At 65.5% G+C, this 57,671-nt stretch carries 46 protein-coding genes, 1 other RNA gene and 2 pseudogenes (1 of these 49 running past the window's edge); 15 read left to right on the forward strand and 34 right to left on the reverse strand.

Features of this window, described 5'->3' with window-relative positions; all coding sequences use genetic code 11:
* The 8 genes and pseudogenes from BLU17_RS08685 to BLU17_RS08720 all read right to left on the reverse strand — a co-directional run.
* The coding region (locus BLU17_RS08685; RefSeq protein ID WP_425434079.1) for a type VI secretion system baseplate subunit TssG at positions 1 to 179 on the reverse strand (179 nt) is incomplete at its 3' end.
* A 38-nt stretch (positions 180 to 217) separates the two neighbouring features.
* Positions 218 to 1,339, reverse strand: coding sequence for a type IVB secretion system protein IcmH/DotU (gene icmH, locus BLU17_RS08690; protein WP_091996333.1), 1,122 nt, complete (start codon positions 1,337 to 1,339; stop codon positions 218 to 220).
* 95 nt (positions 1,340 to 1,434) lie between these two features.
* Positions 1,435 to 1,689, reverse strand: coding sequence for a PAAR domain-containing protein (locus tag BLU17_RS08695; protein ID WP_091996334.1), 255 nt, complete (start codon positions 1,687 to 1,689; stop codon positions 1,435 to 1,437).
* 3 nt (positions 1,690 to 1,692) lie between these two features.
* Positions 1,693 to 2,037 carry a hypothetical protein gene (locus tag BLU17_RS08700; RefSeq protein WP_091996335.1) on the reverse strand — a complete coding sequence of 115 codons (345 nt, stop codon included), beginning with the start codon at positions 2,035 to 2,037 and terminating at the stop codon, positions 1,693 to 1,695.
* 27 nt (positions 2,038 to 2,064) lie between these two features.
* Positions 2,065 to 7,962 carry a type VI secretion system tip protein TssI/VgrG gene (gene tssI / locus BLU17_RS08705; protein ID WP_091996336.1) on the reverse strand — a complete coding sequence of 1,966 codons (5,898 nt, stop codon included), beginning with the start codon at positions 7,960 to 7,962 and terminating at the stop codon, positions 2,065 to 2,067.
* 58 nt (positions 7,963 to 8,020) lie between these two features.
* Entirely contained in the window at positions 8,021 to 9,910 is a 1,890-nt protein-coding gene (gene tssF, locus BLU17_RS08710; RefSeq protein ID WP_091996337.1) for a type VI secretion system baseplate subunit TssF, read from the reverse strand.
* A gap of 465 nt (positions 9,911 to 10,375) precedes the next feature.
* Positions 10,376 to 10,624, reverse strand: a complete 249-nt coding sequence (locus BLU17_RS08715) for a hypothetical protein (protein ID WP_143189199.1) — start codon at positions 10,622 to 10,624, stop codon at positions 10,376 to 10,378.
* Positions 10,625 to 10,808: 184 nt separating this feature from the next.
* Positions 10,809 to 11,897, reverse strand: a pseudogene (locus tag BLU17_RS08720) (IS3 family transposase).
* Positions 11,898 to 12,304: 407 nt separating this feature from the next.
* On the opposite strand from BLU17_RS08720, the gene BLU17_RS08725 reads away from it, so the two are divergent.
* Positions 12,305 to 13,186, forward strand: coding sequence for an endonuclease/exonuclease/phosphatase family protein (locus BLU17_RS08725; protein ID WP_091996339.1), 882 nt, complete (start codon positions 12,305 to 12,307; stop codon positions 13,184 to 13,186).
* Positions 13,187 to 13,214: 28 nt separating this feature from the next.
* Here BLU17_RS08725 and BLU17_RS08730 read toward each other — a convergent pair whose 3' ends face one another.
* From BLU17_RS08730 to surE, 5 genes are read right to left on the reverse strand one after another with little or no spacing between them, the layout of a single operon-like run.
* Positions 13,215 to 13,994, reverse strand: coding sequence for a 3'-5' exonuclease (locus BLU17_RS08730; RefSeq protein WP_091996340.1), 780 nt, complete (start codon positions 13,992 to 13,994; stop codon positions 13,215 to 13,217).
* 18 nt (positions 13,995 to 14,012) lie between these two features.
* Positions 14,013 to 15,110: an RNA polymerase sigma factor RpoS gene (gene rpoS / locus BLU17_RS08735; protein ID WP_091996341.1), complete on the reverse strand. Its 1,098-nt coding sequence runs from the start codon at positions 15,108 to 15,110 to the stop codon at positions 14,013 to 14,015.
* Positions 15,111 to 15,122: 12 nt separating this feature from the next.
* Entirely contained in the window at positions 15,123 to 16,019 is an 897-nt protein-coding gene (locus tag BLU17_RS08740) for a peptidoglycan DD-metalloendopeptidase family protein (protein WP_091996342.1), read from the reverse strand.
* A gap of 5 nt (positions 16,020 to 16,024) precedes the next feature.
* Positions 16,025 to 17,086, reverse strand: a complete 1,062-nt coding sequence (locus BLU17_RS08745; protein WP_176928977.1) for a protein-L-isoaspartate(D-aspartate) O-methyltransferase — start codon at positions 17,084 to 17,086, stop codon at positions 16,025 to 16,027.
* Complete coding sequence (gene surE, locus BLU17_RS08750; protein WP_091996518.1) at positions 17,056 to 17,817, reverse strand: 5'/3'-nucleotidase SurE; 762 nt, start codon at positions 17,815 to 17,817, stop codon at positions 17,056 to 17,058. Before surE ends, BLU17_RS08745 begins: the two co-directional genes overlap by 31 nt.
* Positions 17,818 to 18,051: 234 nt before the next feature.
* Here surE and BLU17_RS08755 point away from each other — a divergent pair, with 234 nt between their 5' ends.
* Positions 18,052 to 19,023: an NADPH:quinone oxidoreductase family protein gene (locus BLU17_RS08755; protein WP_091996343.1), complete on the forward strand. Its 972-nt coding sequence runs from the start codon at positions 18,052 to 18,054 to the stop codon at positions 19,021 to 19,023.
* Between the two features lie 93 nt (positions 19,024 to 19,116).
* Here BLU17_RS08755 and BLU17_RS08760 read toward each other — a convergent pair whose 3' ends face one another.
* From BLU17_RS08760 to ffs, 8 genes are all read right to left on the reverse strand, one after another.
* Entirely contained in the window at positions 19,117 to 19,941 is an 825-nt protein-coding gene (locus BLU17_RS08760; RefSeq protein ID WP_091996344.1) for an ABC transporter permease, read from the reverse strand.
* A 49-nt stretch (positions 19,942 to 19,990) separates the two neighbouring features.
* Positions 19,991 to 20,803 carry an ABC transporter ATP-binding protein gene (locus tag BLU17_RS08765; protein WP_091996520.1) on the reverse strand — a complete coding sequence of 271 codons (813 nt, stop codon included), beginning with the start codon at positions 20,801 to 20,803 and terminating at the stop codon, positions 19,991 to 19,993.
* 126 nt (positions 20,804 to 20,929) lie between these two features.
* Complete coding sequence (locus tag BLU17_RS08770) at positions 20,930 to 21,967, reverse strand: ABC transporter substrate-binding protein (protein ID WP_091996345.1); 1,038 nt, start codon at positions 21,965 to 21,967, stop codon at positions 20,930 to 20,932.
* A 125-nt stretch (positions 21,968 to 22,092) separates the two neighbouring features.
* Complete coding sequence (locus BLU17_RS08775; protein ID WP_091996346.1) at positions 22,093 to 23,364, reverse strand: CaiB/BaiF CoA transferase family protein; 1,272 nt, start codon at positions 23,362 to 23,364, stop codon at positions 22,093 to 22,095.
* A gap of 73 nt (positions 23,365 to 23,437) precedes the next feature.
* Positions 23,438 to 24,034 carry a recombination mediator RecR gene (gene recR / locus BLU17_RS08780; protein WP_091996347.1) on the reverse strand — a complete coding sequence of 199 codons (597 nt, stop codon included), beginning with the start codon at positions 24,032 to 24,034 and terminating at the stop codon, positions 23,438 to 23,440.
* Between the two features lie 172 nt (positions 24,035 to 24,206).
* Positions 24,207 to 24,533, reverse strand: a complete 327-nt coding sequence (locus tag BLU17_RS08785) for a YbaB/EbfC family nucleoid-associated protein (protein ID WP_091996348.1) — start codon at positions 24,531 to 24,533, stop codon at positions 24,207 to 24,209.
* An 82-nt stretch (positions 24,534 to 24,615) separates the two neighbouring features.
* Positions 24,616 to 26,982: a DNA polymerase III subunit gamma/tau gene (locus tag BLU17_RS08790; protein ID WP_091996349.1), complete on the reverse strand. Its 2,367-nt coding sequence runs from the start codon at positions 26,980 to 26,982 to the stop codon at positions 24,616 to 24,618.
* Between the two features lie 204 nt (positions 26,983 to 27,186).
* An RNA gene (gene ffs / locus BLU17_RS08795) (signal recognition particle sRNA small type) lies at positions 27,187 to 27,285 on the reverse strand.
* A 442-nt stretch (positions 27,286 to 27,727) separates the two neighbouring features.
* Here ffs and trxA point away from each other — a divergent pair.
* The 7 genes and pseudogenes from trxA to BLU17_RS08835 all read left to right on the forward strand — a co-directional run bounded on the left by trxA (position 27,728) and on the right by BLU17_RS08835 (position 35,016).
* Entirely contained in the window at positions 27,728 to 28,054 is a 327-nt protein-coding gene (gene trxA / locus BLU17_RS08800; RefSeq protein WP_027818380.1) for a thioredoxin TrxA, read from the forward strand.
* A gap of 268 nt (positions 28,055 to 28,322) precedes the next feature.
* On the forward strand, positions 28,323 to 29,585 hold the full coding sequence (rho, locus tag BLU17_RS08805) for a transcription termination factor Rho (RefSeq protein WP_091996350.1): 1,263 nt from the start codon (positions 28,323 to 28,325) through the stop codon (positions 29,583 to 29,585).
* Between the two features lie 237 nt (positions 29,586 to 29,822).
* Positions 29,823 to 30,215: pseudogene (locus tag BLU17_RS33700) on the forward strand (MFS transporter); the annotation flags it as partial.
* Between the two features lie 36 nt (positions 30,216 to 30,251).
* Positions 30,252 to 31,088 carry a M90 family metallopeptidase gene (locus BLU17_RS08820; RefSeq protein ID WP_091996352.1) on the forward strand — a complete coding sequence of 279 codons (837 nt, stop codon included), beginning with the start codon at positions 30,252 to 30,254 and terminating at the stop codon, positions 31,086 to 31,088.
* Between the two features lie 216 nt (positions 31,089 to 31,304).
* Entirely contained in the window at positions 31,305 to 31,568 is a 264-nt protein-coding gene (locus BLU17_RS08825; RefSeq protein WP_035526223.1) for a type B 50S ribosomal protein L31, read from the forward strand.
* A gap of 315 nt (positions 31,569 to 31,883) precedes the next feature.
* On the forward strand, positions 31,884 to 33,641 hold the full coding sequence (locus BLU17_RS08830; RefSeq protein ID WP_091996353.1) for an ArnT family glycosyltransferase: 1,758 nt from the start codon (positions 31,884 to 31,886) through the stop codon (positions 33,639 to 33,641).
* A 7-nt stretch (positions 33,642 to 33,648) separates the two neighbouring features.
* Positions 33,649 to 35,016, forward strand: a complete 1,368-nt coding sequence (locus tag BLU17_RS08835) for an MATE family efflux transporter (RefSeq protein WP_091996354.1) — start codon at positions 33,649 to 33,651, stop codon at positions 35,014 to 35,016.
* A 37-nt stretch (positions 35,017 to 35,053) separates the two neighbouring features.
* On the opposite strand, the gene lipA is transcribed toward BLU17_RS08835, so the two are convergent.
* The 5 genes from lipA to BLU17_RS08860 form a co-directional block, all read right to left on the reverse strand.
* Positions 35,054 to 36,043 (reverse strand): lipoyl synthase, encoded by a 990-nt coding sequence (gene lipA, locus BLU17_RS08840; RefSeq protein WP_091996355.1) that lies wholly within the window; start codon positions 36,041 to 36,043, stop codon positions 35,054 to 35,056.
* Between the two features lie 2 nt (positions 36,044 to 36,045).
* Entirely contained in the window at positions 36,046 to 37,167 is a 1,122-nt protein-coding gene (locus BLU17_RS08845; protein ID WP_091996356.1) for an acetoin dehydrogenase dihydrolipoyllysine-residue acetyltransferase subunit, read from the reverse strand.
* Between the two features lie 4 nt (positions 37,168 to 37,171).
* Positions 37,172 to 38,176: an alpha-ketoacid dehydrogenase subunit beta gene (locus BLU17_RS08850; RefSeq protein WP_091996357.1), complete on the reverse strand. Its 1,005-nt coding sequence runs from the start codon at positions 38,174 to 38,176 to the stop codon at positions 37,172 to 37,174.
* Positions 38,177 to 38,222: 46 nt separating this feature from the next.
* Complete coding sequence (locus BLU17_RS08855; protein WP_091996358.1) at positions 38,223 to 39,200, reverse strand: thiamine pyrophosphate-dependent dehydrogenase E1 component subunit alpha; 978 nt, start codon at positions 39,198 to 39,200, stop codon at positions 38,223 to 38,225.
* 162 nt (positions 39,201 to 39,362) lie between these two features.
* Positions 39,363 to 40,424: an ATP-NAD kinase family protein gene (locus BLU17_RS08860; RefSeq protein WP_091996359.1), complete on the reverse strand. Its 1,062-nt coding sequence runs from the start codon at positions 40,422 to 40,424 to the stop codon at positions 39,363 to 39,365.
* A gap of 435 nt (positions 40,425 to 40,859) precedes the next feature.
* Between BLU17_RS08860 and BLU17_RS08865 the strand changes: the two genes are divergently transcribed.
* The 3 genes from BLU17_RS08865 to BLU17_RS08875 all read left to right on the forward strand — a co-directional run bounded on the left by BLU17_RS08865 (position 40,860) and on the right by BLU17_RS08875 (position 44,243).
* Complete coding sequence (locus tag BLU17_RS08865; protein WP_091996360.1) at positions 40,860 to 42,842, forward strand: sigma-54-dependent Fis family transcriptional regulator; 1,983 nt, start codon at positions 40,860 to 40,862, stop codon at positions 42,840 to 42,842.
* A 242-nt stretch (positions 42,843 to 43,084) separates the two neighbouring features.
* On the forward strand, positions 43,085 to 43,675 hold the full coding sequence (locus BLU17_RS08870) for a ComEA family DNA-binding protein (protein ID WP_091996361.1): 591 nt from the start codon (positions 43,085 to 43,087) through the stop codon (positions 43,673 to 43,675).
* The gene (locus BLU17_RS08875; RefSeq protein WP_483874357.1) at positions 43,602 to 44,243 is read left to right on the forward strand and encodes a YidB family protein; all 642 of its coding nucleotides are present in this window, start codon (positions 43,602 to 43,604) and stop codon (positions 44,241 to 44,243) included. The genes BLU17_RS08870 and BLU17_RS08875 overlap by 74 nt, the downstream gene beginning before the upstream one ends.
* A gap of 128 nt (positions 44,244 to 44,371) precedes the next feature.
* Here BLU17_RS08875 and clpB read toward each other — a convergent pair whose 3' ends face one another.
* Both clpB and BLU17_RS08885 read right to left on the reverse strand, forming a co-directional pair.
* Positions 44,372 to 46,969: an ATP-dependent chaperone ClpB gene (gene clpB / locus BLU17_RS08880; RefSeq protein ID WP_091996363.1), complete on the reverse strand. Its 2,598-nt coding sequence runs from the start codon at positions 46,967 to 46,969 to the stop codon at positions 44,372 to 44,374.
* 260 nt (positions 46,970 to 47,229) lie between these two features.
* Positions 47,230 to 47,730 (reverse strand): Rrf2 family transcriptional regulator, encoded by a 501-nt coding sequence (locus tag BLU17_RS08885; protein WP_091996521.1) that lies wholly within the window; start codon positions 47,728 to 47,730, stop codon positions 47,230 to 47,232.
* A 215-nt stretch (positions 47,731 to 47,945) separates the two neighbouring features.
* Between BLU17_RS08885 and BLU17_RS08890 the strand changes: the two genes are divergently transcribed.
* Complete coding sequence (locus BLU17_RS08890) at positions 47,946 to 48,506, forward strand: group III truncated hemoglobin (RefSeq protein WP_091996364.1); 561 nt, start codon at positions 47,946 to 47,948, stop codon at positions 48,504 to 48,506.
* A 106-nt stretch (positions 48,507 to 48,612) separates the two neighbouring features.
* On the opposite strand, the gene BLU17_RS08895 is transcribed toward BLU17_RS08890, so the two are convergent.
* The 6 genes from BLU17_RS08895 to BLU17_RS08920 form a co-directional block, all read right to left on the reverse strand.
* Positions 48,613 to 49,095 (reverse strand): molybdenum cofactor biosynthesis protein MoaE, encoded by a 483-nt coding sequence (locus BLU17_RS08895; protein WP_091996365.1) that lies wholly within the window; start codon positions 49,093 to 49,095, stop codon positions 48,613 to 48,615.
* Between the two features lie 19 nt (positions 49,096 to 49,114).
* A complete protein-coding gene (moaD, locus tag BLU17_RS08900; protein ID WP_091996366.1) occupies positions 49,115 to 49,372 on the reverse strand; it encodes a molybdopterin converting factor subunit 1 in 258 nt (85 codons plus the stop codon).
* An 11-nt stretch (positions 49,373 to 49,383) separates the two neighbouring features.
* Positions 49,384 to 50,607 (reverse strand): molybdopterin molybdotransferase MoeA, encoded by a 1,224-nt coding sequence (locus BLU17_RS08905; RefSeq protein WP_483874358.1) that lies wholly within the window; start codon positions 50,605 to 50,607, stop codon positions 49,384 to 49,386.
* A gap of 262 nt (positions 50,608 to 50,869) precedes the next feature.
* Positions 50,870 to 52,321 (reverse strand): threonine synthase, encoded by a 1,452-nt coding sequence (gene thrC / locus BLU17_RS08910; RefSeq protein ID WP_091996368.1) that lies wholly within the window; start codon positions 52,319 to 52,321, stop codon positions 50,870 to 50,872.
* A 15-nt stretch (positions 52,322 to 52,336) separates the two neighbouring features.
* A complete protein-coding gene (locus BLU17_RS08915; RefSeq protein ID WP_091996369.1) occupies positions 52,337 to 53,668 on the reverse strand; it encodes a homoserine dehydrogenase in 1,332 nt (443 codons plus the stop codon).
* A 72-nt stretch (positions 53,669 to 53,740) separates the two neighbouring features.
* Positions 53,741 to 54,979: a pyridoxal phosphate-dependent aminotransferase gene (locus BLU17_RS08920; protein ID WP_091996370.1), complete on the reverse strand. Its 1,239-nt coding sequence runs from the start codon at positions 54,977 to 54,979 to the stop codon at positions 53,741 to 53,743.
* Positions 54,980 to 55,782: 803 nt separating this feature from the next.
* On the opposite strand from BLU17_RS08920, the gene BLU17_RS08925 reads away from it, so the two are divergent.
* A complete protein-coding gene (locus BLU17_RS08925) occupies positions 55,783 to 56,157 on the forward strand; it encodes an Mth938-like domain-containing protein (protein ID WP_091996371.1) in 375 nt (124 codons plus the stop codon).
* 156 nt (positions 56,158 to 56,313) lie between these two features.
* Positions 56,314 to 57,671, forward strand: the 5' portion of a protein-coding gene (locus BLU17_RS08930; protein ID WP_091996372.1) for a glycosyltransferase family 39 protein. Its footprint extends 334 nt past the window's final position; 1,358 of the gene's 1,692 nt are visible here — the first part of the coding sequence; the start codon lies at positions 56,314 to 56,316; the stop codon falls past the right edge of the window.

Below are 57,671 nucleotides of genomic sequence, written 5' to 3' on the forward strand. Positions count from 1 at the left end.
TCGCTCGGTGCGAATATCAGGCTTGGCTTCTGGCCGAGACTAAAGGGTTCTGCCGACGGCAACTGCGCCTTGCCGATCGGATCAATGCGCGGATTAGCACCGATGCGCCGCATCAGGCTCAGGAAACCGAAACGCCACGGCTGCTGTTGCAGCCGCTCGATCATGTCGGCCGACAGCATTTCTTCGGGTAGAGCCTCCGCCGGCGAAGTTTGATCCATCAACTTACCTCGTGACCAGTAGTACGGCAGAACGGTGCGTGGCCTGCTGACACCTTGCCCGGCACTTTCGCAATCTCGCCCGCGATTTTCGCAATCAGCGGCCCCATCGACGGTTGCACCGAAGCCCCACCGGGCGGGAACATCGCATCGCCGCGGAAGGTCACGGCACTGTGGTGCGTATCCTCGTCCACGCTGACCGTACCTGCTGCGATCTCGTTCTGGAGCAGCGTTTTCAGATGCAGGACAGACGGTGCGGGCGGTGGCGTGATGCGCGCGATGTCGCCGATCTGCTTCCGGATTTCTTCGATGCGCGTCACCAGTTCGTATTTGTAGTAGCCCCAGATCGCAAGCAGAACCAGCGACAGCAGGGTCACCGTGATCCACACCGGGAAGTCATAAAACGAGGCACGCTTCGGACGCACGGTGCGTTTCACGTTGCGCGACAACGCTACAGGCACCGGTTCACGGCGCGCCATGATCTCGTTATAGATGCGCTGGCGCACTGCTTCGTGGCAGCGGTGGCCATCGTAGCCGTGGACGTAGCAGCGGCCAAGGAAGCCAAAACTGAGGATGCAGTAAATCACTTCAAGCAGGTTCCGGTGCTCGTGCGAATCCTGCATCGGCCTGCCGGTCAGCAGATACATCTTGTCCCCGCCCCTGGTGTCGTCGTGAAAGATGGTAGCGAGTGCATTGCCCGCCCATGTCCCGGCATTATTCTGGCCACCATGATCCGACAGCGCACGCATGGCGACCTCGTCGAGTGCCGTGCACAGGCAATAGCGCGCGGCGAGCATGTGATCGCGCCGGATACTGGCCGGCTCGCAGAGCCGCTGGAATGCCAGGATTTCTGTTGCGATCACGTTGCGCAACAGGTCGCCGGTGAGCTGATCAAGCTTTTCGGGCATGTCCGCGAGCGCCCATAGCAACGGTCGGGCAGCTTCGAGCAACGGGTTCCGGTCGAGCCGGATTTTTGCCAGTCGCTCGGCATCCAGCGGCTCCCCGGGCGGAACCGAAAAGACCGGTTCAGGGCGGACAGGCTCACCGGAGGTGGGGGCTACTTTCCGAACGGGAGGAGGAAGCTTGCGCGGCTCCGCGCCGGGCTCATGGGGAACGTCGTTCATTCAGATTATCGTTTGGGCGGCATTCCGCGACGCACAGCGCCTTCGCGTCGTCTGTCGTCAACGGAGTGTCAGTGCCGAGGGGTCTAGCGGAATCTTCACACTGTCGGGCCTGCGCCGGGCACGATGAGCGTCGCGCCACAACTGGTGCCGCTGCCATGATGGGCAACCTGTCGGCCGTTGATCGTGGGCATCGAGCCGGACGTGATGACGCCGGGGCCATGCGTGGGGCACGCGGTCTGATCGCCAACACAGGCGGCGAGGCGGCCGTCAATCATCGCACCGGCAGCGCAGGAAACTACTGCGCCGCCATGTGTGGTCGCGGTGCCCAAGGTTGCGATAGGAGTTGTCATTCTTTATTTGCCAATCTCCAGGACAAAATCACGAAAGCTCAACGTTATTAGACCGTCCACCAGATAGAGAAAGAATTTGTATTTTCCACGGCCGCCATCCTTCTTTATGTACGCGTTACTCACATTTCCCGCTCGGCGATTGTCCAGAAGTTCAATGGCATCGATTGAGCTATGCAAGCTAGTGATGCCAGAAAAAATAGCTTTCACATTTTTTCGCTCCTTACCTTCGGGGTCGGGGTAAAGTCGAAAATCCATCGATATGCAAGCGGAATCGTTAAAATCGACCTGCCACCCCAGAAAAATTCCATCATGCCACTCAATGGAATTCAACGATCCAAAGTCACTCATATTCTCAGTCCTTATGCAAGGTAACAATCATGGAATTGCAACATTTTCCGGAATGGTCCCCCACAACGGCGGGAAAAGTGACGGAATCATTCTTATGATTCTGTACGCAATGTAACCAGCACCAATTCCAGCGCCAGTCGCCACGACCGCCTTTGCTGCTGACGAATTCTTTGGACATTTCGATTCCTCCGGCTCTGGTTTGAATCCGTTTTTCTTCGCGCATTCTTTAATAATGTTGGGGGCTGAAGTGTAATCCTCCCCATGCGAGGTTCCTCCATACTCTCCCATCGCGCCGTCTTTCCCCTTACACTCCCAATGTAGATGTCGCCCCTCGCCTGATGCATTTTTATCAATTCGAATCCGACATCCCTTGCCGCAATCTTTCCACTGCCCCGAGACATGTTGAAGACCCATTGGATCAATAAAGCTAATAGGGTTTCCCCCCGTATAGGCGTACCGATTCATGCCACCTTTGAGTCCTATCGGGTCCTGATTGACATATCGACCCGTCTCCGGGTCATAGTAGCGATGTCGGTTGTAGTGCAGCCCTGATTCATAATCATAGTACTGCCCCGCGAATCGGACCGGATTGCCCACTTCGCCCGCAAAGCGTTTGGTCACGCGCCCATACGCGCTCAAGTTCGCCGCCCACAGCACCTTGCGCTGGCTGTCGTAGATTTCCTGCGGCGTGCCGAGATGATCGGTCACATAATGCTGCACGCCACTCGCAGTGATCCGCGCAAGCGGCCCTGAGTGATCCGGGTGCTTCACATAGGTGACCGGCACGTCGCCGTGCGTGGTCCGGCCTGCCGTGATCTCCTGCACCATCCAGTCGCCATCCCACACGAAGAGCGTCGTCGCGGTGCCTTTACCTGCCGCCGTGTGATGCTTCGCCACGCGGCGACCGAGCGCGTCATACTGGTACTGCGTGCGGGCGCCGTCGGCATGGTCGATCGCGATGAGCTGGTGGCTGCCGTCGTACTGGTAGCGTACCTCTTCAGGGCGCGGCTCCGCTGTCTCATACCTGGGCGTTCCCGTCAGCACTTCGATTGTGCGCAACACAGCCTCACCGCTGTGCTGGCGACGGCGTTTGGCGTCCGTGAGTTCAGGCTCCGGCGGCAGCGGCACAGTGCGCGCAATCCGGTTGCCGTGACCATCGTAGGTGAAGTCCACCGTCCTGTCCGGACTGGACGGTGGCGCGAACTTCAGGAGCCGGTCCCCGCGCGCGTGCCACGCATCGATGCGGTCCCGGCTCGGAGCCATCCCCAGCAGGTTGCCCGCCGGGTCGTAATGAAACGCCTCCCGTGCGTCATCCGGCCCGGACACGCTCGCGAGCCGTGCGAGCGGATCGTATCCGTAGGTTTTCTGGCCGCGCCATGTGTCGTTCAGTGCCGTCAGCTGTCCGGCCTTGTCGTACTGCCATGTACGCCAGGCACGCGGCTGTTCCAGCGTCCGCCCACTGCCGTCAAGGTTCTGCCACCGGTGCGCAGCGAGTTGTCCGCTATCGGCGTACTGGAAGTGGTGCGCGGCCGGTCCCTGCGTGCGCAGGATTTCACGGTGCAGCGCGTCGCGCTCGAAGTTCGCGATCGGCTCATTGGCAAGCAGCACGCCGTGCACGTGGCCCGAGCCGTAGCGTTGCCACACAAGCGCCCCGGCCTGCGGCACGTAGGTCCAGTCGCGGTTGCCGATCGCATCCAGTCCATGCGTGATCCGCCATACGCGCCCATGATGCGACTGCACTTCGGCCGTGCGCCGTCCGGCGGCGTCGTATTCGTACGTCACCTGCACCGGTGTCTGGCCCGGCGCCGAAGACTGGGCCTGGGTGAGCAGCCCGCGTGCGTCGTACCGGTAGCTCCACTGGCTGCCGTCGCTGGCGCGCCGCTCGATGGGGCGGCCGAGCACATCGTAGGCGATGTGCGTGGTGATCTGGCCATCCGTGCCGTGATCGGTGCGCTCGACCATCTCGCCCACCGCGTTGTAGCCGTAGCTCTGGCGCCGGCCGTCGAAACCGGTCTGGCTGGCAAGCCGCCCCCGGTTGTCATACGTGAAGGTGGTCGTTTCGCCGTTCGCGTTGGTCAGCTTCCTGATCTGGCCGATGTCGTCGTAGGCGAACTGCTGGTTGCCGCCCGCTGCATCGGTGACGGCAACGCGCTGGTCGTAGGCATCCCATGCGGTGCGGGTGGTCCGCTCCAGCGGATCCTGCTGGGTGACGGGGCGGCCCGCCTCGTCATAGCGGGTCTGCCACCAGCCCATGCCTGGCGGACTGTACCCGGTCAACTGGCCGGCACCATTGCCCGTACTGAAGCCCGCAACCTGGTAGCGCGTCACGCGGCCCAGCGCATCGGTCGTACTGGTCAACTGGCCAAGGCCGTTATAGCTGTACCGCATCGTGTTGCCCGAGCAGTCGGTGCGCGCCAGCATCTGTCCGGCGCTGTTCCACTGCATCTTCGTGACGTTGCCCAGCGCGTCGGTGCGCGATACCGGCAGGCCGTTTTCATACGCCCAGGCCGTCGTGTTGCCGAGCGGATCGGTTTCGCTTGTGAGGTGCCCCGCGTCGTCGTAGCCGCGCTGCCAGACCTGGCCCGCCGGGTCGGTGATCTGCACCGGCAGGTTCTGGTCGTTGTAGCTGATGCGCGTTACCTGACCGGCCGCGTCGATGACCGTGACCGGGTTGCCGTGTGCGTCGTTGACCATGCGGGTCGTGCGGCCCAGCGCATCGGTCTGGCCGCTCACGCTGCCGTTTTCGTCGAAATGCGTTTGCGTGACGCTGCCGTCGGAATGAACGGTCTTCTCCACCGCCCAAAGGCCGTTGTAGTGATATTCGGTGGTGTGGCCCAGACCGTCGGTGACGCGTGTCACACGCAGCGACGGCAGATAGTTGAAGCGCGTGTCGCGCGTGACGATGCGCTGGCCGTTCGCGGACGGCGTCCACGCATACGTGCGGCGGCAGTATGCCTGTGGCGTCGTGCCCGTCCATTCCGAGACGTGGGTCGCGCCTGACGGCGTACGGTATTCTGTCAGCAGGTGGTGATCGTAGGCATAGCGCCACGTACGCCCCCGGGCGTCCATCGCTTCCACCAGATCGCCGTGCGTATCGTAGGAATAGTCTGCAAGCAGCGGTTGCCCGTGGCCGCCCAGGTGGACCGTCGTGATACGCCCCGCGGAATCGAGCACGCAACGTACCGTGTGCTCATTGTTGCGGACCTCGTGCAGCCATCCCTGCGGCGTATAGTGCAGCGTCAGTGCATGGCCGTCGCGGTTGGCGATGCGCTGCAACTGCCAGCGGGTGTCATCGGCCGGATGACGAACGTAGTGCTCCTCGACGCTGTTACCAAAGCGCACGACATAGGTCGGCCCCGCCACGCTGTCTTCGCCCCGGGCGAGCGTGTACTTCTCCAGGCGGTGGAAGTGCTCCTCGCCCGGTTCCAGCGCGGGGAACTGCAGTTCCCGACCGTCCGCATCGAAGTAGGTGAGACCCGCCGTGCCGCTGCGCACCTCGGTTGCATAGGGGAGCTTCCATGCGACACCAAGACTCCCCGTGCGCTGGTCTGCGCTGCGGTAGGTACGGCTCCAGATGATCGGCATGCGTCCCGGCAGCGTGAAGTCGTCATGCGCCAGAATCTTCTGGCCGGTCGCGACATCCACCGGATGGTCACTGGTGGTCTTCTTCGCGCACTCCGCGCAGTCGGCCTCCGTCACCGGCGCAAGTCCGCCTGCGCTGCCGCCCGTCATGCTGATGTTCGACGACTTCAGGGTAATGGACTTGCCTTCGACGGTAATCCCCGCGTCGTCGATCGTCACGCTACCGCCCGGTCCGACGAGCTTCGTCTGCTTCGCACCCGAAAGGCTGCTCTCGCCCCTGTCGGTCAGCTGCAACTGGTTGGACGTGGCACTCGACACCGGTCCCGGCAACTGCGGTGCAAAGTCCGGCGTCGCGTCGATGGGGGTCGCCTGGTCGGCCTGCACTGCATCGCCCACGGCCTTGCCGCGCACCGTCAGCGTGTACGTGTGCCCCACGTCCGCCGTCCAGTTCTGCACCACGCGGTCCGTGCGGTCCATGCCCACCGTGCTCGCCATCTGCAGCGCCACGTTGCGCAGGTACAGGCCGCCCACGTTGACGTTGTACGCCATGCCGACGTTGAGCATCTTGCCCAGACCCACGTTCTGCACCGACGCGAGATTCACCGTCTCGTACTTGTAGCCGCCGGTCTGCAGCTTCCAGTGGCGCCCGATGCTGCCGGTCTCGTCGTGGCCAATGGTCTTCGTGCGGTCGTGGCCCACCGTGTGCGTTTCGTCGGCCTCGACCACGGTGTCCATGTTGCGCTCGGCCTGAATCCACAGCTGCTCCGCGCCCTTCTTGTCCTCGAAGCGGATCGCGTTGGCCGTGGCATAGGCGCCGCCTTCGCTAGAGCGCGTGAGGATGCCGCTCTGGGTCGCGTTGGCAGGAAGCTGCCACGGCGGCATCGTCATCGCGTTGTAGACGCGCCCGACCACAATGGGACGATCCGGATCGCCATTCTCGAAATCGACAATGACCTCGGTTCCTACGCGCGGAATGCTGATGCCGCCGAAGTTGGCCCCCGCCCACGTATATGACACCCGGACCCAGCACGATGAGTTCTGGTCCTTGACGCCTGAATGGTCCCAGTGGAAGCTGAGCTTCACCATCCCGTAGTTGTTGGTCCAGATTTCGGAGCCGGGCGCGCCCGTGACGATGGCGGTCTGCGGGCCGGTTGTGCGGGGCTTCTCGATCGTGCGCGGCGGCCGGTACATCACGTTCGAGGGCTGCACCTCGAACTTCACGGTGAACGCGTATTCGCCCGACCCCGTCTGTTCGCCGGTCTCGATCGCGTCCAGTTCGGCACGGATCACGAGATATTCGCGGTTGGCCGCGTCCTGCGGGAAGCCCGAAAGCGTGAAGGTCGTGCCACAGACCACATCGCGCAGATTGCCTTCGCCCGTCGCGCGCTCACCCCGCGAGCGGATTTCCTGCATGCGGATACGCGCGAACTGCTCGCCCTGCTGCGGATCGGTATAGTCGCCTGGCCATTCGTAGACGGTGAGCTGGTTGTGCGCCGTCTGCTGCGGTAACGCGTTACGTGTCTGGAGGTTCGCCCTCGGTTTCGTGAAATCGAAATCGTCCGTAGTCCACTCGCCGGACTGGATGCTCGAGGCCGGTGCGAAGGTGCTAACGTATTCGCGGTCGATCTTGTGGCCCGGCGGGTAATACGACAGCGTCTGGTAGGCGGCGCTCCCGACCGGCTTGTGCGCACCCAGGTTGTCCACGAGCACCAGGCGATGCACGGTCTTCGAGTGCTCGAAGAACCAGTAGATGCCGTGCTCTTCCATCAATCGCTGGATGAAAGAAAAATCGTCCTCGCCATACTGGACCTGCCAGACCAGCTTCGGGTAAGTGCCGTTCAGGCGCTTCACGTACGAATAGAGGTAGTTGCCCTTGAGCACCTCATCGATGATTTCCACCACCGTCCTGTTCTGGAAGGTGCGGAAGTCCGTCCTGCGCCGTGCCAGTTCGATCCACGGTTCCAGTTTCAGCCGGTAGACATACTGGCGGTTGAGCTGTGCCGCGAGCCGCGCCTCGGTGACGATGCCGCTGATTTCGCGCACCCCGGAGCCAATGTTCGCCGCACCCGTGGCCCCGACAGCACCCGCGACGAAGACACCCATGCCTTCGAGCTGAATCGCTACCGTTAGCTCCTTGCCCACCATCTGCTTGAGGTCGAAGTTGGCGGCCATGCTGTCGGGCAGATCGAGCGCCGTGACCAGTTCAAGGTCATACGCGTAGATGGTCGAGAGCGTTTCCTCGCCCCTGATCCGGCGCAGCAGCAATGCCGGTTCGCCGTCAGCGAGTGTCGGCAACGCGGGACCGCTGACCGTGAAGGTGCGGGGTTTCGTCAGATTCGGCATGCGGCTCTGCCTCGGGCAGCGTCATGAGGGTCGGTCTGGATGGGGATTGCGGCTCGCATCAGGCCACTTCGCGTGTGCCCATGCGCACGGGCCATGTCGCGATACGTCCGCGCTGCTGCGAATACAGTACGGTCTGCGTGAACGAGTGGGCCGGGACGTTGCGGGCGAGGTAATGTTCGAGAATCAGGCCAAGCAGGTACGGACTGTGTCCATCGAAGCCGCGCTCGTCGACCGTCAGGCTGCATTCGATGCCGCGACCAAACATGATTCCGTCGTTGCCTGGCAGGCGCCGGTTTACCGGCCGGGCGGCAAGACCTGTCAGGCTGTCGATCTGGCGCGCGAAGCGCGTGTCGCCGGGCGCATTGAAGAGCCTCAATACATCGCGCAGCCCGTGCGCGCCGCTCGCGGCATTCTCGTCGCTATACGGCAGGCAGTTCAGGTTCAGTTGCTGGATCAGCAGCCAGGCTGCTTCACGTTCGGCCAGCGGCGGGCGCGGTGCGGACGGCGCCCGGATCAGCCCAGCCGTCCTGAAGGGAGCCGAAATGTCGGGCGTCAGATCGTTAACGCCGTCGCAGCGCAGCAGGTTCGGCAGGTCGCGGTTGGTCAGCCACGCGTCGATGCTCAGGTACTTCACGGGCTCGCCGTACGGACTCTGGCTACCGTCCACCAGCGACACGAAGGTGTCGGTCGCCATATAGGACGTATGCGTGCCGTAGCGGCGTTTCGAATTACCCGTCAGGCGGTGCTCACGCCGCGTGGTGAAATACCGGCCGTGGCTGTTCTCGTCCTGGTTCAGCGCCTGAAAGAGCGGCTCGAAGCCGAGCTTTTCCGATTCCGCGGCGACCTGCCCGTAAAGCGCGTTGATCGAGTGAACCTCAACATCCTGCGGCCGCAGCAGATCCGCCTCCAGCCGGAATTCGCCGCGCGTGCCGGGCATCTCCACCGGGTCGGTCGTACGCCGGAACAGGTTGACGACGGGCGTGGCAAAGAGCACGAAATCCCTGCCGTCCACGCGGGCGGCGAGTTCGCCCGGGTAGCGGTCGAGCAGCACAACGATCTCGGCTTCGCGGCCCTTGATGTGCCGCAGGCCAGCAGCGAGGCCCTTCAGCGTAAAGAACCAGAAGCGTGCGGGGCATGCCGCAAATTCGTGGAGCAGCCCGTGGCCGTGATATTTTTTCCACGCGGCAGGGAGCAGACTGTCGCCCGGCTCCATGCCGGCCGGGACGATCGAATCGCGGCCCGCGACATTGAAGCGGCGCTGCGCCGCGCTGAACGTGCCGGGCTCGCCCGTGACGGTGGCGAGTCCCGCCGCATGGATGAGCTCGAACAGGCGCGATGCCGTGCTTTCCTCGCCGCCCAGATGGAAGGTCAGCTCGTCCAGTCCCTGCAGGTCGCACATGCGCACTTCGCCGGTGGTGCGCAGCTTCAGGCGTAGCGCGCCCTTGACGGGCCGCCCGGGCGCAACGAACTGTTCCAGTCCGGGGATGTCGGGCGGGACACCCGTGATCCGGGCTTGCGGCTGGTCCAGCGGCCAGAGCATCACGGACAGGCCGCTGCGGAATCCACACGGCGTCACTTCGCCTTCGGGCACGCGGCTGGTGAAGGCCGTGCCGCGCTCGACGCAAAATCCCTTGACGAGGCTACCCTCGGAATGGTCCGGATGAAGTCGGGCGACCGCCATCGAAGGCGTGGGCGCGACGTAATTGGGATAGACGACTTCGAGCAGCGGTCCGGTAAAGCTGGGAAAGGCGGCATCAAGCTGGATGCGCACCCGTGCAAAAATGAAGCAGAATGCCTGGACCAGCCGCTCGACATAGGGGTCGAGGATGTCTCCGGCCTGCAGCCCCAGGCGGCGCGCAATCTTGGGATGCTGCCGGGCGAACTCGACGACCCGCGCACGCAGGTACAGCAGTTCGGAGTTGTAGTATTCGAGCAGGCGCGGGTCCATGCTCACCGCTGCATCCTCAACCAGCTTTCAGAGGCATCGCATATGGGTGAGCTAGTACAATCGCAGCAGTTACCGGTATTGCCTGTTTGCATCGTTCTCGCTCCCTTCTTCTACCAGACAATACCGCTATCCGGCTTCCCGGACCTATCGGAGTTCAGTCAAACAGCGGCCTGATTTACGCGTAACTTGTTGCGGATTCAACCATGCCTTGAATCTTCAATGATTCTTCATACGTTTAATAACATGAGCTGAAGGCAGATGCAATTTTTGAGATTGATTTAACGATTTTTAATTATTGATTTTTACATCACCCTTCAAAGATGCTACGGTGTCCGAATAGCCGTCCCAGAGTAAGCGGAGATGAAGAGCATGCAGCAGTCCCACATTCGCTGGATCTAATAGCCACGTCGCTGTATAAATTGGCGATTGAAGCAATACCGGATCACGTGGATTGGAACGCAGTCTTCAGGTTGCATGAAGGACCAAATGGTCTACGCGCTCTGTTTCCTCTGCAAAAGGTGCGTTGGCGGTTTCAAGGGATAGCCACACCAAGCAGTCAAGCTTCACCAGATCCGCAATCTGTGACGTATCCGCCTCGAATAGCTCACCACTTGCCGGATCCAGGAAGTAGCGCAAAGCTTTCTGGATATGGCCGCCAAATTTTGAGAGACTCGCAATCATGTTACTGATAACCGGTCTTGATACCTTCGTCATCATTTCCTCGAAATCGAAAGTCCGTCACTGAGCTACCGATCCGTAGCCGCGGGATTCACAGCAAGAAAGTGTTCCGTCCGTCAGACGACAGACGAGGCGCCTCCCGTTACGAGAGATACGACGAACAGGACAGCGTGGATGGTATGGTAATGCCCCCGTTTTCCACGGCAGGCAGAAGTAGAAACTAAGCGGCCATGGCCAGCCGTTGCTTCGGGGTAAAACCGCCCAATGCCATATTTGGGCGCTCGTGATTGTAAGTCCACATCCAGTCGGCCGCCGCTTCGCGAACCTGCTCCAGGTCTTCCCACAAATACTGCGACAGCCATTCGTATCGTGCGGTCCGGTTGAACCGTTCGATATATGCGTTTTGCTGCGGCTTGCCCGGCTCGATGTACTCCAGCCGGATACCTTGCTTCTGCGTCCACGTCACGATGGCCGCGCTCAGATATTCCGGGCCGTTGTCGCACCGGATGACCTTCGGCTTGCCTCGACATTCCATATGCTGCTTCAGCGTGCGAAATCACCCGCTCCGATGGCAACGAGAAATCCACCTCGATGCCCAGCGCCTCCCGGTTGAAATCATCAATCACGTTTAGCGTCCGGATACTGCGCCCGTCAACCAGTTGGTCATGCATGAAGTCCATCGACCACACTTCATTGATGGCCTGCGGCACGCACAGCGGCTGTGGCGTCTCCCGCACCAGGCGCTTCTTCGGCTTGATACGCAGGTTCAGTTCCAGCTCGCGGTAAATCCGGTAAATGCGCTTATGGTTCCAGCCGAATCCCTTCACGTTACGCAGGTAGAAGTCGCACAGCAGAAAGCCCCAGTTGCGATGGCAGCCCGTGATGCGCAGCAGCCAGTCGGCAATCTCTTCGTTCTCCGTGTTCGACTTCGCCTCGTACCGGTAGCACGACTCGCTGATTCCGAACACCGCGCACGCCACACGAATCGACACACGGCGTTGTTGAACAACCTGCCTTGCCATCTCGCGCCGACGAGATGGCTTCAGAACTTTTTTTGCAGCGCCTCCGCGGCAATCCCAGCCTTGAGCTTCTCTTCGATGTACATCTTGCGAAGGCGGGCATTCTCCGCCTCGAGCTCCTTCATGCGCGACATCATCGACGCGTCCATGCCGCCGTACTTCGAGCGCCATTTATAAAACGTTGCCGAACTGATGCCCAGTTCCCGGCATAGCTCCGGTACCGCCAGCCCAGCCTCCGCGCGCTTGAGCGCCTCCAATATCTGGCTGTCCGTGAATCTCGACTTCTTCATCCGCAGAACTCCCTCTTAACGAGAAAATTCTACTTCTACCGACGCTGGATTTGCGGGGGCATTACCGGAATATGTCCAGAATTGACGGAATGCAATTCCGTCATGACCGTCCAGCGCATATTTCGGCTGCTGCAGCGCAATAGTCGGACGTACCTCCGCATAACCTGCCGGGACCTCGGAAAGACCGCCATAGAAGCAAGATTGCCGCCCTCGGCCATGTCGTTTGATAGAAAAATCGCTGGCTCGTTGTTCGGGATAACCATGACGGCATCGGAGCGGTATTATCTAAAAATGTGCCTTCCGCGGCGGGCAAAGCTCAAACGGTCCCGCCAAGGGGTATTTTTAGGGATATAGAAGTCGATCTAACGACGACACAAATCCCATAAAAATATATGGTTACCTAGTCAATGAAACTACTGAGCTGGAATGTGCAGTGGGGGCGCGACGCTTCGGGCGTCGTCGATCTCCCGCGCACGGTGCGGGAGGCACAACGCCTTGCCGACTTCGACGTGCTGTGCCTGCAGGAAGTGACTCGCGGGTTTCACGCGCTGCCCGGCGCCCCCGGCGATGACCAGTTCGCCGAACTCCGCGCGCTGCTGCCGGGCTACACCGTGATCGCGGCGATCGGCGCGGACTTGCCTGCGTTGCAGGACGAACGAGACCCGGGCCAAACCGTGCCGCTCAAGCCGCGCCGCCAGTTCGGCAACGCGCTCGCGACGCGCCTGCCCGTCGGGCAGGTTTTCCGCCACGCGTTGCCATGGCCCGCCGATTCGAACTCGCCCTCAATGCAGCGCGTCGCGCTCGAAGCCGTGCTGGACGCGCCGGGTGGCGCGCTGCGGGTGCTCGTTACGCACCTGGAGTTCTATTCGCTGCGCCAGCGGCTAGCGCAGGTGGACGAACTGCGGCGGCTGCAACAGGAAGCCGCCGACCATGCAGCGCACCCTGCCCCCGCCGAAAACGACACCGGGCCGTTCGTGCGCACCGCGAGGCCGCCCGGCGCGATCGTTTGCGGCGATTTCAACAGCGCGTGGGGCAGCGAGGCCTACACGCGCATGCTCGAACCGCTCGCGGGCAGCCCGGCCTTCATCGACGCGTGGACCGCGCTGCATCCCGGCGCGACGCCGCCGCACACGGCGGGCATCTACGACACGAAACAATGGTCGGACGGCCCGCTCACGTGCGACTTCGTCTTTGTCACCGAGGACTTGCGCCCGCGCATCCGAAGCTGCGAAATCGACGGCGCGACCCAGGCGTCGGACCATCAGCCAATCGTGCTCGAACTGGGCTAACGGGTGTCGAAGGGGCGTCCGTGCGCGTTCAGTTCGCGAACGCCTGGAGATACTCGCCCCAGTGCGGCGCGGTTTCCGCGCCGAGCGACTGCTTCACGAACGCGATCTCGTCCGCATATTCGCGCTCGGTGAATCCGCCGCGCATCATCTGGAACCGGCAATAAAGCAGATATGTGTTCACCACGTCGGTTTCGCAGTAGTTGCGGATCTCCTCGATACGCCCCTCCCGGAACGCCGTCCATACCTGGCCGCCGTCCATGCCGAGCTTGCCCGGAAAGCCGCAGAGCTTCGCGAGCGCGTCGAGCGGCGCGTTCGCGCGCGGTTGATACATCGCGAGCAGGTCCATCAGGTCCGTGTGACGTGTGTGGTAGCGGCTGATGTAGTTGTTCCACTTGAACTCGCGGTCCTCATCGCCCATTTCCCAGTAGCGCACCGCGCGAATGCCGTGCACGAGCGCCCGGTAATGCAGCACCGGCAGATCGAACCCGCCGCCGTTCCAGGAGACGAGCTGCGGCGAGTACTTCTCGATCGTGCGGTAGAACGAGTCGATCAGGCGCGCTTCGCCATCTTCCGGCGTGCCGAGCGAGCGCACGCGAAAGCCCTGCCCGTCGCGGAACACGCACGAGATCGCGGCCACGCGCTGCAGATGATGCGGCAGGAAATCGCTGCCCGTCTTCTCGCGACGCGCGGCAAAGGCCTGCTCGGCGACTTCGGTATCGGTGAGCGTGGCGGGCAGATCTTCGAGACGGCGAATGCCGTCGACATCGGGAATCGTCTCGATGTCGAATACGAGTACGGGAACTGTCATTCAGATGGACTGCGAGGGTTAAAGAACGGCGTCCTTGCGCACGCCGTTCGAAGCAAAAAAGCGCTTGAGACGCACCAGCGCCTCCTGCTGGATTTGACGCACGCGCTCGCGGGTGAGGCCCATTTCGTCGGCCAGCTCTTCGAGCGTGGCCGGCTCGATATGGTTCAGCCCGAAGCGCCGTTCGATGACATGGCGATGCTTGTCGGATAGTCGCCCAAGCCAGGCGCGTGTGAGCGTTTCCAGTTCGCGGTGCTGCACTTCGGCGTCGGGAGACTGGCTCTGGTCGTCCGAAAGCAGGTCTAGCAGGCTGCTGGCCGGGTCGAGGTCGAGCGGCGCGTCGAGCGACGCCGTATGCTCGTTGAGCGCGAGAATATCGGTGACTTCCTCCGTGGTCTTGCCCGTGAGGTAAGCGATGTCGTCGATGCTGGCGTCGCGCCGCTCGGAGGCCGAATCGGCATTGAGCGAATTCTTCTCCAGATGGCGCTTCGCGCGCAGCACCTGATTCAGCTCGCGGATCACGTGCACCGGCAGGCGCACGGTGCGCGCCTGGTTCATGATCGCGCGCTCGATGCTCTGACGGATCCACCAGGTCGCATACGTCGAGAAACGGAAGCCGCGCGTGGGATCGAACTTCTCGATCGCATGCATGAGGCCGAGGTTGCCCTCTTCGATCAGATCGAGCAGAGGGACGCCACGATTGAGGTATCCCTTGGCAATGCTGACGACGAGCCGCAGATTGCGCTCGATCATCACCTGACGCGCCTCGAACTCCCCTGCCTTGGCAAGCCGCGAGTAGCGCTGCTCTTCCTCGACGGTGAGCAGCGGCTTCACGCTGATCCGGTTCAGATAATGCTGGATGGTGTCGGCCGTGAGTTCGGCCTGCAGCATGGCACGGAAATCGTCGGCGTCGGGCGCGGCTTCGGCGGGCTCGCCGACCTCGGCTGCGCCGCCTTCGTCGGCGGCGGATTCGCGTTCTTCGCGTTCTTCGTAATCGCGGCCGCCGTCGAGGTCGGGCAACGCGTCATCGTCGCCCGACTGCGCGCCGTCCTCCACCGAAACCTGGGCGGCTTGGCTGTCAGACTCGGATTGCTGCAGACGGCGCTTCGATTTCGGCATGGTCGGCTCGCTTTATTGCGGCGGCAAGTACTTCAGTGGGTCGACGGGCTTACCCTGGCGGCGTACTTCGAAATGCAGCATCACCCGGTCCGAGTCGGTATTGCCCATTTCGGCGATCTTCTGACCTTTGGTGACCGCATCCCCTTCTTTTACCATCAAAGCCCGGTTGTGTGCATACGCGGTCAGAAACGTCGCGTCATGCTTGATGATAATGAGATTGCCATAACCGCGCAGCCCATTTCCGGCATAAACCACGCGTCCGTCGCCGGCTGCCTTGACCGGATCGCCCGGCGCGCCACCGATATTGATGCCCTTGTTCTTCGAATCGTCGAAGCCGTTGAGCACCGGACCGCGCACCGGCCATCCCAGCACAATATTGCCCGGCGCCGCAGCCAGGTCGCCGCCGCTCGCAGCGGGCTGCGGCGCGACGGCGGCCGACGGCGCCGCTGCGGGCGCGCCCGGGCCGTAGATCGGCGGCTGCGCCGGCGATCCCGCCGCCGGCGCGCCCACGCCCGGCACCGGCGCGGTCACGACGCCCGGCGTATATGCCGATGCGTTGCCCGCACCGGGCGGCACCACGCGCAACAACTGGTCCACTTCGATCTGGTTCGGGTTGGTGAGATTGTTCCACGCGGCGATGTCGCGATAATTCTGGCCGTTTTCGAGCGCAATCCTATAGAGAGTGTCGCCCGGCTTCACCCGGTAATATCCCGGAGGCGGAGGGCCGAGCGGGACGGGAGGCTGTGCGGCCGCCGTGCCGAGCGGCGCGGTGCGGTCCACCACGGGTGCCTGATCGAGTCGCGTGGCGCATGCGGTCAGAAGACAGAGCGCGATGACCGAAGCGCCACGGGTAGCTACGGTCAGGTCGACATGCAGGCGGTTTCTTTGGATCGCGCGCAACATACTCATCGGATTCAGATCACTCCAGATTTTAAGGGGACAAAGAAAACGCGATCAAGGCGCGACTCCCGCCACTGCGCCGGCCCCGTGCGCTCGACGAGCGTCAGCACCTGGGCGGCTTCGCCCGCGCTGCCCGCCGCCTGCGTGCCCGGCAAGGCCACCGGCGCCACGAGCCGGCCGCCGATGGCGAGCTGTTCGAGCAGCGCCTGCGGCACGTCGAAGCCCGCGGCCGCGATCACGATCGCGTCGAACGGCGCCGCCGACGGCAAACCGAGCCGTCCGTCGCCGTAGTGCAAGCGGATGTTCGGGATACGCAGCGGGCGAAGGTTCGTCTTCGCGCGCTCGTATAACGGCTTGATGCGTTCAATGGAATACACGTCGCGCGCAATCTGGCTCAGCACGGCGGCCTGATAGCCGCAGCCGGTGCCGATTTCCAGCACGCGCTCCAGCACGCGGCCCGCGCCCGCCAGTTCGAGCATGCGCGCGACGACCGACGGCTTCGAGATGGTCTGGTGATGCCCGATCGGCAGCGCCGCGTCTTCGTAGGCCTGGGTAGCGAGCCCTGGATCGACGAACATGTGGCGCGGCACGGCCGCGAGCGCCTGGAGCACGCGCGCATCGGCAATGCCGTTTGCACGCAGGCGTTCGACCATGCGTTCGCGCACGCGTTCCGAGGTCAATGCGTGCGCGCCGTTTAGCGCAACGGCGGGCGCGCCGGTGGCCGGAGCCCCGGTCCGCAGCGCACTGGCGCCGACGGAAGCCGCGGCGCGCGGCGGCGCAGCGTTGGCGGCAGCATGCGTTGCCGGCGCCGCGCTTGCCGGCCTCGCGCTCACCGCACTCACCGGTTTCGCATTGGCTGGCCTCGCGGGCGACGCCTTGAACGGCGCGCTTGCCGTGGACTTCGCAACGGGCTTCGCGGCGCCGCCGTTGCTCGCGCCCACACCCGCGAGCGGCGTGCGCGCGGCGTCGGGACGCGCCTCGCGCCGGCGCGGCTCACGCACCAGATCGGCGAGCCCGAGCGGAAAACGCTTCGTGCGCTCGCCCGTCATGAAGCGCTGCCGCCCTTGCGCGCCCATTCGTGCGTCACGGGCAACATCTGCGTGTGCGTGAGGTCGAGTTGCAGCGGCGTAATCGAAACATGGCCGTGCGATACCGCGTGAAAGTCCGTGCCCTCGCTTGCGTCGCGCGCGCCGCCCGACGGCCCGATCCAGTAGATCGGCTCGCCGCGCGGATTGGTCTGGCGGATCACGGGCTGCGAGGGATGACGCTTGCCGAGACGCGTGACGCGCCATTCGCCAAGCTCGTCATAAGGCAGATTCGGGATGTTGACGTTGAGCAGCGGATGACCGGGCAGCGGATTCGCGAGGTAATGCGCCACGATCCCGGCCGCGACGCGCGCAGCGGAATCGAGGTGCATCCAGTCCTTGTCGACGAGCGAGAATGCAATGGACGGCACGCCGAACATGATGCCTTCGGTGGCCGCGGCGACGGTGCCCGAATACAGCGTGTCCTCGCCCATGTTCTGCCCGTTGTTGATGCCGGAGACCACGAGGTCGGGCTTCTGGTCGAGCATGCCCGTGAGCGCGATGTGCACCGAGTCGGTGGGCGTGCCGTTCACGTAGTAGAAGCCGGTCGTCGCCGAGCGCAACACCGACAACGGGCGCCACAGCGTGAGCGAGTTCGATGCGGCGCTGCAGTTCTGCTCGGGCGCCATCACCGTGACTTCGCCGAGCGGCTTGAGCGCCTCGTAGAGCGCAGCAAGGCCGGGGGCGAGATAACCGTCGTCGTTGCTGAGTAGTATTCGCATCGGGCGATTGTAACCGAGGAAAGAAGGCGCGCGAACGACAGGCCGGCCCATGCGGCGCGGCGCTTCGGACGCCCAGGCCGCGCGCCGGCTCGCTGTTGTATGTTCGCCTGCGCAACGCCCGGCAAACGGCACCAAACAAATCGCACGATCGTTCGCATTGCGGCGGATTACCGTACACTGTCCCGCTGTGGCGAATCCATAAACGAAGCAACCGAAGCAACGACAGGAGACACGATGCGCGCAATCCGCTGCAACCAGTACGGCCCGCCCGACTCGCTCATGCTCGAAGACCTGCCCGACCTCGCGCCGGGCTCCGGCCAGGTCGTGATCGACGTGAAGGCCGCGGCCGTCAACTTCCCCGACGTGCTCATCATCGAGAACAAGTATCAGATGAAGCCGCCGCTGCCCTTCACGCCCGGCGCCGAACTTGCCGGCGTGGTGCGCGCAGCGGGCGACGGCGTGAAGCTCGCGCCCGGCACGCGCGTCGTCGCTTATGTGGGCACCGGTGCATTCGCCGAACAGGCGATTGCCGACGCGGCGGCATGCGTGCCGCTGCCCGAGGACGCCGATTTCCCAACGGCCGCGGCCTTCACGCTCGCCTACGGCACCTCGCATCACGCCGTCGTGGATCGCGCTGCGCTACGCGCGGGCGAAACGATGCTCGTGCTCGGCGCGGCAGGCGGCGTGGGCCTTGCGGCCGTGGAGATCGGCAAGGTGCTCGGCGCGCGCGTGATCGCGGCGGCGTCGAGCGAAGAGAAGCTCGAGGTCTGCCGCCGCTTCGGTGCGGATGCCACCATCAACTACAGTACCGAGGACCTGCGCGAGCGCATCAAGGCGCTCACCGACGGCAAGGGCCCCGACGTGATCTACGACCCGGTCGGCGGCGAGTATGCGGAGCCGGCGTTTCGCAGCATAGGCTGGCGCGGGCGCTATCTCGTGGTGGGCTTCGCGAACGGCGAAATTCCCAAGCTGCCGCTCAATCTCGCGCTGCTCAAGGGCGCGAGCCTCGTCGGCGTATTCTGGGGGGATTTCGCGCGCCGCGAGCCGCAGCACAATGCGGCCGCGTTCGCGCAGATGGTGGGCTGGATCGGCGAAGGCAAGCTCAAGCCTTACGTCTCGAAGCGCTATCGACTCGCGGATACCGCGCAGGCGCTCAAGGACATGGCCTCGCGCAAGGTGACGGGCAAGATCGTGATCGAGCCCTGATCGCTTCGCGCCAAACGCGCACCCAAACGAAAACGGCTCGCGATACGTGAGCCGTTTTGCCTTGCACGATGGATGGGCGCGCTCGCCGCGCGCTCAGAGCTTTTCGGTGTCGCCGGTCTTCGGCTGCCACTTCATGAACCGCCGCTCGGCGAGCCCCACCAGCGCATCGAGAATCAACGCGAACGCGGTCAGCACGAGAATACCGGCGAACACGGTATTGATGTCGAAGGTGCCCTCGGCCTGCAGGATCAGATAGCCGACACCGCTTGCCGAACCAAGATACTCGCCCACCACCGAACCGACGAACGCGAGCCCGACCGACGTATGCAGGCTCGAAAACACCCAGCTCATCGCGCTCGGCAGGTAGACGTGACGCAGCAACTGCCGGCGGTTCGCGCCGAGCATGCGCGCGTTCGCGAGCACGACCGGGCTAACTTCCTTCACGCCCTGATAAACGTTGAAGAACACGATGAAGAACACGAGCGTGACGCCGAGCGCCACCTTCGACCAGATGCCAAGGCCGAACCACACGCCGAAGATCGGCGCGAGAATCACGCGCGGCATCGAGTTTGCGGCCTTGATATAGGGATCGAAGAGCGCGCTGGAAGTGGGCGCGAGCGCGAGCCACAAGCCGACGGCGAGGCCCGTGATCGTGCCGATCGCGAAGGCGAGCACGGTCTCGACGAGCGTCACCCACAGATGCAGCCAGATCTCGCCGGTCGCGAACCATTCCCAGATGCGCACGAGCACCTTCTGCGGCTCGCCGAAGAAGAACGCGGCCTTGTTGGGGTCGTCGAAATAGACGGGCGGCAGGAGCGTGGGGCTCGTGAACACATACCACAGCGCGAAGCACGCGACGAGCAGCAGCCACTGCCACACGACGAGATTGGCCCGGTTCGGGAGCAGCCGTTTCCACATGATGGGGGTCTCTTTGCCTGTCAGTTCCTTCGATTGCGCCATGTGTCGTTCACCCCGCCGCTAGCTGCTGCTGATACCCCTTGAGCACCTCGTCGCGCAGCACGCCCCAGATCTGCGCATGCAGTTCGACGAAACGCGGATGCGAACGCACTTCCGCCACGTCGCGCGGGCGCGGCAGATCGATCGTGAATTCGCCGATCGGATGCGTGCCCGGCCCCGCCGAAAGCACCACCACGCGGTCCGACATGGCGATCGCTTCGTCCAGATCGTGGGTGATGAAGAGCACCGCCTTGCGCTTCGCGGCCCACAGGTCGAGCAGTTCGTTCTCCATGAGCTGGCGCGTCTGGATGTCGAGCGCCGAAAACGGCTCGTCCATGAGGACGATGTCGGGGTCGAGAATGAGCGTCTGCGCCATTGCCACGCGCTTTCGCATGCCGCCCGAAAGCTGGTGCGGATAGCGGTCTCCGAAGCCGCCGAGCCCCACGCGCTTGAGCCACTCCCCGGCTTGCGCGCGGGCCTCGCCGGGCGCGACGCCGTGAAACGCGAGGCCTGCCATCACGTTGTCGAGCGCGCTGCGCCACGGCATCAGCGCGTCGGCCTGGAACATGTAGCCCGCGCGGCGGTTCAGGCCCGTGAGGCGCTCGCCGAACACGCTCACCGTGCCCGAAGTCGGCGCGAGCAGGCCCGCGCCCACGTTGAGCAGCGTGGATTTGCCACAGCCCGTCGGCCCGACCACCGAGACGAATTCGCCGGGCGCGATGCGCAGCGTCGCGTTCGCGACGGCGGTGTAGCGTTGCGCGCGATCTTCGCGCGAAGCGAAGGTGCACGTGATGTTGTCGAGCGCGAGAGCGGGAACGGTCATCGTCTTGAGGCCGCGGACGGCAGGCGTGCTACGGCCACGCAGCAAATAAACAGGAAACGCGACGCCGCGCCGGGCAAGCAGTTACCCGGCACGGCGCGCCGGACAGCGCATCGAACCGCGCGAGCGTCAGCTCTTGACGGTCCCGAGCGCCTTCTTCACGAAGTCGTTGGTCCACGTCTTCGAAAGATCGATCGGCTTGCCCTTGATGTTCGGGTCGAACTGCAGCGTCCTGAGCGCCGTGGCGGGACCGTCGGCGGGCATCAGGCCATCCGGCGAGAGCGCCTCCTTCACGTGCTCCCACGCCGCGAGATAGAGCGCGCGGTCGCCGAGCAGATAGCTTTCGGGCACGGTGTCGATGAGCTGCGCGCCCGTAGCGCCCTGCAGCCACCTGAGCGCGCGCACCATTGCGTTGGTAAGCGCCTGCGTCGTGTTCGGATTCTTCGTGATGAAGCTCTCCGATGCGTAGAGGCAGCCCGCCGGCATGTCGCCGCCGAACACCGAATGCGTGTCCGCGAGCGTGCGCGTGTCCGAGACCACGCGAATGTCGCCCGCGCGGTCGAGCCTCGTCATGACGGGATCGAGGTTCGCGAGCGCATCGATCTGGCCCGACTGCAGCGCGGCGATCGCGCCCGCGCCGGCGCCCACGCCGATGAACGCAACATCGGTGGGCTTGAGTCCCGCCTTCGCCAGCACGAAGCTCGCCATGATCGACGTGGACGAGCCCGGCGCCGTCACGCCGATCTTCTTGCCCTTGAGGTCGGCGATGCTCCTGTAGTTCGGCATCGCCTTCTTCGAAACGGCCAGCACGATTTGCGGCGCGCGGCCCTGCAACACGAACTCGCGGAACATCTGGTGTTGCGCCTGCAGCAGAATGGTGTGCTCGAACGCGCCCGAGACCACGTCGGCGCTGCCGCCCACGGCCGCCTTCAGCGCCTGCGAGCCGCCCGCGAAGTCCGAGATCTCGACGTCGAGGCCTTCGTCCTTGAAGAAACCGCGCCGCTCGGCGATCGTGAGCGGCAAGTAGTAAAAGAGGTTCTTGCCGCCCACGGCGATCGCCACTTTCTTCGTTTCGAGCTTGTTCTGCTGGGCGAAGGCGAGCGGCGCGGCACCGAGCGAAGCGGCCGCGAGCGCGGCCGTACCGGCGAGAAAGCTTCTGCGTTGCATGAGCGAGTCTCCAATGCTTGTTGTGTTTTTCGCGCGGGCCTGGCGGGCCTGGCACGCGTGGCGGGATGGATCGACAGCCGCCCGCCGCCGTCGTGATGCATCAAGCGCCCTGGGGGCGAAGCGCCTCAGACGATTTGTTGCTCGCGCAACCGTGCGATGTGGTCTGCATCATAACCCAGCGCCTGAAGGACTTCATCGGTATGTTCACCCAGGGCGGGGCCGAGCCAGCGCGTGTCGCCGGGGGTGGCCGAAAGCTTGGGCGTGACCGCGGGCAGCGCGACGTCAACGCCCTCGCCGTCCTTGCCGCCCGGCGCCTGCCAGCGGAACCGCTGGATCATCTGGCGCGCCGCGAACTGCGGATCCGCGAACATGTCGGCCACGCTGTAGATGCGGCCCACGGGCACGTCGGCGGCGTTGAGCACGCCGAGCGCCTCGTCGATGGTACGTATGGAGAGCCACGCCGCGATCGCGCCGTCGATCTCCGCCGTGCGCGGCACGCGGCCGTCGTTGTGCGCGAGATCGGGGTCGTTGGCGAGATCCGCGCGGCCGATTGCCGTCATGAGGCGCCTGAAGATCGGGTCGCTGTTGCCGCCGATCACGATGCTGCCGTCGCGGCACGGATAGGTATTCGACGGCACGATGCCCGGCAACGACGCGCCGGTGCGCTCGCGCACCATGCCGTACACGCCGTACTCGGGCACCACGCTCTCCATCATGTTGAACACGGCCTCGTAAAGCGCCACGTCGACGATCTGCCCGCTGCCGCCGTTCATGTTGCGGTGATGGAGCGCCATCATCGCGCCGATCACGCCGTGCAGCGCGGCGATCGAGTCGCCGATCGAAATGCCGATGCGCGGCGGCGGCAGGTCGGGATAGCCGGTGATGTGGCGCAGGCCGCCCATCGATTCGGCGATCGCGCCAAAGCCCGGACGGTCGCGATACGGGCCGCTCTGGCCGTAGCCCGAGAGCCGCACCATCACGAGGCCGGGATTGTCCTTCGAGAGCACGTCGTAGCCGAGCCCGAGCTTTTCGAGCAGACCGGGCCGGAAGTTCTCGATGACGATATCGGCTTCCTTCGCGAGCCGCCGCACGATCTCCTTGCCCTCTTCGGCCTTGAGATTGACCGTGACGGACTTCTTGTTGCGCGCCTGCACGGCCCACCAGAGCGACGTGCCGCCCGCTTCGGGATAGAGCTTGCGCCATTTGCGCAGAGGGTCGCCACCCTTGGGATCCTCGATCTTGATGACTTCGGCGCCGAATTCGCCGAGAAAGCGCGCCGCGAACGGGCCGGCGATCAGCGTGCCGAGTTCGAGGACTTTCACGCCCGCGAGCGGGCCCGCGCCTTTGGCCGGGGTCGCGCTCGATTGCGAATCGGGGGAAGCGGCTGCTGCGCTCATGGTGTCTCCTTTCGTTCTGTTCGGCATGCGGCGGCGCACTGCGCGCGCCGCTATCGAGGCATGCGAGACGACGCTACATCGAGCGCCTGTCGAGCATGGCGCGCGCGATGGTCCCCGCGTCGACGTATTCGAGCTCGCCGCCCACCGGCACGCCGCGCGCAAGGCGTGTGACGGCGAGACCGCGTGCCTTCAGCGTCTGGCCCAGATAATGAGCCGTCGCCTCGCCCTCGTTCGTGAAGTTGGTTGCGAGCACCACTTCCTTGACGACGCCGTCGGAGGCTCGCTTTACGAGCCGGTCGAAGTGGATCTCCTTCGGGCCGATGCCGTCGAGCGGGCTCAAATGCCCCATCAGCACGAAATACAGCCCGCGATAGGTCATCGTCTGTTCGAGCATGATCTGGTCGGCCGGCGTTTCGACGACGCACAGGAGCGTCGCATCGCGTTCCTCATCCAGACAGGTTTCGCATACCTTGGCTTCGGTGAAGGTATTGCACTTCTCGCAATGCTTCAGGTTCTCGGTCGCGAACAGGAGCGCGCCGCCGAGCTTTTCGGCGCCTTCGCGGTCGTGCTGCATCAGGTGATAGGCCATGCGTTGCGCCGACTTCGGCCCGACGCCGGGCAGCACGCGCAGCGCCTCGACGAGAGCGGCGAGAGCGGAAGGTTGTTTCATGCGGATTCAGCGCGGGATGCGCACCTGGGTTTGAAGCGGATTCGGCTTCTTGCTGACTGCTGCATACTGCTTCTGGCGCCTTGACGCCAGCGCCTCGCCAACCATGCGAGGGTGTCGGCAAGGCGCGCGGGCGCCGGCACGCCTGAAGCACGCGCGGCGCCCATGCCGCAGCTTAGAACGGCAACTTGAAGCCCGGCGGAATCGGCAGGCCGGCGGTCATGCCGCCCATCTTTTCCTGCGACGTGGCTTCAGCCTTGCGCACCGCGTCGTTGAACGCCGCGGCCACGAGGTCTTCGAGCATCTCCTTGTCGTCGGCGAGCAGGCTCGGATCGATCGATACGCGGCGCACGTCGTTGCGACAGGTCATCGTGACCTTGACAAGACCGGCGCCAGCCTGACCCTCGACTTCGATCTGGGCAAGCTGCTCCTGCATCTTCTTCATGTTTTCCTGCATCTGCTGAGCCTGCTTCATGAGCCCGGCGAGTTGGCCTTTCAACATAGTCACTGCTCCTTCTGGATCGTAGTCGTTCGAATCATTTGCGTCCGAATGCGCACGACGCCAGGCGCCGCGCGACGCAAAATCAGTGGGCGGCCTGACCGCCGCCCGATGCGGCTTCCGGCGCGACCGGCCGGATCGAACCCGGCACGATACTCGCGCCGAAGTCGCGAATCAGTTGCTGCACGAAGGGGTCGGCGCCGATCTCGCGCTCGGCCTCGCGTTGGCGCTGGGCGCGCTCGGCCGCGTCGAGCGCAGCCGCCGTGCGGCGCGCCGGACCGACTTCCACGCTCACCTCCACTGTCTTGCCGAGACGCCCGGCGAGCGCCGTCTTGAGCTTCGCGACCTGCGAGGCCTCCGCGTACTGCGGCACCGGCACGCTCAGCTTGAGCAGCGTGCCTTCGAGCGCCGTCAGTTCGCTGTTGAAGGCGAGCTGGTACGCGATGCCCTTGAGCGAGAGCGTCGCGGCAAGCGCCGGCCAGTCGCCCGCAAACCCGATGGGGTCGAGCGCAATGCCAGGCGGCAGCCTGCTCACGTCGACCACGGCCGGCGCCGGCGTGGCAGCACGCGGGGGCGACGGTTCGCTGTCGCAGGCGGGCACGAAACCGTCGTCCGGCGGCGCGAAGTACGCATCGTCGGCGCCGAGCGGCACGTAGTCGTCGGGCGGGATGTCGTCCCACGGCGGCGCGCCGCAGGCGTCCTGCTGCGCGCCTGCGTTACGGGCCGGCTGGCGCGCCTGGGCTTCCTGGGCGGCGGCGCGGCGGGCCGCATCGGGCGGCGGCACCTTCACTTCCGCGCGCGGCGAGGCTTTCGGCGCGGGCGCCGGGGCTGCCGCGCCGCGGCTCGCGGTGACGCGCATGCCCTTGCTGCGCAGGACGTCGAGCGCCGCGCTTGCCCCGCCGCGTGCGGAGGTCGCCGAGACGGGTTCTTCACGCGATTCGGGTTGCGGCGCCCGTGCTGCGGTCGCGCCTTGAACGGGTTGCGGCTCTTCAGCGGGAGCGGACTCCATTGCGAGATCAGGCGCGGCTTCCGGCGCCGGACTCACACCGGGAGCCGACTCGCCCTCGTCTTCCCATGGCGGCACGACGCGCGCTTCACCACGCGCTTCGCCAGCCATCGCGTTTGCGACCGGCGTCGCGAGCGTTTGGTCAACATCCGCCTTGAGCGCCTCGGCTTGCACTGCCGGTTTGACATCGACCACGCTTTGCGCACGCGGCGGCACGGCCGCTTCCGGCTTCTGCACGGCCGCCTGCGCAGCGGCAGGCGCCGCGCCGCGCGCCGACGCAACCGCCGGAACCGCCGCGCGCCCGCCCGCGCCAGCCGTAGCCGGCTTCGAAGCCGGCGCGCTGCCTGCGCTACCCGCGCTCGCGGAAGGCTCGAACGCCAGCATGCGCAAGAGCGTCATCGTGAAGCCCGCGTACTCGTCGGGGGCAAGGCCAAGCTCGCTGCGGCCGAGAGTCGCGATCTGATAGTAGAGCTGAACCTGCTCCGGACTGAGCGCCTCGGCAAACCGCCGGATGTCGTCGGCTTCCGGCCACTCGTCGAGCACCGACGAAGGCGCGAACTGCGCCCAGCCGATGCGGTGGAACAGGCTCGCGAGGTCTTGCAGCGCCGTGGAGAACGACAGGCTGCGCAGCGCCATTTCGTCGGCGATGGCAAGCACACCCGCGCCGTCGCCGGCCACGAGCGCATCGATCAGGCGAATCAGATAGCTCTGGTCGAGCGCGCCGAGCATGCCGCGCACCGCTTCTTCGGTGACCTGGTTGGCCGAATAGGCGATGGCCTGATCGGTGAGCGAGAGCGCGTCGCGCATCGAGCCGTCGGCGGCGCGCGCGAGCAGGCGCAGCGCCTGTGGCTCGAACTCGACCTTCTCCTCGCCGAGAATGTGTGTGAGATGCTCGACGATATTGCCCGCCGGCATCTGCTTCAGATTGAACTGCAGACAGCGCGAGAGCACCGTAACCGGAATCTTCTGCGGATCGGTCGTGGCAAGGATGAACTTCACGTGCGGCGGCGGCTCTTCCAGCGTCTTCAGCATCGCGTTGAAAGCGTGGTTCGTGAGCATGTGCACTTCGTCGATCATATAGACCTTGAAGCGCGCATCCACCGGCGCATAGACCGCGCGCTCGAGCAGCGCGGCCATTTCATCGACGCCGCGGTTGCTCGCCGCATCCATCTCGACATAATCGACGAAGCGACCTTCGTCGATTTCCCGGCACGCGCGGCACACGCCGCAGGGCTTCGACGTCACGCCGGTCTCGCAGTTGAGCGCCTTGGCGAAGATCCGCGACAGCGTCGTCTTGCCCACGCCGCGCGTGCCCGTGAAGAGATACGCGTGATGCAGGCGGCCGCCGTCGAGTGCATGCGTGAGCGCGCGCACCACGTGCTCCTGTCCGACGAGCGAAGCGAAATTCTTCGGTCGCCACTTGCGTGCGAGAACTTGGTAGGTCATCCGGAAATTGTATCAGCAACGCCCGCGCGTCCAGATGAATCGAAAGGCGCGGGACACCCGCCTCGCGACAGCGGCGAAACCGGGATGGCGAACGCTTGCGACCGGCGAAATCACGGTAATGAGCACGTGACGAGCGGATGCCGTGGCGTACCGGCGCGGCGTCAACGTCGTATGTATGGGAAAAAACCGGAAGAGAAAAAGGAAGGTGACGAGCCCGACCCTCGGCACTGGCGGAAAACGGCTGTGGCTGCTTCGTTCCCGACCTGACCAGGTTGACCGCCCCTCCATGCGAGGAGGCCCGTCACGTTGCATTCTAACATCGGTCGCGCCGCAATGCGACTGCTGCGGTGCGAAAAAGCGCGCGAAGCTCTTGGCGCGTGCCGTTATGCGCCCCTCTTGCAACGGCCGGCGACGTCACCAGATAGCATGCGGGTGCGATTGCTGGCGCACACGGCCGTCATTGCGACGCGCTCGCGCAGCAGCCGGAATACCCCGCCGATTGTGGCCTGCGAGACGGAAACCCTGCTTGCTGCATGAGTACTATCACCGTCGGCAGCGCATAGGGATTTAGGCTACACTGGCGTCGGCAATTGGCTGAGCCGCGTGGTTTGCACCCAAAAGCGTGTGATGCGGACGTGCAATGCGGGTTCGGTCCGCCGCCCAGGCGGCCCCGGATGAATTTTCAGTTTTGGTGTATCGTGGCGAGCAATTTAGTCAGCCTCGAATCGAAAGAGGTATTCATACAATGAGCGAACAAATCAAGCATATCAGCGACGCATCGTTCGAACAGGACGTCGTGAAATCCGACAAGCCCGTGCTGCTGGACTTCTGGGCCGAGTGGTGCGGCCCGTGCAAGATGATCGCGCCGATTCTCGATGAAGTCGCGAAGGATTATGGCGATCGCCTGCAGGTCGCGAAGATCAATGTCGACGAACACCAGTCGACTCCGGTGAAGTTCGGCGTGCGCGGCATCCCCACGCTCATCCTCTTCAAGAACGGCGCCGTCGCCGCGCAGAAGGTCGGCGCACTCTCCAAGTCGCAGCTCACTGCGTTCCTGGACAGCCACCTGTAACTCCCGACTCCCACGCCCGCCTCCCACCTCAGGCCCGCCACGGTCTGGCGCGGGAAGGCGTACGCGAACGTGCGTGTTGTCGCATGACAACACGCATCCTGAAAAACACGCCAAAACTTGCTGTCGGTCTGCACAGACGGTTTCTGGCGTGTGCTATGCTAGAATTCATAAAGCGTCTACCGGCGCCCTTATAAAGTCCTTGAGCGGTTCCGCTCGCTTCTTCCCCCAGACTTCTTTTCGTCGCACTCCTCCCCGACGGGTTCTCCGTATGCATCTTTCCGAGCTCAAGTCTCTGCACGTGTCCGAATTGATCGAGATGGCCAATGGCCTCGAGATCGAAAATGCGAACCGCCTGCGCAAGCAGGAACTCATGTTCGCGATTCTCAAAAAGCGCGCCAAGACGGGCGAAACGATCTTCGGGGACGGCACGCTCGAAGTGCTCCCGGACGGCTTCGGCTTCCTGCGCTCCCCCGAGACCTCCTATCTCGCGAGCACGGACGACATCTACATCAGCCCCTCGCAGATCCGCCGCTTCAATCTGCACACCGGCGACACGATCGAAGGCGAAGTGCGCACGCCGAAGGACGGCGAACGCTACTTCGCGCTCGTGAAGGTGGACAAGGTCAACGGCCAGCCGCCCGAGGCCTCGAAGCACAAGATCATGTTCGAGAATCTCACGCCGCTGCACCCGAACAAGGTGCTGCTGCTCGAGCGCGAAATGCGCGGCGAGGAGAACGTGACGGGCCGCATCATCGACATGATCGCGCCCATCGGCAAGGGTCAGCGCGGCCTGCTGGTCGCTTCGCCGAAGTCGGGCAAGACCGTGATGCTTCAGCACATCGCGCACGCGATCAAGCAGAACCACCCGGACGTCGTGCTGTTCGTGCTGCTGATCGACGAGCGCCCCGAAGAAGTGACCGAAATGCAGCGCTCGGTGGCGGGCGAAGTGATCGCCTCGACCTTCGACGAACCGGCCGCGCGTCACGTGCAAGTGGCTGAAATGGTGATCGAGAAGGCCAAGCGCCTCGTCGAAATGAAGCACGACGTCGTGATCCTGCTCGACTCGATCACGCGTCTCGCGCGCGCCTACAACACGGTTGTGCCGGCGTCGGGCAAGGTGCTGACGGGCGGCGTCGACGCCAATGCGCTGCAGCGTCCGAAGCGCTTCTTCGGCGCGGCGCGCAACATCGAGGAAGGCGGCTCGCTCACGATCATCGGCACGGCGCTGATCGAAACCGGCAGCCGCATGGACGACGTGATCTACGAAGAGTTCAAGGGCACCGGCAACATGGAAGTGCACCTCGAGCGCCGTCTCGCGGAAAAGCGCGTCTACCCGTCGATCAACCTGAACAAGTCGGGCACGCGCCGCGAAGAGCTGCTCATCAAGCCCGACATCCTCCAGAAGATCTGGGTGCTGCGCAAGTTCATCCACGACATGGACGAGGTCGAGGCCATGGAATTCCTGCTCGACAAGATCCGCCAGACGAAGAGCAATTCCGAGTTCTTCGAGATGATGCGCCGCGGCGGCTAAGCCCGCCGCCCGTTCGATGCAACGCTAGAACGCCCGCGAAAACGCGGGCGTTTTTCTTTTTCGGCACCTTGTCGTCGCACGCCACAACTTGTACGTGAAGGTTCACGTCGGACTTTCGCCGCGCGGCATCACCGAAATACTCAAGCGGCCGCTCGATCAGTTTGGCGAAGGCCACCGGCGCTATTTCCAGGAATCGCTCCAGCAAATCGCCGACGCACTGGAACGGCAGATCGAAACCCTCGATGCGCGCTCACGTTCTGCATCTTCGCGATCGAAGAGTTCGCGCACGGTTACCGCTTGAAAAACATCGTCCGGCAGTTGACGATATCGTTCGCCACGGCCACGGTTATCATCGTCGAGCAGCACCGCTCGCGCTGCACCAGACGCGCCTCGCCGAGTCCGTGAATCCGTCCGATCCGGTCTTCGGGAACGTGTACGCCGCACTGCCCCGAGCGTTCGAGTTCATGGGCCGCCCGACGGGCGAAGCGCGCGGCTCCGCGCTCGCGCAAACGAGCCGCATGGTCGCGCAGCAAGCGAGCTTTCTGAGTTCGCCCGACGGGTTCTACTTTCTGATCGGCGCGGCCCATGTGCGGCGGGATCTTCGCCGCGTGGCAAAAGCAGATCGACTGAACGACACCCGGACGCACAGGAAAACGCACCGAAGCGATGCTTTCGAAACTCTCCCACTGGTTCGACGCGCGCCGCCGCGAAAAAGCGCTGCGCACCCATGCGATCGACGACGCGCTCTGGCAGGCCACGCTCACCGGCCTGCCGTTTCTCACGCATCTCGACGCCGCCGATCTCGTGCGTCTGCGCGAGCTGACGAGCCTCTTCATCGCGCAGAAAGAATTCTCGACGGCGCACGAGCTGGAGCTGACCGATCCGATGACAGTGGCGATCGCCGCGCAGGCGTCGCTGCCCGTGCTCAATCTCTCGCTCGATCTCTACAAGGGCTGGGTTGGCGTGGTCGTCTACCCGGGGGAATTCGTGATCCGCAAGACGGTGGAAGACGAGGACGGCGTGGTGCACGAAGTCGAGCACGACGCGAGCGGCGAGGCTTGGGAAGGCGGCCCCGTGATCCTGTCGTGGGAAGACGCGCAGATGACCGACGGCAGCGACGCCTACAACGTCGTGATTCACGAGTTCGCGCACAAGATCGACATGCTCAACGGAGAGGCTGACGGCCATCCGCCCCTTTTTCGGCGCTGGCACGCGCCGCTCGACGCGCAGGCTTGGGCCGACGTGTTCGACAACGCCTACGACCAGTTCTGCGACAAGGTGGATGCGGTGCCGGAGCGCCGCTGGGCGCGCTTCGAGCGCGATTCGTTGATCGATCCCTATGCCTCCGAACATCCGTCGGAATTCTTTGCGGTATGCAGCGAGGCGCTGTTCGTCAAGCCGCAGGCGTTCGAGGCCGAATATCCCGAGCTTTACCGGCTGCTCGCGCGCTATTACCGCCAGGACCCGGCCCGCGTGGGCGCGCTGCATGGCCGGACGGCCTGAAATCCCGTTGCGCGAGGGACCCCAAAAATTCGCCAACCGGCTGATTATCTGGCATAATCGCGTTTTTTCGACCTTGGGCAAGTGGCTCGCGCCCTAATGCGTTTTGTAAAAGCCTTTTGTAAAGCGTCTTTTGTCAAAGCATTAGGTAAAAGCGCCCTGTGCTGCATTGGGCAGCACGGCACGCGGGTTGGCTACCGCCAGATTTAAGGAATAACCATGAAAGAAGGCATTCACCCGGATTACCGCGAAGTCCTGTTCATCGACGTTTCGAACGACTTCAAATTCGTGACCCGCTCGACCATCCAGACGCGCGAAACCGCCGAGTTCAACGGCAAGACCTACCCGCTCGCCAAGATCGAAGTGTCGTCGGAATCGCATCCGTTCTACACGGGCACGCAAAAGATCATGGACACGGCCGGCCGTGTCGAGAAGTTCAACAAGAAGTTCGGCGCACGCGCCTCGGGCAAGGCCGCGAAGTAAGTGCTTCGCCGCACCGGCTTCCAGCCGGTCCCGCACGGAAAGTGCACGAAAAGGGCAGCCCAGGCTGCCCTTTTTTGTTGCCTGCGCCACCACTTCGCCGCACCGGCGGCTCGCAGGCGGCGCCTTGCAGCCTCGTTTCACGCGTTTGCGCAGTTACCCACGGCACGCGCCGTGACGCGCGGTCCCCGGCCCGGCTAGAATGCCGGATTGCACTGCGGGCGGTCAGGTTTACCGTCTGCCCTGCCTGTCAGCTTGCCACCTCGCGCGTGCCGCCCGCCTCGGCACGCCGGGCTTACCCGTCTCCCCTCGTACTGCATGAAGCCAGCCATTCGACTGACCGCCTCCGCCACCAGCGCCTTGCCGCGCTGGCTGCTGCTGACCATCTGTATCGTCTTCGCCGCGTTCGGCCTCTTTGGCCGCGATCCGTGGAAGAACGAGGATGCGGCGGGCTTCGGCGTGATGTGGACGATGGCAGGCGGCACGTCGCACGACTGGCTGCTGCCGAACCTCGTCGGCAAGTACGTGACCGAAAACGGCCCGCTCGGCTACTGGCTCGGCGCCGCCTGCATTCGCCTGTTCGCGCCGTGGGTCGACGCGAGCAACGCGTCGCGCATCGCCACCGGCGTGCTGTTCTGTCTCGCGTGCGCATTCGTCTGGTACAGCGCCTATCTGCTGGGCCGCCGCCCCGAAGTGCAGCCGTTCAAGTACGCGTTCGGCGGCGAGCCCGAGCCGCGTGACTACGGCCGCACGCTCGGCGACGGCGCCCTGCTCGTTCTGCTCGCGTGCTTCGGCCTCGCCGAGCGCGGACACGAGACCACGCCGCAGCTCATGCAGTTCGTCGGGATCGCGATGCTGCTGTACGGCATCGTGCGCGCCATCGACAAGCCGGTCCAGGGCGCCCTGTGGTGGGGCCTCGCGCTCGGCACCGTGATGCTGGCAAGCGGTCCGGTGCTCGTGGGCGCGCTCCTCATCGGCACGCTGGCGATGCTCGCCATCGCCCCCGAAACGCGTTCGCGCTGGCTCCTCGTGGCGGGCCTGCCCGTGGCGCTCGCCGTCTCGGCCTCGTGGCCGTTCGTGGCGCTGCACCTGTATCCCGACGACGCCGTCTGGTTCCTCAACCAGTGGGCGCGCACCAACGTCAACGCCTTCGCCGGGCCGCCGGGCTCCGTGCTGCGCTATGCCGCAAAGAACCTGCCGCTCTTCACCTGGCCCGCATGGCCGCTCGCGATCTGGGCGTTCGTGAGCTGGGCGGGCTTGCGCCACAAGCCGCATATCGCGATTCCGCTCTCGGTCATCGTGCCGCTGCTCATTCTCGTGATCGTGCAGAGCCACGAGTCGAACCGGCTCTTCATGCTCGTGCTGCCCGCGCTTTCGGTGCTCGCCACCTTCGCGCTGCCCACGCTCAAGCGCGGCGCGATCAATGCGATCGACTGGTTCGCCGTGCTGAGCTTCACGATTCTCGGCACCTTCGTGTGGCTCGTGTGGCTCGCGGGCATGACCGGTTTCCCGGCGCCGCTCGCGCGCAACCTCTCGCGCCTCGCGCCCGGCTTCGTGCCGCAGTTCAAGATCCTCTCGTTCGTGTGCGCGGTGGCCGTCACGCTGTGCTGGATGGCCCTCGTGCAATGGCGCGTGGCGCGCCACCCGAAGGTGCTCTGGCGCAGCGTCGTCCTCTCCAGCGGCGGCACCACGCTCATGTGGGTGCTGCTCATGACGCTCTGGCTGCCGGTCGTCAACTACAGCCGGACGTACAAGGACGTCGCCGAACAGATCGCCGCGCACCTGCCCGCCGACTATCAGTGCATTTCGCCGGTGCGTCTTGGCGACGCGCAGATCGCCACCTTCGCCTATTTCGGCAAGATGCACTTCGCGTTCGACGAGGATTGCGACGTGATCCTGCGCCAGGACACCCAGGACTACGGCGAGCCGAGCTCGATGTCGGACTACGTGTGGAAACTCGTGTGGGAAGGCCGTCGCGCCGCCGACCGCGACGAGCGCTTCCGCCTGTACGTGCGCATCGACCGCCCGAAGACGCCGCTCAAGAAGCCGCACCTCTGGCGCAAGCGCCCCGATTGAGGCTGCGGTGACGACGACTTTCCTCGGCGACGTGCGGCGCATCGCAGCGCTTGCGTGGCCGGTGCTGGTCGGCCAGCTCGCGATCATCGCGTTTGGCGTGATCGACACGGCGATGGTCGGCCGCTATTCGGCGCTTGACCTCGCGGCGCTCGGCCTCGGTTCGTCGATCTACGTCTCGGTCTATATCGCGCTCACCGGCATTCTGAGCGCGCTGCAGCCCGTCGCGGCGCAGCTCTATGGCGCACGCAAGGACACGGAGATCGGCCTCGAAGTGCGCCAGGCGTTCTGGCTCGCGCTCGTGCTGATGGTGATCGGCTTCGCGATCCTCTATTTCCCCGGCCCGTTGCTCGACCTCGCGCACGCCCCCGACGCGCTGCGCGAACGCACCGTCGGTTATCTGCGTCTGCTCTCGTTCGGGCTGCCCGCGGCGCTCGCGTTTCGCATCTACAGCTCGCTCGCCAATGCCGTGGGCCGGCCGCGCCTCGTCATGTTCATGCAAGTCGGCGCGCTCGTGCTCAAGGTGCCGCTCAATACCTGGCTCATCTTCGGCGGCCTTGGCGTGCCGGCGCTCGGCGGCCCGGGGTGCGCGCTCGCCAGTACGTCGATCAACTGGGCGCTCGCCTTGTGCGCCGCCGTCGCGTTCACGCGCGTCGACGTGTTCGCGCCGTTCGAAATCTTCAGACACTTCTGCTGGCCCGAGTGGAAGCGCCAGGCCGAACTGCTCAAGCTCGGCATTCCGATGGGGCTCTCGTATCTCATCGAGGTGACCTCGTACACGTTCATGGCGATCTTCATCGCGCGCATGGGAACGACCACGCTCGCGGGCCACCAGATCGCCGGCAACGTCGGCGCCGTGCTCTACATGACGCCGCTTTCGATCGGCGTGGCGACCTCGACGCTCGTCGCCCAGGCGCTGGGCGGCGAACGCCGCGCCGAAGCGCGCACGCTCGCGCGGCACGGCGTGGCGACGGCCGTGGCGATTGCCTGCTGCCATGGCGCGATCGGATTCGTGCTGCGACCGCTCATCATCGCCGGCTATACGCCGGACCGCGCCGTGGCCGCCGCGGCGATGCCGCTCGTGGCCATCGTCACGCTCTATCACGTGTTCGACGCCCTGCAGATCACGACGGCCTTCGCACTGCGCGCCTACAAGGTCGCGGTCGTGCCGACCGTCATCTATGCGATCGCGCTCTGGGGCGTGGGACTCGGCGGCGGCTACGCACTGGGCTTCGACGTGACTGGCACGCTGCCCGTCTGGGCAACGGGCGCGCGCGGGTTCTGGCTCGCCAACCTGGCGAGCCTCATGATTGCCGGCGCCGGCCTGCTGGCTTATCTCTCGCGTGTGAGCACACAGTATTTGCGCGAACGCGCGTAGCTCCGCGGCATGCCTGGAGGCTGGTTGCGAACAAGGCTCACGGCATCGCACCTTGCCGCGCCGACGCCACCGTCTGCGCCGCGTGATACGACGAGCGGACCAGCGGGCCGGCCACGACCTCGCGGAATCCCATCGCCAACCCCGCCGTGCGCAACGCGGCGAATTCGTCCGGAGGCAGGTAGCGCTTCACGGGAAGATGAAATCTCGACGGCGCGAGATATTGCCCGATCGTCAGGACGTCTACGCGATGCTCGCGCAGGTCGCGCATCGTAGCCAGCAGCGCTGCGTCGGTTTCGCCCAATCCCACCATCAGCCCGGACTTCGTGACGAGCGCACCGTTCGCCGCTTTCGCGCGCGCGAGCAGATCGAGCGATCCGCGATAGTCCGCGCCCGGCCGCGCCGCGCGATAAAGCGCAGGCACGGTTTCGACGTTGTGGTTGAACACATCGGGCCACGCGAGCGACAGCGCGTCGAGCGCACGCGCGACGCGGCCGCGAAAATCGGGCGTCAGCACCTCGATGCCGATCCCGGGCACGCGCTCGCGCACGCGCGCGATACAGCGCGCGAAATGCGCTGCGCCGCCGTCGCGCAAGTCGTCGCGATCGACCGAGGTAATCACCACGTGGCGCAGGCCGAGCGCGGCGACCGCCGCCGCGAGATGCGACGGCTCGTCCTCGTCGAGCGGCGCGGGCCGCCCGTGCGCGACGTCGCAGAATGGGCAGCGCCGCGTGCATAGCCCGCCCATGATCATGAAGGTGGCCGTGCGCTGCGCAAAGCATTCTCCGATGTTCGGACACATCGCTTCTTCGCATACCGAATGAAGCCTGTGCTCGCGCAGCACGGCCGCCACGCCCGCCACGGTCTCGCTCATCAGCGGCCGGGCGCGCAGCCAGGGCGGCTTCGGCAAGACCGCATCCGCCCCGGAAGGCGGCACGATCTTCACCGGAATGCGCGCGAGCTTCTCGCGGCTGCGCAAGCCTTGTTCGCCGAGCGCCGTGCTCGAGGTCGGGGACGTGGCGGCCTCCATGCTCAGGCGCCTTCGCCGAAAAAGGCCTTGAGCAGCCGATTGACCTCCTGCGCGGCTTCCATCTGCACCATGTGCCCCTTGCCCGCGATCACCTCCACACGCACCTGCGAAGGCAACCCCTGCGCATGGTGCGACGGGATGATCTGGTCCGCCTCGCCCCAGATCACGAGCGCGCGCGGCGCGAGCAAGGCAAGACGCTCGCGGAACACGCGCCGCTGCGCGCCGCCCTCGAACGCCTGCCCCGCGATCTTGCCGAGCGCGGCCTGCACGCCTTCGAGCCGCTTGTACTTGACGAGGTCCTCGACGAGTTGGCGCGTGACCAGCTCGGGATCGGCGAACAGCTTCGTCACGTGCGGCTTGAGCGCATTGCGGTTCGTGGCCGAGACGAAGCCCTCGATGTACGCGCCGTCGATCTCCTCGCCCAGTCCCGCGCTGGCAATCAGCACGAGCGAAGCCACGCGCCCGGGCGCCTGCTCGGCCACGGCCATGGCCACCGCGCCGCCCAGCGAATGCCCGACGAGATGCGCCTTGTCGATCTTCTGCGCGTCGAGAAAAGCGATCACGCTTTGCGCAAGCTCGTCGAGGCTGCCGCTCTCGATAGCCTTGCCCGACTCGCCGTGCCCCGGCAGATCGAGCGCCCAGACCGCGCGTTCGCCCGCGAGATCGGCGTGATTGAAGAGCCAGTTGTTGAGATCGCCGCCGAAGCCGTGGATCAGCACCACGGGTATGCCCTCGCCTTCGCCCTGCTTCAGATGACGCATCGTGCGCCCGGCGATCTGCGTCTTTTCGGGCTGCGGCCCCGCTTCGGCGTCGCCCGCCTGCGCCGGCACGAAGTCGTGCTGAAATCCGGCCACCGCGGCGTCGATGTCCGCTTCGGCCGCGTCGGCGTCGGCGACCACGCCCAGCAGCGCACCCACCGGCAACGTATCGCCCTCCTTCGCGATCTGCCGTCGCAGCACGCCTTCGAACGCACACTCGACACCCGACGCGATCTTGTCGGACTCGACGTCGAGCAGCTCATCGCCCCTGGCGACCTTGTCGCCGATGGATTTGAGCCAGCCGTTCACCTGGCCCTGCTCCATCGAGAGGCCCCATTTGGGCATCGTAATCATGTGAATCGGCATGACTTCAGCTCCTTGCTGCGCGCGCCGCCTCGGCGATCTTGTCCGCCGACGGGATGTAGATATCTTCGAGCGATGCCGCGAACGGCACCGGCGTATGCGGCGCGGTGACCATGCCGACCGGTGCCTGCAGTTCCTTGAACGCTTTCTGCCCGACGAGCGCGGCGATGTCCGTGGCGATCGAGCAGCGCGGATTCGCCTCGTCCACGACCACGACGCGGCCCGTGCGACGCGCGCTTTCGAGAATCGTTTCCTCGTCGAGCGGCGAGGTCGTGCGCAGATCGATCACGTCCGCTTCGATGCCGTCTTTCGCGAGCTTTTGCGCGGCTTCGAGCGCGTAGTGGACCATCCGCCCGTAAGTGACGATCGTGACGTCGTCGCCGTCACGCACGATGTTGGCCTCGCCGAACGGAATCGAATAGGATTCCTCCGGAACGTCGCCCTCCATCGTGTAGAGCAGCTTGTGCTCGCAGAAAATCACGGGATCATTGTCGCGAATCGCTTCGATCATGAGGCCTTTCGCGTCGTAGGGCGTGGCCGGGCACACGACTTTCAGCCCCGGAACATGCGTGAAAAGCGAGGTAAGCATCTGCGAATGCTGCGCCGCCGCGCGCAGGCCCGCGCCGTACATCGTGCGGATCACGACCGGCGTGACCGCCTTGCCGCCGAACATGTAGCGAAACTTCGCCGCCTGATTGAAGATCTGGTCGAAGCACACGCCCATGAAATCGATGAACATCAGCTCCGCCACCGGCCGCATGCCGCATGCCGCCGCGCCCACGGCCGTGCCGATGAAGCCGCCTTCCGAGAGCGGCGTGTCGAGCACGCGCCCCGGAAACTTGCCGTACAGGCCCTTCGTCACGCCGAGCACGCCGCCCCATGCGTCCTGTTCGCCGGGCGCGCCCGCTCCGCCCGCGTTGTCTTCGCCCATGACGATCACGCTCTCGTCGCGCCCCATTTCCTGCGCAAGCGCCTCGTTGATAGCCTGCGAATAGGTGATTTTCCGTGCCATTTCCGTCTCCTTGATCTGGAATCCTGATGAACTGGGCGCGCCGCGCTCAGGGATACGACACGTACACGTCGGTGAGCAGCGCCTCGGCGGGCGGCAGCGGCGCGGTTTTGGCCTGGGTCACCGCGTCGTCGATCAGTTGCTTGACTTCGGCGTCCACCTTGCGCAAATCGTCGCTGCTCGCGAGTTCCGCGCGCACCACGCGCTCCTCGAAGCGCTTGAGGCAGTCCTTTTCCTCGCGCAGCTTCTGCACTTCTCCCGGCGCCCGATAGGTTTGCGCGTCGCCCTCGAAGTGGCCGAAATAGCGCGAGAGCTTCATCTCCACGAGCGTCGGGCCGCCGCCGCTGCGCGCGCGGGCAATCGCTTCGCCAAGCGCCTCGTGCACAGCGAAGAAGTCGAAACCGTCGACGATCACGCCCGGCATGCCGAAGCCGTTCGCGCGATCGGCGATGTTGTCGGCCGCGACCGACCACGTGGACGACGTCGCCTCGGCGTAGCCGTTGTTCTCCGCAACGAAGATCACCGGCAGGCGCCAGACCGATGCAAGGTTCATCGACTCGAAGATGACGCCCTGGTTCGACGCGCCATCGCCGAAGAAGCACACGCCCACACCGCCCGTTTTTTTCTGCTTCGCGGCGAGCGCCGCGCCGCACGTGAGCGGACCGCCGGCGCCCACGATGCCGTTCGCGCCCAGCATGCCCTTCGAAAGATCGGCGATGTGCATCGAGCCACCCTTGCCGCGGCACGAGCCGGTGGCCCGGCCGTAGATCTCGGCCATCATCTCGCGCACGTCCACGCCCTTCGCGATGCAGTGGCCGTGGCCGCGGTGCGTGGTGGCGACGTAGTCGGTGTCGTTCAAATGGCTCATCGTGCCGACCGCGGACGCTTCCTCGCCCGCATACAGGTGCACGAAGCCCGGAATTTCTCCGGTCGCGAACTCGACGTGCAGCCGCTCCTCGAATTCGCGGATCGTGCGCATCGAGCGGTACGCGGTGAGTAGCTGCTCCCTGTTCAACTGAATAGACATGGTTGTCTCCTGGGTATGTGAAGCTGCATAGGCTTGCTGCAAGTCATGCCACTGCTCCTGCTGAAATGCGAAACCACCGGCCACCCTTTCACAAAGAACAGCGCGAGTCGTCCCCTGTTCTCCGGCGCCTGGCAGCGGCTTGCGCGAGCCATAAGCCGTCCGCTACACGCGCGCGGCGGCCTCGCGCAACAACTGATGCGACGCCGCGTAACGCAGCGTGCGCGCGACGTCGACGGTCAGCGGGCCCCGCCAGTCGAGCGACACTTCATAGCGGTCGCCGCGCGCCGGCTCGATCTCGCGCTCGCCGTCGAACGCGAGCGTCCCGTGGCCCGCATCGAGCGGCAGCGCCACGCCCACCTCGAGGCGCTGGCAGGTGCGCATCGTCAGGCGCTCGACGCGGCCCGGCGCGATCGGCGCGAGCAGCGGCACGCCCGCGCCTGCCGGCCCGCCCGGCCCCGCGAAGGTCATGTGCAGGCCGTGCGCCGCATCGCGCCCAACCGGCGCCCATGCCCCGCCGATCGACGAAAGCCCGATGCCGTCGGGCGGCGCGAAGGTCAGGAAAAGTGATTCGATATCCGAACTTTCCGAAATCGCGCGCGCCCCGATGAACGGCTGACGCGCCACGCAGATGTCGACGAGCGCGATTTCCTCGCGCCCGCGCGACGGTCCTTCCACGCAGCGCGCGACGAGCCGCTTGTTGCGCGCGAGAGCCGATCCGGCGGGCACCGCGCCGGTTGCGACGAGCGCACCGGCGAGCCCTGCGACCGTCGCTTCGCGCAGCTCGGGAAACGCGTTGTTGGTGCCGGTGGAAAGCGCGAGCAGCGGCGTCGCGCCGCAATGGGCCGCCACCGCGCGATGCGTGCCGTCGCCGCCCAGCACGGCGATCAGCGCGACCGCCTCGCGCACCATGTGAGCGACGCCGGCATGCGTATCGGCGACGCTCTCGCTTACCGGCAAATCGACGAATTCGACATCGGGCCAGGGTTCGTGCGCGGCGATGGCGGCATGAGTTTCGATAGCGCGCAGCAGCAGCGCGGCCACGCCGGTGTTGTCGCGCAACGTAAGTACGCGCGCGACGCCGAGCGCGCCCAGGCCCGCGAGCAGGCGCACGACCATGTTCGCTTTCTCGGCGGTGGGAAAGACGGATGCATGCGTGGTGAGACGGCGGATGTCGCGGCCCGAAGCGGGGTTCGCGATCACGCCTACGGTCACGGGCGTCGTCACGGATTGTGTCTCCTGGTGGCGGCGCACCGTACAAGACCGTGCGCCGCGCTTTTGCCCGCAGACTCTGCAAGCGTCATGCCAGTGACGCTCACGCAGACAGATGTCGGCGCGGCAGCCCGCGCGACGGGGTTCCGGGGCCATTGCGCGCCGCGCGGGAAACACCGCGCCTGGCGCGCCAGGCGTCTCACTTCCCGTCTCACGCGTGCGAAGCGCCGGATTCGCTGCGCGCGGCTGGAGGCGGAAAAGCGCGCGCAGCCGGGCTGAGCGGCCCTCGGGCTCACGCGAGAATCCGCGACGCCGCGCGCTGAGACGATCGTCTCAGCCGTCTCGCTTGTTGCGCTGCGGTGTGATCCCGCGCAAAGGATGTGCTACAAAAGACTCCCGCCGAACGTTTTCCGGTCCGACGTTTTTCGTCAGCAACCGTCTGGAACGCTCATGCCCTACGCCCTTGCGTCTACCCGGCACGCCGAACGCGTGCGCGGGGCCGTGGAAGGCCGGTTGCCCGCGCCGTCCGGTTCGCCGCGTCTCGTCTCGTCGTGGCAGCGCTCGTTCGAGCGCTATCAGCTCGACCCCGGCTCGGTGATCGGCCCGCGCGTGCTGAGCGCCGCCGAACTGCGCGAAATCCGCGATCGCGAGGAATCCTTCCTGCGCGCCTCGGGCCAATGTCTCACGCGCCTGCACGACACGGTGCGCGAGGCCGACTATTGCGTGATGCTGACCGACGCGCACGGCGTGACCATCGACTATCGCATCGACCGCGAACGCCGCAACGACTTCAAGCACGCAGGCCTCTATATCGGCTCGTGCTGGTCGGAGCGCGAGGAAGGCACCTGCGGCATTGCGAACGTGCTCACCGATCTCGCGCCCATCACGGTGCACAAGACCGATCATTTCCGCGCCGCGTTCACGACGCTCACGTGCAGCGCCGCGCCGATTTTCGCGCCTGGCGGCGATCTGATCGGCGTGCTCGACGCTTCGGCGGTGCAGTCGCCCGACAATCGCGAGAGCCAGCGCATCGTGAACCAGCTCGTGCGCCAGAGCGCCTCGCTGATCGAAGATGGCTATTTTCTGCATCGCATGGCGTCGTGCTGGATTCTCTTCGGCCACCAGAATCGCAATTACGTGGAGGCGCAGCCCGAGCTGCTGATCGCCTTCGACGAAAACGGCAACGTGGTCGCCGCAAACCGCCGCGCTCGCGAATGCATGCCCTGTCTCGACGGCCCGCGTCATATCGACGAGATCTTCGACTCGTCGCACGTGCAGTTGCGCGACATCGGGCGCATCGAAACCATCGCGGCCCTGCGCCTGCGCTCGAGCGGCTCGATGCTGTATGCGCGCATTCGCGCGCCGCTCGGACACAGCGGCCGCGGCGGGGCCTCGGCGGCGCATGGCGCGATGCCGCTGCGGCGCGAAACGGCCGCGGCCGCGCACGAATACGATCGCAGCGCGCTCGGCCCATTTCTGCGCAGCGCCGACGCGCGCGTGGCCGGGAACGCGCGCATCGCGCAGCGCGTGGCGGGCAAGCGCCTGCCGATCCTGCTGCTCGGCGAAACGGGCGCGGGCAAGGAAGTATTCGCGCGCGCGATTCACGACGCCGGCGCGCGGCGCAATCGCCCGTTCGTCGCCGTGAATTGCGGCGCGCTGCCCGAGTCGCTGATCGAGAGCGAACTGTTCGGCTACGCGCCGGGCGCCTTCACGGGCGCTCGCCGGCACGGCGCGCGCGGCAAGATCGCGATGGCCGACGGCGGCACGCTCTTTCTCGACGAGATCGGCGACATGCCGCTCGCGCTGCAGACGCGCCTCTTGCGCGTGCTCGCCGAAAGCGAAGTGCTGCCGCTCGGCGCCGAAACGCCGGTGCGCGTCGACGTCGACGTGATCTGCGCGACACACCGCGACCTCGCGCAAATGGCGAGCGCGGGCGCGTTCCGCGACGATCTCTACTACCGCTTGAGCGGCGCGGTGCTCACGCTGCCGCCGCTGCGCGCGCGGCGCGACATCGCAACGCTCATCGACACGGTGTTCGCGGAAGAAGCGCAGGCCGCGGGCCGGCCGCTCGCGCTGGACGCCGCGCTCGCGGCGCGGCTCGCCGCATTCGCCTGGCCGGGCAATCTCCGCCAGCTCCGCAACGCAATGCGCTATGCATGCGCCGTGTGCGACACCGCGGTGGTCGAGGCGCGCCACCTGAGCGCGGATCTCACGGCAAACCTGCCCTCGTTCGCGCCGCCATCCGCGCGTTCCGCTCCCCGTACGTTTCTGCCCGCGTCGCTCCCCACAGGCGACGAGCGCGAACGCATCGTCGCCGCGCTCACGGCGCACCGCTGGCGGCCGAATGCGGCCGCACAGGCGCTCGGCATCTCGCGCGCGACGCTGTACCGGCGCATCGCGAAGCTCGGCATCGTCGGGCCGCATCGCGCCTGAGCCGCCTTGCGCAGGGCGACCTCGGCGGCGCACGCTGCGTCATTGCTCCCGCTTCGAACGCCTTTGCGGCTTCGCGTCCGCCGATGCACGGAAGTTTAAATATTGTGCGACGCGATTTACTTGCCATATCTGGACCGGTATAAATCGAGCGCCACCGATCCACGGATACGCCAACTGTCCTATTCTTACCGCAGCGTCGTCCGTTCCCGGCTAACCGAATTGCCCTCAATGGAGTGATTGCCATGCTCAAGAAGCTGCTGATGCTGTTCCTCGCGCTCGGCCTGTCGCTGTCCGCCGTGCTGGCCGCGGCCGTCGAAGTCAACACCGCCGACGAAACCGCGCTCGAATCCGTCAAGGGCATCGGCCCCGTGCATGCCAAGGCCATCATCGACGAACGCACGAAGAACGGCCCGTTCAAGGACGCTGACGACCTCGCGAACCGCGTCAAGGGCATCGGCGCGAAGTCGGTGCAGAACCTCGAAGCCGCGGGGCTCACGATCAACGGCTCGTCAGCGCCACCCGCGGGCAAGACAGTCGCCCCGAAGAGCAGCAAGAGCGCCGCTGCAACGAGCGCCGCGCCGGCCGCCACCACGGCCAACCCGACGACATCGCTGGCGCCTGCGGCCACGACCGCGGCGCAACCCGCTTCGGACACGGCGGCGGCAAGGTCGAAGCACAAGAGCAAGAAGGACAAGACGGCCGCCGCGGCGAGCGCGCCCGAAGCGGGCTCCGCCGCCGCGGCTCCGGCCACGGCATCCGATACGAAAGCGAAAAAACCCAGGAAGTCGAAAAAGAGCAAGGCCGCATCCGACGCGGCCGCTTCCGGCGCCTGATAGCCGCCTCCATCCGTCGCCCTCGCGGCGCGACGGCCCCGATCCGCGGCGCCGCCTTTGCAAGCGCCGTCCGGCTTACCGGCCGCGTCCCCCGACGCGGCCATCATTCAGAGAGATCGTCATGAGTCTGCTAGATACCCTCGGTTCCCTGCTCGGTTCGCAATCGCAATCGCAACAGCAAGGCGGCGGCCAAGCCCAGCTCCTCGCCGCGGCGATGGAGTTCGTCAACAACCAGCCCGGTGGCCTGAACGGGCTCGTCGAGAAGTTCCAGCAAGGCGGCCTTGGCGAGATCGTGCAGTCGTGGGTCGGCAATGGCGAGAACCAGCCCGTGTCGCCGGACCAACTGCACAGCGTGCTCGGCTCGGACGTCGTCTCGGGTCTCGCGCAGAAGGTCGGCATGCAGCCCGACCAGGTGAGCGGGCTGCTCGCCCAGGTGCTGCCGCACGTCGTCAATGCCGGCACGCCAAACGGCGAAGTGCCGTCCGGCGGGCAGATCAACGCCGAAAGCGTGCTCGGCACGCTCGGCGGGCTCGCGTCGCTGTTCGGCGGCGGCAACAGGCAGGCCTGAGCGACGCGGGCCGCGCGATATCCGCCCGGCACACGTATAAAAAAAGGCAGCGGATCGCTCCGCTGCCTTTTTGTCTCGATCAGGCACGCGCTACACCGCGCGCGCCCCTACCGCGTTTCGCATGCGCGTTAGTGCACGACGCGCTCGAATACGAACTTGCCGTCGCGAACGCCGACCGGAATCACGTCCTTCGGCCCGAACTTGCCCGCGAGAATCAGCTTGGCGACCGGGTTCTCGATCTCCTGCTGGATCGCGCGCTTGAGCGGCCGTGCCCCGAACAGCGGGTCGTAGCCGACCTTGGCGATCTGGCCGAGCGCCTCGTCCGACACCATCAGCTCCATGTCAAGCTTCTCGAGACGCTCGCGCAGGCGCTGCAACTGGATCTTCGCGATCGATTCGATGTTCGAGCGGTCGAGCGCGTGGAACACCACGACCTCGTCGATCCGGTTCAGGAACTCGGGGCGGAACTGCTGCTTCACTTCGTTCCACACGGCGTCCTTCACGGCTTCCTGCGGCTCGCCTGCCATCGCCTGGATGAGGTGCGAACCGAGGTTCGACGTCATCACGATCACCGTGTTCTTGAAGTCGACGGTGCGGCCCTGGCCATCGGTCATGCGGCCGTCGTCGAGCACCTGCAGCAGCACGTTGAACACGTCCGGATGCGCCTTTTCGACTTCGTCGAGCAGGATCACGCTGTACGGCTTGCGGCGCACGGCTTCGGTCAGATAACCGCCTTCCTCGTAGCCCACGTATCCCGGCGGCGCGCCGATCAGACGCGCGACGCTGTGCTTCTCCATGAACTCGCTCATGTCGATGCGGATGAGATGCTCCTCCGAATCGAACAGGAAGCCCGCCAGCGCCTTGCACAGTTCGGTCTTGCCCACGCCCGTCGGCCCGAGGAACAGGAACGAGCCGTAAGGCCGGTTCGGGTCCGCGAGACCGGCGCGCGAGCGACGGATCGCATCGGCCACGGCGTTGATGGCCTCGTTCTGGCCCACCACGCGCTCGTGCAGCTTCTCTTCGATCTGCAGCAGCTTCTCGCGCTCGCCCTGCATCATGCGCGAAACCGGAATGCCGGTCGAGCGCGAGACGACTTCCGCGATTTCCTCGGCGCCCACCTGGGTGCGCAGCAAGCGCAGGCGAGTCGGGCTGCTCTGCTCGTTCGCCTCGGCCTGCGTGACCTGCTTCAACTGCGCTTCGAGTTGCGGCAGCTTGCCGTACTGCAGTTCCGCGACCTTCTCGAGCTTGCCTTCGCGCTGGAACTTCGTGATTTCCGCACGCACCTTGTCGATCTCTTCCTTGATCTGCGCGCCGCCCTGCACCGCGGCCTTCTCGGCGGTCCAGATCTCTTCGAGGTCCTTATATTCGAGGCTCAGGCGATCGATCTCTTCTTCGATCAGCTGCAGACGCTTTTGCGACGCTTCGTCCTTCTCCTTCTTGACGGCCTCGCGCTCGATCTTCAACTGGATCAGACGGCGATCGAGCTTGTCCATCGCTTCGGGCTTCGAATCGATTTCCATCTTGATCTTCGAAGCGGCTTCGTCGATCAGGTCAATGGCCTTGTCCGGCAGGAAGCGGTCGGTGATGTAGCGATGCGAGAGCTCCGCCGCCGCGACGATCGCCGGGTCGGTGATTTCCACGCCGTGGTGCAGTTCGTACTTCTCCTTCAGTCCACGCAGGATCGCGATGGTCGCCTCGACCGACGGTTCATCGACGAGCACCTTCTGGAAGCGGCGTTCGAGCGCGGCGTCCTTTTCGATGTACTTGCGATATTCGTCGAGCGTGGTCGCGCCGATGCAGTGCAGCTCGCCGCGCGAAAGCGCCGGCTTGAGCATGTTGCCCGCGTCCATCGCGCCCTCGGCCTTGCCTGCGCCGACCATCGTGTGGATCTCGTCGATGAAGACGATGGTCTGGCCTTCGTCCTTCGCGATGTCGTTGAGCACCGCCTTCAGGCGCTCCTCGAACTCGCCGCGGTACTTCGCGCCGGCGAGCAGCGCGGCCATGTCGAGCGAAAGCACGCGCTTGCCCTTGAGCGTCTCGGGCACCTCGCCGTTGACGATGCGCTGCGCGAGCCCCTCGACGATCGCCGTCTTGCCGACGCCCGGCTCGCCGATCAGCACCGGATTGTTCTTGGTGCGACGCTGCAGGATCTGGATCGAGCGGCGGATTTCGTCGTCGCGGCCGATCACGGGGTCGAGCTTGCCCGAGCGAGCGCGCTCGGTCAGGTCGACGGTGTACTTCTTGAGTGCCTCGCGCTGGCTCTCGGCGTCCTGGCTGTGCACCTGCGCGCCGCCGCGAACCGCGACGATGGCGGATTCGAGCGCCTTGCGCGTGAGACCGTGCTGGCGCGCGAGGCGCCCCGCTTCGCCCTTGTCCTCGGCGACGGCGAGCAGGAACATTTCGCTCGCGATGTACGTGTCGTTGAGCTTTTGCGCTTCCTTGTCGGCCTGATTGAGCAGCCCCGTGAGCTCGCGGCCGATCTGCACGTTGCCGTCGGTGCCCTGCACCTGCGGCAAGCGGCTGATGGCGTCGTTGAGCGCGTTCTGCAGCGCCTGCACCTGCACGCCCGCGCGCGACATCAGCGAGCGCGCGGAACCGTCCTGTTGCGCAACGAGCGCGGCGAGCAGGTGAACGGGCTCGATGTACTGGTTATCGTGGCCAACCGCGAGACTTTGAGCGTCGGCGATGGCTTCCTGGAACTTGGTGGTGAGTTTGTCGATTCTCATTAGAACGAGGCCTCCAGTTTTCTAGACTGTCACCAAATTTGAGGGGGAGCGCGCCGGTTTCAAGCGCGACGGCGTCATTTTTTCCGATTTTTGGGATCGACGCACGGATAGCGGTCTTCCGCAGTGGGCTGCCGGGGCGTGCGAGAAGGGGAAAGACGAGTCGCCGGACGTCGGGCTCGGGGGAAGCAAAGCGCGGAGCCGCGCGGCGAAGAGAGCCGACGAATGACGTGTGCATGGACCAACAACAGGCGTGAGCGCCTTCAGTGCCCTCGCGAAGACGCCGGCCGCGACGCCTGGGCGCGCGGCATGATCCGGATCGGTGCCAGCCCGAGCAGACCGGTCAGCGCGCCCGCCGGTTGCGCCAGCTCTCCGATGGTGTGACGGTCGAGCTCGGCCAGAAAGGCGTCGCGAGCCGCAGCCAGTGCGTGCTTGAGCCGGCACTGCGGCTCGATGACGCAGCTTCGCCGCTCGCCGTGCTCGTCCGGAAAGCAGCCGACCAGCGCAAAATCGCTTTCGGTCTGACGCACCACCGCCCCCACGCTCAAATCGAGCGAAGCCGGCGCGATGCGCAAGCCGCCATTGCGCCCACGAATGGTGTCGACCCAGCCGAGCTCGCCGAGACGCTGCACGACTTTCATCAGATGATTCTTCGAAACGCCATAGGCGTCCGATATCTCCTGAATCGTCGCCAGGCCGTCGCGACGCAACGCGAGATAGAGCATCACGCGTAACGAATAGTCGGTGTAGTCGGTCAGTCTCATGGCGGTGGTATTGACGTTGGCGTTGTCGACGGCAAGCCGGGGACAAAAACCATACATTAACATGCAGGGCGCACGCAGGTTTTGCCCAAACTGCGTATGATGCGCGTTTTGCATCGTCTGGCAAGCCCAATTTCCATGCGGCTTACCGCCGCATCGTGGCGACGCGCCGCCGCCCGCTACACTCCAGATCCTCCAGGCATCATCCAGGCCCCGAAATGACTCGTCCCGATACATGTCCCGCCTCCGCGCTGCACGCCCAGCCGACCGAAGACAACATCCGCGAACTCGTTTACGCCTTTTATGACCGCGTGCGCGACGACGCGATGCTCGGGCCGGTATTCGACGGCGCGCTGGCCGGACGTTGGGACGAGCATTTGCCGAAGATGTGCCGTTTCTGGTCGAGCCTCGTGCTCGGTGCCAAAACGTACCGCGGCAATGTGCAGCAGGCCCACGATCCGGTGGCGGGCGTCGAGCCGCAACATTTCAGCCGCTGGCTCTACCTCTTCCTCGATACGGTCCAGTCGCGCTACGAGCCTGCTGCGGCAGTCCAGTTCATGGAGCCCGCGCTGCGCATCGCGCAAAGCCTGCAACTGAGCCGTTTTGGCTGGGACTATACGATTCCGGCCGAACAGCAGGCGCTCCTCGAGCGCGTTGCGCCCCGCCGGCGCCCCGCCGGGCACGGACATGACCTGCCCGCGCGCCCGACCGGCGAGCCGTTCCCGGCGCGCTTCGTTGGCCGTTCGATGGATGTCGACGAGAACACGCCTTCAGCGTGACGCCACGCGCTCCCCGGTTAGCGGAAGGACGAGGCGGTTAGTTGCGCTGCCTGGGTCTGGGCCGACAGGATGGGAGAACACCCGCTCGCCCGACCCCGAGCAACGCCTATTTCGCATTCCGCGATGCGTTCCCCGACGTCACGCCCCAACGCGCGAGCGCCGCATCGTCCGTCTCGCGGGCATCGACCCAATGCGCGCCCTGCTCCGTCTCCTCCTTCTTCCAGAACGGCGCCTCGGTCTTGAGGTAGTCCATCACGAACTCGCAGGACGCAAAGGCGTCGCCTCGATGCTTCGAGGTCGTCGCGACGAGCACGATCTGGTCGAGCGGCGCGAGCCTGCCGATCCGGTGCACGATCAGCACTTCGATGCCCGGCCAGCGCCGCTGCGCCTCGCCGGCGATCGTCTCCAGCGCCTTCTCGGTCATGCCCGGATAGTGCTCGAGTTCAAGCGAAGCGATCGTGCTGCCGTCGTTCAGGTCGCGCACCGTGCCGACGAAGCACGCCACCGCGCCAATCGCCGGATTGCGCGCGCGCAACTGCGCGACTTCGGTAGTGAGGTCGAAATCTTCCGTTTGTACGCGCACAGGCATGGGAAGTCTCCTGAAGCGCCTAGCCGCCCGTCACGGGCGGGAAAAACGCCACTTCGCATCCCTCGATGATGCGCGTGCGCGGGTCGGTCATCACGTGATTGCAGGCCATGCGCAGCGCGCGGCCCTCCGCCAGCGTCTCGGCCCACGCGCCGCCGCGCGCGCGCAGCCAGCCGCGCACGTCGCCGACCGTGACGATGCTCTCCGGCAGCGTGACCGTTTCGTCCGCGACGCCCAAGGCCTCGCGCACGCTCGCAAAGAATTTCAACTGGATCTTCATCGGTTGGGGCGTCAGTACAGCAGTTCGGTGAACGGGATGAAGCGCACGGTCTCGCCAGCGCTGATTGCATGATTCGGCGGATTGTCGATCAGGCCGTCGGCCCAGACCGTGGAGGTCAGCACCGCCGAACTCTGGTTCGGGAACAGATCGAGGCCGCCCGCCGCGTTCACGCGCGCGCGCAGGAATTCGTTGCGGCGGTCGCTCTTCGTCTGGCTGAAGTCGGCGCGCAGCGAAAGCGCGCGCGGGCTCACCTGCGTGGCGCCGGCAAGGCGCAGCAGGAACGGGCGCACGAACAGCAGGAAGGTGACGAAGCTCGACACCGGGTTGCCCGGCAGGCCGACAAAAAACGACTCGCCGGCTTGCGCACCCGCTTCCTGTGGGCGGCGCACCGCGCCAAACGCCAGCGGCTTGCCGGGCTTCATGGCGATCTGCCACAGGTTGATGCGGCCTTCGGCCTCGACGGCGGGCCGCACGTGATCCTCCTCGCCCACCGACACGCCGCCCGACGTGAGAATCAGATCGTGCGCGGCGGCCGCCTTGCGCAGCGTCGCGCGCGTGACGTCGATCTGGTCCGGCACGATGCCGAAGTCGGTCACATCGCAGCCGAGGTTGCGCAGCAAGCCCGTAAGCGTGAAGCGGTTCGAGTTGTAGATTGCGCCGGGCTTGAGCGGCTCGCCTGGCATGGTCAGTTCGTCGCCGGTGAAGAATACCGCGACCTTCACGCGGCGCGCGACCGGGAGCGTCGCACAGCCCACCGACGCTGCAAGGCCAAGCGCCGCCGGCGTGAGCCGCGCGCCCGCGGGCAGGATCACCGTGTTCTTGCGGATGTCCGCTCCCTGCGCCGTGATCCATTCGCCCGCTTTGGGCGTGTGCAGGAAGGTGACGGCGTCTTCCCCGGGCTCGGCCTGCTCCTGCATCACCACCGCGTCCGCGCCCGGCGGCACGGTCGCCCCCGTGAAGATGCGCGCCGCCGTGCCCGCCGCGAGCGGCTGCGGCGCATGGCCCGCGGGAATGCGCTGCGAAACCGGCAGATGGCGGCTACCCTGCGCGAGATCGGCCACGCGCACCGCGTAGCCGTCCATCGCGCTCGTATGCATGGGGGGCACATCGAGCGGGGAGACGACATCGGCCGCGAGCACGCGGTTCAACGCGTCGAACGTGGAAATCGTCTCGGTGCCGGCGAGCGGCTTCGCCGCCGCGAGCAGCGTGGCGAGGGCATCGGCGGTGGAGAGCATCGGCGCGCGCGGCGCGGGTGCAGCGGAAGACGGGGACGTGGGCGTGGACATCGAGGTCGTCTCGGAGCCGGCGGGCGGGCCGCCAGCAGCGGTTGGTCTGCCGTTATTGTAGCGGCGCGACGGGCGTGCTGCGCCCTGTGCCGTGGATCGGGCGAGGCGCGCCCAATCGCCTTGCCGAAGCGAACGGCCGAAGGACCGGCGCCGGGGACCGAAACGATCCGGCCCCGGCTGCGGCGCAAAGTCGATCGCGCCGCCGATGCGCTTACGCCGCCGTATGCGCGGCGATATAGTCCTTCACGCGCCTCGCATCGGCCGGCATGACTTCGAAGCGCTGCGGCAGCGCCTCCAGTCCCTCGAACGCCGCCGGACGCTCCGGCTCGCGGTCGAGCGCTTCGCGGATCGTCTCGCCGAACTTCACGGGCTGCGCCGTTTCGAGCACGATCATCGGCACACCCGGCTGCAGATGCTCGCGCGCAACCTTCACACCGTCGGCCGTATGGGTGTCGATCATCGTCTTGTAGCGCGAGTAGACGTCGCGGATCGTCGCGATGCGGTCGTCATGGCTGCTGCGGCCGGACACGAAGCCGAACTGCTTCACGCGCGCGAAGTCGCCGCTCGCCGCGAGGTCGAAACCGCCCTTTTCCTCGACGTCGCGGAACAGTTGCGCGACGCGCGCCGGATCGCGGCCGAGCAGGTCGTAGACGAAGCGCTCGAAGTTCGACGCCTTCGAGATATCCATGCTCGGGCTCGTCGTGTGATACGTCTCGGCCGAGCCGCGCACGCGGTAGATGCCGGTGCGGAAGAATTCGTCGAGCACGTCGTTCTCGTTGGTCGCGACGACGAGCTTCTCGATGGGCAGGCCCATCATGCGCGCGATGTGGCCCGCGCAGACGTTGCCGAAGTTGCCCGACGGCACCGTGAACGAGACGCGCTCGTCGTTGCTCTTCGTCGCCGCGAAGTAGCCGGCGAAGTAGTAGACGACCTGCGCCACGACGCGCGCCCAGTTGATCGAGTTGACCGTGCCGATCTTGTGCCGCGCCTTGAACGCGTGATCGTTCGAGACGGCCTTGACGATGTCCTGACAGTCGTCGAACACGCCTTCCACGGCCAGGTTGAAGATGTTCGGATCTTGCAGGCTGAACATCTGCGCCGTCTGGAACGCGCTCATCTTCTTGTGCGGCGAGAGCATGAACACGCGCACGCCCTGCTTGCCGCGCATCGCATATTCGGCGGCGCTGCCCGTGTCGCCCGACGTCGCGCCGAGGATGTTCAGCTCCTGACCAGCCTTGGCGAGCGCGTACTCGAACAGGTTGCCGAGCAGTTGCATCGCCATGTCCTTGAACGCGAGCGTCGGCCCGTTCGAGAGTTCGAGCAGCGAAAGCCGTGCGCCGCGCTCCTCGCCGAGCGTGGTGAGCGGCGTGATCTTGCTCGCGTCCTCGCCGTGGCGCACGTTGCGGTACGTCTCGCCCGTGTAGGTGCGGCGCGTGATGTCGCGCAGGTCTGCGGCGGGAATGTCGTCGGCGAACTTCGAGAGGATCTCGAACGCGAGGTCGGCGTACGACAGGCCGCGCCAGCGCGCGAGTTCTTCCTCGCCGATCTGCGGATATCGGGCCGGCAGATACAAGCCGCCGTCGCGTGCGAGCCCGCCCAGCAGGATGTCGGAAAACGAGTGATGCTCGCCGGCGCCCGCGCCGCGCGTGGATACGTAATTCATTGCCTTGCCCTTGCCTTAGTCCAGTCCTTCCATGCGCAGCTTCGTGACTTGCGACTTCACCGTCGCGAGCTTTTCGATCTGCGCGATCGCCGCGTTCACGTTCTTTTCGACCGTGCTGTGCGTGATGAGGATGATGTCGGTTTCCGACTTGCCCTGCGCGTCGACCTGCTCCGACTCCTTCTGCAGCAGCGCGTCGATCGAGATGCCGCTGTCGGCCAGAATGCGCGTGATGGCGGCCATTACGCCGGTCTGGTCGGCCACGCGCAGGCGCAGGTAGTAGCCGCTCGTGACTTCGTCGATCGGCAGGATCGGCGTGTTCGAGAGGCTGTCCGGCTGGAACGCCAGATGCGGCACGCGATGCTCGGGGTCGGCCGTATGCAGGCGCGTCACGTCGACGAGATCGGCCACCACGGCCGAGGCCGTCGGCTCCGCGCCCGCGCCCTTGCCGTAGTAGAGCGTCGTGCCGACGGCGTCGCCGTGCACGACGACGGCGTTCATCGCACCTTCCACGTTGGCGAGCAGACGCTTGGCCGGAACCAGCGTGGGGTGCGTGCGCAGTTCGATGCCCTGGTCGGTGCGGCGCGCGATGCCGAGCAGCTTGATGCGGTAGCCGAGCTCTTCCGCGTACCGGATGTCGATGGCGTCGAGCTTGCTGATGCCTTCCACGTAGGCCTTGTCGAACTGCACGGGCACGCCGAACGCGATCGCGCTCATGATCGTGGCCTTGTGCGCGGCGTCCACGCCTTCGATGTCGAAGGTCGGATCGGCTTCGGCGTAGCCGAGCTCCTGCGCGCCCCTCAGGGCGGTCGCGAAATCGAGCCCGCGCTCGCGCATTTCCGAAAGGATGTAGTTCGTGGTGCCGTTGATGATGCCCGCGATGTACTGAATGCGGTTGGCCGTGAGACCTTCGCGCAGCGCCTTGATGATGGGAATGCCGCCCGCCACCGCCGCCTCGAACGCGACCATCACGCCTCGCGCGCGCGCCGCCTCGAAAATCTCGGTGCCGTGCACCGCCAGCAACGCCTTGTTCGCCGTGACCACGTGCTTGCCGTTGGCGATCGCGCGCAGCACCAGATCCTTCGCGAGCGTCGTGCCGCCGATCATTTCGGCGATGATCGAGATCGACGGATCGTCGACGACGGCGTTGAAGTCCGTCGTCAGCTCGATCGTGCCGGCCTCGCTCCCGAGCGCCGCGGTGGCCTTGGCCGGGTTGCGCACGGCAACGCGTGCCACCTCGATGCCGCGGCCCGCGCGGCGTTTGATTTCTTCCTGGTTGCGGCGCAGTACCGTAAAGGTGCCGCTGCCCACCGTGCCGAAGCCCAAGAGACCTACTTTGATCGGATCCATGCAGCGTGTGTTCGTCTAGATATGTGAAAGGGAATGCGTTTTCTTGCGGCTCGGGTCCAACTCAGGCGCGGCTCACGTGCCATGCCGCTGCCGGTATCCGTCGAGGAAGCGCGCGATCCGGTTGATCGAATCGGTCAGGTCGTCGACGTTCGGCAGGAACACCACGCGGAAATGGTCCGGCTGCTTCCAGTTGAAGCCCGTGCCCTGCACGAGCAGCACGCGCTCCTGCAGCAGCAGGTCGAGAATGAACTGCTGGTCGTCCTCGATCGGATAGAGCTTCGGGTCGAGGCGCGGGAACATGTAGAGCGCCGCCTCGGGCTTCACGCAGGTCACGCCCGGAATGGCCGTGAGCAGGTTGTACGCCAGTTCGCGCTGACGATAAAGGCGCCCGCCCGGCTGGATCAGCTCGTTGATGCTCTGGTAGCCGCCCAGCGCCGTCTGAATGGCGTACTGGCCCGGCACGTTCGCGCACAGGCGCATCGAGGCGAGAATGCCGAGGCCCTCGGTGTAGTCCTTCGCGCGGCGGCGGTTCTCGCCCGTCATGCCCGAAAGGAACATCCAGCCCGCGCGGTAGCCGCACGCGCGATAGCTCTTCGAGAGGCTGTTGAGCGTGACAGTGATCACGTCTTCGGAGAGCGAGCCGAGCGCCGTGTGGGTCTTGCCGTCGTAGATGATCTTGTCGTAGACCTCGTCGGCGAAAATGATCAGGCCGTGCTCGCGCGCGATCGCCACGAGGCCGCGCAGCAGATCGTCCGAATAAAGCGCGCCGGTGGGATTGTTCGGGTTGATGACGACGAGCGCGCGCGTGTTCGGCGTGATTTTCGCGCGGATGTCGTCGAGGTCCGGCATCCACGCGTTCGACTCGTCGCAGATGTAATGCACGGGCGTGCCGCCTGAGAGGCTTACGGCCGCGGTCCAGAGCGGATAGTCGGGCGCGGGCAGCAGTACCTCGTCGCCGTCGTTGAGCAGCGCCTGCATGGCCATCACGATCAGCTCGGAAGCGCCGTTGCCGACGTAGATGTCGTCGAGCTCGACGCCCTTGATGCCCTTTTGCTGCGCGTAATGCATGATCGCCTTGCGCGCGGCGAACACGCCCTTCGAATCCGAGTACCCCGAGGAGTTCGGCAGATTCAGGATCATGTCCTGAATGACCTCGTCGGGGGCGTCGAAACCGAACGGCGCGAGATTGCCGATGTTCAGCTTGATGATGCGGTGGCCTTCTTCTTCGAGGCGTTTCGCATGCTCGAGTACCGGCCCGCGGATGTCGTAGCAAACGTTCTGCAGCTTGTTGGATTTGAGAATCGGTTTCACGGCGGACTACCAGTCAGATGCGAGTAAGAAGCGGTAAAAGGGCTGAAACAGGCTGAGTCGGGCCAAATGGACGAAACGGGCCGCCAAAGGGGGCGAATCGCGCGGGTTGACCGGACGGCGGATGGCGCCCCGGCGGGCAAATCGTGCGGATCAGCTGGCCAGGCGCCCGCCGGGGCAGGCAAGGCGCCGATCGTGCGGGGGAAGCGCCGGTCGCACGCGCGACGCCCATTTAAAAGAGACCTGCGAGGCACACACGCCGCCGTGCCGCCGGCACAGCGCACCCGAACCCCGTGGCCCGCGCTATGACCGCTGTGACCTGTGACCGCTGTGACCGCCCGGCAGCTTGTGGCTGCCCTCGCCGATGCGCGGATGGCGCGCGACGCCGTTTGCGTGCCGCGTGCCGTTCGCCTGCCGTTCGCCTCGTGGGGCGCCGCCGCAGCGGCGGCTAAAAAGCTATAATTTAGCGGATTTTGACCAACTTCCGCAATGCGCAATCGGTCAGGAGGCCAGCCGGAAAGCGGCGCTGGACGAATGCCGCCGACGGTAGCCAGGCGGGATCGAGGCGCGCCGCGCCGCCTGCTGTTGCCTGGGTGCCGCCTTGTGCGGCGGCGCCGACGCTGCGCCCGGCTGGCCGCGTGTGCCTGTCCGCGTCACACGGCCGCGACTCCGGTTTGCCGCCGCCCTTGCCCGGTTCGCGGCTTCTCGCTGCGCGGCTCCAGGCGTTTCCGGCCGGCGCCGGCACGGCACGGGACGTGCGCCCCTTCGCTTGCGCACCCGAACCGCCCTTACCCCGGAACCCCGTTTTGAAACTACACCAGGACCCCAGCGGCGCACTGAACACCGTTACCGGCTACGGCGCCGACTATGTCGAAGTGAATCTCGAACGCCACACCGGCAGCATCATCGTGATGCCCGAATCGCCGGTCACCCTCTGGCCGGTGCACGTGTTCGACGCGCTAACCCCCGAACTCTTCGAAATGCTGCTCCCGCTCGAACCGGAAGTCGTGGTGTTCGGCAGCGGCGAGCGCCTGCGTTTTCCGCACCCGCGCCTGACCTCGGCGCTGGCGGCGAAGCGCATCGGCGTCGAGACGATGGACTTCAAGGCCGCCTGCCGCACCTACAACATCCTCATGGCCGAAGGCCGCCGTGTGGCGGCCGCGCTCCTGATCGAAAACTGACCCGCCTTAAGCTCGCCATCAGGTAGCCGCGCGGTGACGTAGTACACTTGCGCGCCGCATGCGCTGCCGCGCGCCGGGTGCCGGTTTCGCACGCACGCGGGCCCGCGTCATCCGAACCTCGACTGCAACGACCGCAACAAAAACAGGCTGAAACCCATGAACGATACGCCATCGAGGCTACCGCTCAACCGCAGCGCAATCCTGCTCCTGATCCTCGCCCTCGCCGTGATCTGGTTCGTGCCGCTCGGCTGGCGTCATCTGCTGCCCAGCGACGAAGGCCGCTACGCGGAAATGGCGCGCGAGATGTTCGCGACCGGCGACTGGATCACGCCGCGCTACAACGACTACAAGTATTTCGAGAAGCCGCCGTTGCAAACCTGGATGAATGCGCTCACCTTCGCGTGGTTCGGCCTCGGCGAATGGCAGGCGCGCCTCTATACGGCGCTGACGGGCTTCGCCGGCGTGCTGCTGATCGGCTTCACGGGTGCGCGCGTGTTCAATGCCGCCACGGGCTTCTTCGCCGCGGTCGTGCTCGCCTGCGCGCCGTACTGGAACCTGATGGGGCACTTCAACACGCTCGACATGGGCCTGTCGTTCTGGATGGAGCTCACGCTGTGCGCCCTCCTGCTCGCGCAGCGCCCCAATCTGCCGAGAAACGGCGCGCGCCTCTGGATGTGGGTGTGCTGGGCGGCCATGGCCATGGCCGTGCTCTCGAAGGGCCTCGTCGGGCTGATCCTGCCCGGCGCGGTGCTCGTGCTCTACACGGGCATTTCGCGCGACTGGGCGCTCTGGAAGCGTCTCTATCTGGTCAGCGGCCTGATCGTATTCTTCGCGATCGCTGCGCCGTGGTTCATCCTCGTGCAGCAGCGCAACCCCGAGTTCTTCAATTTCTTCTTCATCGTTCAGCAGTTCCGGCGCTACCTCACGCCCGAGCAGAACCGCCCCGGTCCGCTCTACTACTTCGTGCCGGTCATGCTGGTGGGCTTTCTGCCGTGGCTCTCGGTGAGCGTGCAGAGCCTGCGCCATGCGCTGCGCGCGCCGCGCCAGCCCAACGGATTCTCGCCCGTCATGCTGATGCTCGTGTGGACGGTGTTCATTTTCCTGTTCTTCAGCGCGTCGCACTCGAAGCTGGTTTCCTACGTCCTGCCGATCGCACCGCCTGTCGCGCTCATCATCGGCATGTATCTGCCGCTCATGACGCGCGCGCAATGGAACCGGCACCTCGCGGGCTACGCGGTCCTCGCCGTCGCGCTGATGGCCGGCTCCTTCGTCCTCACGCGCCTCGGCGACGCGCGCAATCCCAACGCGCTTTACCGCGAATTCCAGGTCTGGGTGTTCGCCGCGGCTGCGGTCTGCTTCGTCGTGACCATGGTCGGCCTGCGCATGAACCGCTCGAAGCGCACGCCCGACACCGGCGCGCGCGCCCCGGCGGTCGCGCTCGGCACCGCGTGGCTGCTGCTCGCGACCATCGCGGGCACGGGTCACGACGTGTTCGGCACCCTGAGCTCGGGCGC

The sequence above is a fragment of the Paraburkholderia lycopersici genome, from assembly GCF_900096975.1.
GTDB classification, from domain to species: domain Bacteria; phylum Pseudomonadota; class Gammaproteobacteria; order Burkholderiales; family Burkholderiaceae; genus Paraburkholderia; species Paraburkholderia lycopersici.

Bases quoted from the DNA above. Each gene is read 5' to 3' on its own strand.
- BLU17_RS08895 (WP_091996365.1), bottom strand. From the start codon at position 49,095: ATGCCTGTGCGCGTACAAACGGAAGATTTCGACCTCACTACCGAAGTC.
- recR (WP_091996347.1), bottom strand. From the start codon at position 24,034: ATGAAACAACCTTCCGCTCTCGCCGCTCTCGTCGAGGCGCTGCGCGTG.
- BLU17_RS08905 (WP_483874358.1), bottom strand. From the start codon at position 50,607: ATGCTCTCCACCGCCGATGCCCTCGCCACGCTGCTCGCGGCGGCGAAG.
- BLU17_RS08755 (WP_091996343.1), top strand. From the start codon at position 18,052: ATGCGCGCAATCCGCTGCAACCAGTACGGCCCGCCCGACTCGCTCATG.
- BLU17_RS08730 (WP_091996340.1), bottom strand. From the start codon at position 13,994: ATGACAGTTCCCGTACTCGTATTCGACATCGAGACGATTCCCGATGTC.
- trxA (WP_027818380.1), top strand. From the start codon at position 27,728: ATGAGCGAACAAATCAAGCATATCAGCGACGCATCGTTCGAACAGGAC.
- BLU17_RS08915 (WP_091996369.1), bottom strand. From the start codon at position 53,668: ATGGATCCGATCAAAGTAGGTCTCTTGGGCTTCGGCACGGTGGGCAGC.
- tssF (WP_091996337.1), bottom strand. From the start codon at position 9,910: ATGGACCCGCGCCTGCTCGAATACTACAACTCCGAACTGCTGTACCTG.
- BLU17_RS08885 (WP_091996521.1), bottom strand. From the start codon at position 47,730: ATGAGACTGACCGACTACACCGACTATTCGTTACGCGTGATGCTCTAT.
- BLU17_RS08865 (WP_091996360.1), top strand. From the start codon at position 40,860: ATGCCCTACGCCCTTGCGTCTACCCGGCACGCCGAACGCGTGCGCGGG.
- BLU17_RS08740 (WP_091996342.1), bottom strand. From the start codon at position 16,019: ATGAGTATGTTGCGCGCGATCCAAAGAAACCGCCTGCATGTCGACCTG.
- surE (WP_091996518.1), bottom strand. From the start codon at position 17,817: ATGCGAATACTACTCAGCAACGACGACGGTTATCTCGCCCCCGGCCTT.
- BLU17_RS08775 (WP_091996346.1), bottom strand. From the start codon at position 23,364: ATGAGCGCAGCAGCCGCTTCCCCCGATTCGCAATCGAGCGCGACCCCG.
- BLU17_RS08890 (WP_091996364.1), top strand. From the start codon at position 47,946: ATGACTCGTCCCGATACATGTCCCGCCTCCGCGCTGCACGCCCAGCCG.
- BLU17_RS08845 (WP_091996356.1), bottom strand. From the start codon at position 37,167: ATGCCGATTCACATGATTACGATGCCCAAATGGGGCCTCTCGATGGAG.
- BLU17_RS08700 (WP_091996335.1), bottom strand. From the start codon at position 2,037: ATGAGTGACTTTGGATCGTTGAATTCCATTGAGTGGCATGATGGAATT.
- icmH (WP_091996333.1), bottom strand. From the start codon at position 1,339: ATGAACGACGTTCCCCATGAGCCCGGCGCGGAGCCGCGCAAGCTTCCT.
- clpB (WP_091996363.1), bottom strand. From the start codon at position 46,969: ATGAGAATCGACAAACTCACCACCAAGTTCCAGGAAGCCATCGCCGAC.
- BLU17_RS08855 (WP_091996358.1), bottom strand. From the start codon at position 39,200: ATGTCTATTCAGTTGAACAGGGAGCAGCTACTCACCGCGTACCGCTCG.
- BLU17_RS08830 (WP_091996353.1), top strand. From the start codon at position 31,884: ATGAAGCCAGCCATTCGACTGACCGCCTCCGCCACCAGCGCCTTGCCG.
- BLU17_RS08820 (WP_091996352.1), top strand. From the start codon at position 30,252: ATGCTTTCGAAACTCTCCCACTGGTTCGACGCGCGCCGCCGCGAAAAA.
- BLU17_RS08695 (WP_091996334.1), bottom strand. From the start codon at position 1,689: ATGACAACTCCTATCGCAACCTTGGGCACCGCGACCACACATGGCGGC.
- BLU17_RS08725 (WP_091996339.1), top strand. From the start codon at position 12,305: ATGAAACTACTGAGCTGGAATGTGCAGTGGGGGCGCGACGCTTCGGGC.
- BLU17_RS08785 (WP_091996348.1), bottom strand. From the start codon at position 24,533: ATGTTGAAAGGCCAACTCGCCGGGCTCATGAAGCAGGCTCAGCAGATG.
- rho (WP_091996350.1), top strand. From the start codon at position 28,323: ATGCATCTTTCCGAGCTCAAGTCTCTGCACGTGTCCGAATTGATCGAG.
- rpoS (WP_091996341.1), bottom strand. From the start codon at position 15,110: ATGCCGAAATCGAAGCGCCGTCTGCAGCAATCCGAGTCTGACAGCCAA.
- thrC (WP_091996368.1), bottom strand. From the start codon at position 52,321: ATGAATTACGTATCCACGCGCGGCGCGGGCGCCGGCGAGCATCACTCG.
- tssI (WP_091996336.1), bottom strand. From the start codon at position 7,962: ATGCCGAATCTGACGAAACCCCGCACCTTCACGGTCAGCGGTCCCGCG.
- BLU17_RS08850 (WP_091996357.1), bottom strand. From the start codon at position 38,176: ATGGCACGGAAAATCACCTATTCGCAGGCTATCAACGAGGCGCTTGCG.
- BLU17_RS08790 (WP_091996349.1), bottom strand. From the start codon at position 26,982: ATGACCTACCAAGTTCTCGCACGCAAGTGGCGACCGAAGAATTTCGCT.
- BLU17_RS08715 (WP_143189199.1), bottom strand. From the start codon at position 10,624: ATGACGAAGGTATCAAGACCGGTTATCAGTAACATGATTGCGAGTCTC.
- moaD (WP_091996366.1), bottom strand. From the start codon at position 49,372: ATGAAGATCCAGTTGAAATTCTTTGCGAGCGTGCGCGAGGCCTTGGGC.
- BLU17_RS08770 (WP_091996345.1), bottom strand. From the start codon at position 21,967: ATGCAACGCAGAAGCTTTCTCGCCGGTACGGCCGCGCTCGCGGCCGCT.
- BLU17_RS08745 (WP_176928977.1), bottom strand. From the start codon at position 17,086: ATGGGCGCGCAAGGGCGGCAGCGCTTCATGACGGGCGAGCGCACGAAG.
- BLU17_RS08760 (WP_091996344.1), bottom strand. From the start codon at position 19,941: ATGTGGAAACGGCTGCTCCCGAACCGGGCCAATCTCGTCGTGTGGCAG.
- BLU17_RS08765 (WP_091996520.1), bottom strand. From the start codon at position 20,803: ATGACCGTTCCCGCTCTCGCGCTCGACAACATCACGTGCACCTTCGCT.
- BLU17_RS08870 (WP_091996361.1), top strand. From the start codon at position 43,085: ATGCTCAAGAAGCTGCTGATGCTGTTCCTCGCGCTCGGCCTGTCGCTG.
- BLU17_RS08825 (WP_035526223.1), top strand. From the start codon at position 31,305: ATGAAAGAAGGCATTCACCCGGATTACCGCGAAGTCCTGTTCATCGAC.
- lipA (WP_091996355.1), bottom strand. From the start codon at position 36,043: ATGGAGGCCGCCACGTCCCCGACCTCGAGCACGGCGCTCGGCGAACAA.